The 57,671-nt window shown below is 63.8% G+C and carries 46 protein-coding genes and 7 pseudogenes (2 of these 53 running past the window's edge); 29 read left to right on the forward strand and 24 right to left on the reverse strand.

Features of this window, described 5'->3' with window-relative positions:
* A protein-coding gene (gene fadD1, locus AADZ78_RS13100; RefSeq protein WP_085250915.1) for a fatty-acid--CoA ligase FadD1 crosses the window boundary here: on the reverse strand, window positions 1-221 show its 5' end (the start). The gene continues 1,390 nt to the left of window position 1, outside the view; only the first 221 of its 1,611 coding nucleotides appear in the window; it begins with the start codon at window positions 219-221; its stop codon lies off the left edge, out of view.
* A gap of 104 nt (window positions 222-325) precedes the next feature.
* Window positions 326-1,570 (reverse strand): IS701 family transposase, encoded by a 1,245-nt coding sequence (locus AADZ78_RS13105; RefSeq protein ID WP_085251499.1) that lies wholly within the window; start codon window positions 1,568-1,570, stop codon window positions 326-328.
* Window positions 1,571-2,225: 655 nt separating this feature from the next.
* Between AADZ78_RS13105 and AADZ78_RS13110 the strand changes: the two genes are divergently transcribed.
* The 4 genes from AADZ78_RS13110 (at window position 2,226) to AADZ78_RS13125 (ending at window position 6,862) form a co-directional block, all read left to right on the forward strand.
* Window positions 2,226-2,417: a hypothetical protein gene (locus AADZ78_RS13110; RefSeq protein WP_085253292.1), complete on the forward strand. Its 192-nt coding sequence runs from the start codon at window positions 2,226-2,228 to the stop codon at window positions 2,415-2,417.
* A 131-nt stretch (window positions 2,418-2,548) separates the two neighbouring features.
* A complete protein-coding gene (locus tag AADZ78_RS13115; protein WP_085253291.1) occupies window positions 2,549-4,555 on the forward strand; it encodes a PPE family protein in 2,007 nt (668 codons plus the stop codon).
* A 62-nt stretch (window positions 4,556-4,617) separates the two neighbouring features.
* A complete protein-coding gene (locus tag AADZ78_RS13120) occupies window positions 4,618-5,850 on the forward strand; it encodes an FAD-dependent oxidoreductase (protein WP_085253290.1) in 1,233 nt (410 codons plus the stop codon).
* Window positions 5,843-6,862: a Gfo/Idh/MocA family protein gene (locus AADZ78_RS13125; protein ID WP_085253297.1), complete on the forward strand. Its 1,020-nt coding sequence runs from the start codon at window positions 5,843-5,845 to the stop codon at window positions 6,860-6,862. Before AADZ78_RS13120 ends, AADZ78_RS13125 begins: the two co-directional genes overlap by 8 nt.
* 521 nt (window positions 6,863-7,383) lie before the next feature.
* Here the strand turns inward: AADZ78_RS13125 and AADZ78_RS13130 are convergent.
* From AADZ78_RS13130 to AADZ78_RS13140, 3 genes are all read right to left on the reverse strand, one after another.
* Window positions 7,384-8,928 (reverse strand): phospholipase C, encoded by a 1,545-nt coding sequence (locus AADZ78_RS13130; RefSeq protein WP_085253288.1) that lies wholly within the window; start codon window positions 8,926-8,928, stop codon window positions 7,384-7,386.
* Between the two features lie 110 nt (window positions 8,929-9,038).
* Window positions 9,039-10,178, reverse strand: coding sequence for a glycosyltransferase (locus AADZ78_RS13135; protein ID WP_085253287.1), 1,140 nt, complete (start codon window positions 10,176-10,178; stop codon window positions 9,039-9,041).
* A 207-nt stretch (window positions 10,179-10,385) separates the two neighbouring features.
* Window positions 10,386-11,252 (reverse strand): DUF4344 domain-containing metallopeptidase, encoded by an 867-nt coding sequence (locus AADZ78_RS13140; RefSeq protein ID WP_085253286.1) that lies wholly within the window; start codon window positions 11,250-11,252, stop codon window positions 10,386-10,388.
* Between the two features lie 347 nt (window positions 11,253-11,599).
* On the opposite strand from AADZ78_RS13140, the gene AADZ78_RS13145 reads away from it, so the two are divergent.
* Window positions 11,600-14,431 (forward strand): RND family transporter, encoded by a 2,832-nt coding sequence (locus AADZ78_RS13145; RefSeq protein ID WP_085253285.1) that lies wholly within the window; start codon window positions 11,600-11,602, stop codon window positions 14,429-14,431.
* 32 nt (window positions 14,432-14,463) lie between these two features.
* On the opposite strand, the gene AADZ78_RS13150 is transcribed toward AADZ78_RS13145, so the two are convergent.
* Window positions 14,464-15,390, reverse strand: coding sequence for a hypothetical protein (locus AADZ78_RS13150; RefSeq protein ID WP_085253284.1), 927 nt, complete (start codon window positions 15,388-15,390; stop codon window positions 14,464-14,466).
* 53 nt (window positions 15,391-15,443) lie between these two features.
* On the opposite strand from AADZ78_RS13150, the gene AADZ78_RS13155 reads away from it, so the two are divergent.
* The 4 genes and pseudogenes from AADZ78_RS13155 to AADZ78_RS13170 all read left to right on the forward strand — a co-directional run.
* Window positions 15,444-16,688 (forward strand): FAD-dependent oxidoreductase, encoded by a 1,245-nt coding sequence (locus AADZ78_RS13155; RefSeq protein ID WP_085253283.1) that lies wholly within the window; start codon window positions 15,444-15,446, stop codon window positions 16,686-16,688.
* Complete coding sequence (locus AADZ78_RS13160; protein WP_085253282.1) at window positions 16,685-17,281, forward strand: DUF4389 domain-containing protein; 597 nt, start codon at window positions 16,685-16,687, stop codon at window positions 17,279-17,281. Before AADZ78_RS13155 ends, AADZ78_RS13160 begins: the two co-directional genes overlap by 4 nt.
* Window positions 17,278-17,931 carry a class I SAM-dependent methyltransferase gene (locus AADZ78_RS13165; RefSeq protein WP_085253281.1) on the forward strand — a complete coding sequence of 218 codons (654 nt, stop codon included), beginning with the start codon at window positions 17,278-17,280 and terminating at the stop codon, window positions 17,929-17,931. The genes AADZ78_RS13160 and AADZ78_RS13165 overlap by 4 nt, the downstream gene beginning before the upstream one ends.
* A gap of 97 nt (window positions 17,932-18,028) precedes the next feature.
* Window positions 18,029-18,551: pseudogene (locus AADZ78_RS13170) on the forward strand (PPE family protein); the annotation flags it as partial.
* A gap of 384 nt (window positions 18,552-18,935) precedes the next feature.
* Here AADZ78_RS13170 and AADZ78_RS13175 read toward each other — a convergent pair.
* Window positions 18,936-21,455 carry an FtsX-like permease family protein gene (locus AADZ78_RS13175; RefSeq protein ID WP_085253279.1) on the reverse strand — a complete coding sequence of 840 codons (2,520 nt, stop codon included), beginning with the start codon at window positions 21,453-21,455 and terminating at the stop codon, window positions 18,936-18,938.
* The gene (locus AADZ78_RS13180) at window positions 21,452-22,150 is read right to left on the reverse strand and encodes an ABC transporter ATP-binding protein (protein WP_085253296.1); all 699 of its coding nucleotides are present in this window, start codon (window positions 22,148-22,150) and stop codon (window positions 21,452-21,454) included. The genes AADZ78_RS13175 and AADZ78_RS13180 overlap by 4 nt, the downstream gene beginning before the upstream one ends.
* Before the next feature lie 356 nt (window positions 22,151-22,506).
* Here AADZ78_RS13180 and AADZ78_RS13185 point away from each other — a divergent pair.
* The 4 genes and pseudogenes from AADZ78_RS13185 to AADZ78_RS13200 all read left to right on the forward strand — a co-directional run bounded on the left by AADZ78_RS13185 (window position 22,507) and on the right by AADZ78_RS13200 (window position 26,200).
* Window positions 22,507-23,183 (forward strand): annotated as a pseudogene (locus tag AADZ78_RS13185) (cutinase family protein).
* A gap of 330 nt (window positions 23,184-23,513) precedes the next feature.
* The gene (locus AADZ78_RS13190) at window positions 23,514-24,920 is read left to right on the forward strand and encodes a WS/DGAT/MGAT family O-acyltransferase (RefSeq protein ID WP_085253278.1); all 1,407 of its coding nucleotides are present in this window, start codon (window positions 23,514-23,516) and stop codon (window positions 24,918-24,920) included.
* A gap of 111 nt (window positions 24,921-25,031) precedes the next feature.
* Window positions 25,032-25,817, forward strand: coding sequence for a heavy metal-binding domain-containing protein (locus AADZ78_RS13195; RefSeq protein WP_085253277.1), 786 nt, complete (start codon window positions 25,032-25,034; stop codon window positions 25,815-25,817).
* The gene (locus tag AADZ78_RS13200) at window positions 25,817-26,200 is read left to right on the forward strand and encodes a DUF5073 family protein (RefSeq protein WP_085253276.1); all 384 of its coding nucleotides are present in this window, start codon (window positions 25,817-25,819) and stop codon (window positions 26,198-26,200) included. Before AADZ78_RS13195 ends, AADZ78_RS13200 begins: the two co-directional genes overlap by 1 nt.
* A 36-nt stretch (window positions 26,201-26,236) precedes the next feature.
* Here AADZ78_RS13200 and AADZ78_RS13205 read toward each other — a convergent pair whose 3' ends face one another.
* Window positions 26,237-26,692: a hypothetical protein gene (locus AADZ78_RS13205; RefSeq protein WP_085253275.1), complete on the reverse strand. Its 456-nt coding sequence runs from the start codon at window positions 26,690-26,692 to the stop codon at window positions 26,237-26,239.
* Between the two features lie 299 nt (window positions 26,693-26,991).
* Between AADZ78_RS13205 and AADZ78_RS13210 the strand changes: the two genes are divergently transcribed.
* The 4 genes from AADZ78_RS13210 to AADZ78_RS13230 all read left to right on the forward strand — a co-directional run bounded on the left by AADZ78_RS13210 (window position 26,992) and on the right by AADZ78_RS13230 (window position 30,693).
* A complete protein-coding gene (locus AADZ78_RS13210; RefSeq protein WP_085253295.1) occupies window positions 26,992-27,558 on the forward strand; it encodes a TetR/AcrR family transcriptional regulator in 567 nt (188 codons plus the stop codon).
* 155 nt (window positions 27,559-27,713) lie between these two features.
* Entirely contained in the window at window positions 27,714-28,781 is a 1,068-nt protein-coding gene (locus AADZ78_RS13215; protein ID WP_085253274.1) for a Rieske 2Fe-2S domain-containing protein, read from the forward strand.
* Entirely contained in the window at window positions 28,778-29,869 is a 1,092-nt protein-coding gene (locus AADZ78_RS13220; RefSeq protein ID WP_085253273.1) for a dihydrodipicolinate reductase, read from the forward strand. Before AADZ78_RS13215 ends, AADZ78_RS13220 begins: the two co-directional genes overlap by 4 nt.
* A gap of 278 nt (window positions 29,870-30,147) precedes the next feature.
* Window positions 30,148-30,693, forward strand: a complete 546-nt coding sequence (locus AADZ78_RS13230; protein WP_085253272.1) for a class I SAM-dependent methyltransferase — start codon at window positions 30,148-30,150, stop codon at window positions 30,691-30,693.
* A gap of 3 nt (window positions 30,694-30,696) precedes the next feature.
* On the opposite strand, the pseudogene AADZ78_RS13235 reads toward AADZ78_RS13230, so the two are convergent.
* Window positions 30,697-31,063: pseudogene (locus tag AADZ78_RS13235) on the reverse strand (thiocyanate hydrolase).
* A gap of 74 nt (window positions 31,064-31,137) precedes the next feature.
* Window positions 31,138-31,728: a TetR/AcrR family transcriptional regulator gene (locus AADZ78_RS13240; protein WP_085253271.1), complete on the reverse strand. Its 591-nt coding sequence runs from the start codon at window positions 31,726-31,728 to the stop codon at window positions 31,138-31,140.
* 263 nt (window positions 31,729-31,991) lie between these two features.
* On the opposite strand from AADZ78_RS13240, the gene AADZ78_RS13245 reads away from it, so the two are divergent.
* The 3 genes and pseudogenes from AADZ78_RS13245 to AADZ78_RS13255 all read left to right on the forward strand — a co-directional run bounded on the left by AADZ78_RS13245 (window position 31,992) and on the right by AADZ78_RS13255 (window position 33,616).
* Entirely contained in the window at window positions 31,992-32,366 is a 375-nt protein-coding gene (locus tag AADZ78_RS13245) for a hypothetical protein (RefSeq protein ID WP_085253270.1), read from the forward strand.
* Window positions 32,367-32,466: 100 nt separating this feature from the next.
* Window positions 32,467-32,775, forward strand: a pseudogene (locus AADZ78_RS13250) (acyl-CoA dehydrogenase family protein); the annotation flags it as partial.
* A 10-nt stretch (window positions 32,776-32,785) separates the two neighbouring features.
* Window positions 32,786-33,616 (forward strand): enoyl-CoA hydratase-related protein, encoded by an 831-nt coding sequence (locus AADZ78_RS13255; RefSeq protein WP_085253269.1) that lies wholly within the window; start codon window positions 32,786-32,788, stop codon window positions 33,614-33,616.
* 65 nt (window positions 33,617-33,681) lie between these two features.
* Here the strand turns inward: AADZ78_RS13255 and AADZ78_RS13260 are convergent, their stop codons facing one another.
* The 8 genes and pseudogenes from AADZ78_RS13260 to AADZ78_RS13295 form a co-directional block, all read right to left on the reverse strand.
* Window positions 33,682-35,355, reverse strand: a complete 1,674-nt coding sequence (locus tag AADZ78_RS13260; protein ID WP_085253268.1) for an FAD-binding protein — start codon at window positions 35,353-35,355, stop codon at window positions 33,682-33,684.
* Complete coding sequence (locus tag AADZ78_RS13265) at window positions 35,352-36,716, reverse strand: aromatic ring-hydroxylating oxygenase subunit alpha (RefSeq protein ID WP_085253267.1); 1,365 nt, start codon at window positions 36,714-36,716, stop codon at window positions 35,352-35,354. The genes AADZ78_RS13260 and AADZ78_RS13265 overlap by 4 nt, the downstream gene beginning before the upstream one ends.
* A 13-nt stretch (window positions 36,717-36,729) precedes the next feature.
* Window positions 36,730-38,266, reverse strand: a pseudogene (locus AADZ78_RS13270) (acyl-CoA synthetase).
* Window positions 38,267-38,273: 7 nt separating this feature from the next.
* On the reverse strand, window positions 38,274-39,149 hold the full coding sequence (locus tag AADZ78_RS13275) for an enoyl-CoA hydratase/isomerase family protein (RefSeq protein WP_085253266.1): 876 nt from the start codon (window positions 39,147-39,149) through the stop codon (window positions 38,274-38,276).
* Window positions 39,150-39,166: 17 nt separating this feature from the next.
* A complete protein-coding gene (locus tag AADZ78_RS13280) occupies window positions 39,167-39,403 on the reverse strand; it encodes a biotin/lipoyl-containing protein (protein WP_085253265.1) in 237 nt (78 codons plus the stop codon).
* Window positions 39,396-40,393 (reverse strand): annotated as a pseudogene (locus AADZ78_RS13285) (alpha-ketoacid dehydrogenase subunit beta). The gene AADZ78_RS13280 and the pseudogene AADZ78_RS13285 overlap by 8 nt, the downstream one beginning before the upstream one ends.
* A gap of 5 nt (window positions 40,394-40,398) precedes the next feature.
* Window positions 40,399-41,337: a thiamine pyrophosphate-dependent dehydrogenase E1 component subunit alpha gene (locus AADZ78_RS13290; RefSeq protein ID WP_085253294.1), complete on the reverse strand. Its 939-nt coding sequence runs from the start codon at window positions 41,335-41,337 to the stop codon at window positions 40,399-40,401.
* A gap of 87 nt (window positions 41,338-41,424) precedes the next feature.
* Window positions 41,425-41,797, reverse strand: a pseudogene (locus tag AADZ78_RS13295) (SDR family oxidoreductase); the annotation flags it as partial.
* Window positions 41,798-42,001: 204 nt separating this feature from the next.
* On the opposite strand from AADZ78_RS13295, the gene AADZ78_RS13300 reads away from it, so the two are divergent.
* The 6 genes from AADZ78_RS13300 (at window position 42,002) to AADZ78_RS13325 (ending at window position 49,789) form a co-directional block, all read left to right on the forward strand.
* Window positions 42,002-43,222 carry a CaiB/BaiF CoA transferase family protein gene (locus tag AADZ78_RS13300; RefSeq protein WP_085253264.1) on the forward strand — a complete coding sequence of 407 codons (1,221 nt, stop codon included), beginning with the start codon at window positions 42,002-42,004 and terminating at the stop codon, window positions 43,220-43,222.
* Window positions 43,223-43,429: 207 nt separating this feature from the next.
* Entirely contained in the window at window positions 43,430-45,316 is a 1,887-nt protein-coding gene (locus AADZ78_RS13305) for a PE family protein (RefSeq protein ID WP_085253293.1), read from the forward strand.
* 160 nt (window positions 45,317-45,476) lie between these two features.
* Window positions 45,477-46,721, forward strand: coding sequence for an amino acid deaminase/aldolase (locus tag AADZ78_RS13310; RefSeq protein ID WP_204800748.1), 1,245 nt, complete (start codon window positions 45,477-45,479; stop codon window positions 46,719-46,721).
* Window positions 46,722-46,820: 99 nt separating this feature from the next.
* Window positions 46,821-48,026 carry a M28 family metallopeptidase gene (locus tag AADZ78_RS13315; RefSeq protein WP_085249303.1) on the forward strand — a complete coding sequence of 402 codons (1,206 nt, stop codon included), beginning with the start codon at window positions 46,821-46,823 and terminating at the stop codon, window positions 48,024-48,026.
* A complete protein-coding gene (locus tag AADZ78_RS13320) occupies window positions 48,023-49,309 on the forward strand; it encodes a D-arabinono-1,4-lactone oxidase (protein WP_085249304.1) in 1,287 nt (428 codons plus the stop codon). Before AADZ78_RS13315 ends, AADZ78_RS13320 begins: the two co-directional genes overlap by 4 nt.
* A 186-nt stretch (window positions 49,310-49,495) precedes the next feature.
* Window positions 49,496-49,789: an ANTAR domain-containing protein gene (locus tag AADZ78_RS13325; protein ID WP_085249305.1), complete on the forward strand. Its 294-nt coding sequence runs from the start codon at window positions 49,496-49,498 to the stop codon at window positions 49,787-49,789.
* Between the two features lie 19 nt (window positions 49,790-49,808).
* On the opposite strand, the gene AADZ78_RS13330 is transcribed toward AADZ78_RS13325, so the two are convergent.
* A complete protein-coding gene (locus AADZ78_RS13330) occupies window positions 49,809-50,558 on the reverse strand; it encodes an IclR family transcriptional regulator (RefSeq protein WP_139828542.1) in 750 nt (249 codons plus the stop codon).
* A 64-nt stretch (window positions 50,559-50,622) separates the two neighbouring features.
* On the opposite strand from AADZ78_RS13330, the gene AADZ78_RS13335 reads away from it, so the two are divergent.
* Together AADZ78_RS13335 and AADZ78_RS13340 are read left to right on the forward strand one after the other, a co-directional pair.
* Window positions 50,623-51,972 (forward strand): FAD-binding oxidoreductase, encoded by a 1,350-nt coding sequence (locus AADZ78_RS13335; RefSeq protein ID WP_085249306.1) that lies wholly within the window; start codon window positions 50,623-50,625, stop codon window positions 51,970-51,972.
* A complete protein-coding gene (locus tag AADZ78_RS13340; protein WP_085249307.1) occupies window positions 51,972-52,781 on the forward strand; it encodes a DAPG hydrolase family protein in 810 nt (269 codons plus the stop codon). The genes AADZ78_RS13335 and AADZ78_RS13340 overlap by 1 nt, the downstream gene beginning before the upstream one ends.
* Here AADZ78_RS13340 and AADZ78_RS13345 read toward each other — a convergent pair whose 3' ends face one another.
* Window positions 52,782-53,336, reverse strand: coding sequence for a TetR/AcrR family transcriptional regulator (locus AADZ78_RS13345; RefSeq protein ID WP_085249308.1), 555 nt, complete (start codon window positions 53,334-53,336; stop codon window positions 52,782-52,784).
* 192 nt (window positions 53,337-53,528) lie between these two features.
* Here AADZ78_RS13345 and AADZ78_RS13350 point away from each other — a divergent pair, with 192 nt between their 5' ends.
* Window positions 53,529-54,743, forward strand: a complete 1,215-nt coding sequence (locus AADZ78_RS13350; RefSeq protein WP_139828543.1) for a cytochrome P450 — start codon at window positions 53,529-53,531, stop codon at window positions 54,741-54,743.
* A 24-nt stretch (window positions 54,744-54,767) separates the two neighbouring features.
* Here the strand turns inward: AADZ78_RS13350 and AADZ78_RS13355 are convergent, their stop codons facing one another.
* From AADZ78_RS13355 to AADZ78_RS13365, 3 genes are all read right to left on the reverse strand, one after another.
* Window positions 54,768-55,499 carry a cysteine hydrolase family protein gene (locus AADZ78_RS13355; RefSeq protein ID WP_085249309.1) on the reverse strand — a complete coding sequence of 244 codons (732 nt, stop codon included), beginning with the start codon at window positions 55,497-55,499 and terminating at the stop codon, window positions 54,768-54,770.
* Window positions 55,500-55,588: 89 nt separating this feature from the next.
* The gene (locus tag AADZ78_RS13360; RefSeq protein WP_085249310.1) at window positions 55,589-56,038 is read right to left on the reverse strand and encodes a DUF6941 family protein; all 450 of its coding nucleotides are present in this window, start codon (window positions 56,036-56,038) and stop codon (window positions 55,589-55,591) included.
* A gap of 155 nt (window positions 56,039-56,193) precedes the next feature.
* Window positions 56,194-57,671, reverse strand: partial view of a DUF4407 domain-containing protein gene (locus AADZ78_RS13365; RefSeq protein WP_085249311.1) — the 3' portion only. It continues 382 nt past the right edge of the window; 1,478 of the gene's 1,860 nt are visible here — the last part of the coding sequence; its start codon lies beyond the right edge, outside the window; the stop codon is at window positions 56,194-56,196.

The following is a 57,671-nucleotide window of genomic DNA, read 5'->3' on the forward strand; positions in this document are numbered from 1 at the left end:
AATCCAGCCGCCGCCATCTGGGCCAGCATCTCGGGCGTGTTACCCAGCAGACTGCCGATATGCATCGGTCGGCGGGAATCGGCCGCACCGATGAGAGCCGCCGCCCGCGCCGCCGCCTCCGCCAGATACTGACTCCACGTCCATTGCAGGTCGCGGTATTTCACAGCAACTGCCAGATCGGACGTGCGCTGCTGCAGGAGCGCTTGAATCGTGTCGGTCATGTGCTAGGTAGTTGCCGACGATCTCGACGGTGCGGCTTGACCGGTAGACATTGCACTCGCCCATGTTATGCCGAAGCCGCTAGTACTGCAGCCGTAGATCGAGATCATTGGTGTTCGCGGCGTCGGTAGTGGGATTGTCGGGCTCGGTATTGGTGTCGTCTTCGCCATCGTGACCAGGCCAGCAGGCTTGTTAGGGTGCGGTGGGTGACGAGCAGCAGTGCGTCGAAGAGGCGTCGAAACTCGTTGACGGTCAAGGCGATCAGGCCCTCGGGGGTGGGTGCGGTATCGCGTTCGATCGCTGTGGCTACGGCCAGGAAGGCATGGGCGAGCATGGCCAGGGTGGTCCAGCGGTGCCAGGAGCGCCAGCGCCGCACCTGGTGCTGATCCAGTCCGACCAGTCCTTTGGCGGCTTGGAACGATTCCTCGATGCGCCAGCGCTGACCGGCGATGGTGACCAGGGTGCGCAGCGGAACGGGTCGGGGGCTGTAGCAGCGCAGGTAGGCATGCTCGCCGGTGGCATCGTTGCGGCGGATCAGCAAATGATGGTACCCGGTGTCGGTGTCGTCTTCGGCCAGCAACCGAAACCATGCCCAGGAGTACAGCCGTGGCCCGTGCGCGCCGGCGCCGGCGGAGTGTTTCTGCCAGGCATGTGCCGGGATCAGCGCGGGCAGCGCATCGACGCGGATCGGGCCGGCATGGGTGGGCACGCGCCGGTTGGCCGCAACCGCCATCACGTAGCCCAGTCGGTGGCCTCGAATGGCTGCGCGCAGTCGTGGGTCGGCTCCATAGACTTCGTCGCCGGCCACCCACCCCGCGGGTACTCGGGCGGCCACCGCGCGCTCGATCAGTGTTGCCGCCAGCGTTGGTTTGGTCGCGAAACCCCGCTTGTTGGCGGGGATTCCGGCATCGGCGCAGCGTTCATGGTCGTCGGCCCAGCTGCGCGGAAGGTACAGAGCCCGGTCGATCAGCGCGTGCCCACGCGGGGCCGCATACGTCAGATACACCGCCACCTGGGAGTTCTCGACGCGGCCCGCGGTACCGCTGTACTGGCGCTGCACCCCGACGCTGTGCACGCCCTTCTTGACGTCACCGGTCTCGTCGACCACCAAGATCGCACCCGGGTCACCGAACGCATCGACGACGTAATCGCGCAGATCGTCGCGGACATCGTCGGCGTCCCAGCTGGCCCGTGCCAACAGATGCTGCAACCCATCGGGGGTGGTATCACCGCGGTGCTCGGCGATCGTCCAGCAATTCTTGCGGTCCAAGCCCGAGACCATCCCGGCCATGAGTTCACCGGCACGGCGCAACGGTTCGTACCGGGCGAAACGCGGCGCGATCCGATCCAGCACCGCCGAGAACTCCGACTGCCACCGATCAGGGTCTACGCTATGAGCCGCGGCGACCGCGGCATATTGAGAAGTTGTCACAAACTCCGAACAATGCCGCGGTCACCGCGCCTACCAGCGCAGACACGCCAGCATCAGCAATCCCTATCTACGGCTGCAGTACTAGCTCACTGCCCGGTCCGTGGACCAACGCGGAAAGCCAAACCCCGGGGCTGTGTCCAAATTCTTGACAATTAACATGCAGTACCAGTCTTAAGTTCCAAATGCAAAAGTAATGGACATCGATGGAAATATTTCACACGTGGTGCACGTATATGCAGCACAATGTCAAGTCATTGGGCAATCGGGCGGATCGCCCATGCTGGAATGCGCGACTTTTGGTTAGTGAGTGCCTGGCATCTTGACAACATCGTGCGCCTCGGCCACGGTGTTCACCAAAATGCCTAGCTGTCACTGCAATTCAAGTGCAATGACCGCGTCGGGCGAGGCATGGCGGCAACGGTAACCCCATTTTCAGGTGCGTTGGCCGGTCACCAATGACGATTCGAAAAGTTCGTCCGCAATTTCCGAAAAGCGTTCCATAATGGCCCGCCATGAAGCTAGCATTTAATCGGCGTACGCCAGGCCGTTTATCGACATATGAAAGGACTGATCGATGAGTGTCAAGAGCAAGAAAGGTCGACTCACCGCTCGGGTACTGGTGGCGCTGGCCGCCCTGTTCGCGATGGTTGCGCTGACGGGCTCCGCATGTGTAGCAGAGGGTCCCCCGCTTGGCCGCAATCCTCAGGGGGCAGCGGCTCCGGTGGGCGGCACGCTGATCAGCGTGCCGATGCACACCGACATCTGACCGCCCATTCGGGATTGTCCGCACTTTCATCCGAGTGCGCTGTTGTAAGCGCATCGGATGAAAGTGCGGTGTCCGGACGCCCAGTTCATCGTGTCAGCCGCCAGCGGCTCGGCTGAGGAAGGACCGTCACGATGCTGCAGAATTTCATGGTGCTGCCCCCGGAGGTCAACTCGGCGCGGGTGTTTGCCGGTGCGGGGCCAGCGCCCATGCTCGCGGCCGCGGCGGCCTGGGATGATCTGGCGGGCGAGTTGCAGTCCGCGGCAGTATCATTCGGCACAGTCACCGCTGGGGTGACGAGCGGATCGTGGCTGGGGCCGGCGTCGGTGGCGATGGCGGATGCGGCCGCACCCTATGTCGGATGGCTGACCACGTCGGCCGCCCATGCCGACGGAGCGGCCGGTCTGGCTCGGGCGGCAGCAGCCGAGTTCGAGGCAGCCATGGCCGCGACGGTTCATCCGGCGCTCGTTGCGACCAATCGAGCGCAGATGGTGGCCCTGGTGGCGTCGAACCTGTTCGGGCAGAACGCCCCGGCCATCGCGGCCATTGAGTCGCTCTATGAGCAGATGTGGGCCCAGGACGTGGCCGCGATGGCGGGTTATCATGCCGGGGCCTCGGCGGTGGCTGCGCAGTTGTCATCCTGGCCTCAGCAGCTCGAGGCCATACTCAGCAGTGCCAGCACCGCCTGGCCTGTCCAGGCCAATGGTGCGGTCGCGAACGCGGCCCTATCAAACGTCGCCGTAGCTAGTTCGGTCAGCGACGGCAGTGTCGCGAAAGCTGCTGCGGCACAGACGATTGCGCTGATCATGGGCGGCAGCGGCACGCCGATACCTTCGTCCAGATACGTGCAATTGGCTAACGACCTTTATGTTCGCCACAGCGTCCCCGGAGCTATCGCCCAGGCACTCTTTACGCCGCAGGGGCTATATCCCGTGGTCGCGATCAAGAACCTGACGTTTAACGCATCCGTGGCCCAGGGCGTCGTCATTCTGGACAGTGCGATCCGACAGCAACTCGCCGCTGGCAGTAGCGTCACTGTGTTTGGCTACTCCCAGAGCGCGACGATCTCGTCCCTGACCATGGCCCATCTCGCGACATCGGTCAATCCGCCGCCGCCAGACCAGCTTTCCTTCACGCTGATCGGCAACCCCAACAATCCCAACGGAGGGGTAGCGACGCGGTTTCCAGGGATATCGTTTCCCAGCCTGGGCGTGACGGCCACCGGTGCGACTCCGGACAATCTGTATCCGACCAGGATCTACACCATCGAATACGACGGCGTCGCCGATTTCCCGCGGTATCCGATCAACTTCGTCTCAACGCTCAACGCCATTGCGGGCGCTTACTATGCGCACAGCAACTACTTCATCCTCACGCCCGAACAGATTGCGTCGGCCGTTCCGTTGACCAACACGGTGGGGCCAACCATGACCGAGTACTACATAATTCGGACCGAGAACCTGCCGCTATTGGAGCCGCTGCGGGCTGTGCCGGTCATCGGAGAACCACTGGCCGACCTGGTTCAACCGAACTTGAAGGTGATCGTCAACCTGGGCTACGGCGACCCGGCCTATGGCTATTCGACCGCACCGCCGAATGTCCCAACTCCGTTTGGCTTGTTCCCTGAGGTGAGCCCGTTAACCGTCATTGATGCTCTGGCTGCCGGCACCCAGCAGGGAATGAGCGATTTCGCGTACGACATCAACCACCTCGACCTGCCGTCGCCGACGGATTGGGGTAGTCCGCTGACCTTGAATCCGGGCGGTACCACATCAAGTTCTTCGCCAGGCCCAGCGACACCCGCGATCACGATCGACAGCGTCATCGATGGTCTGCGGGCGGTGAACACCAACGGTGCCAACACGATCACGAAGGTAGCCGAAACTACCTATGGGACTTTGCTTCCAACTGCAGACATTGCCAACGCAGTGTTGACCACCGCACCGTCCTACAACATCAACCTCTTCCTGGACGGGATACAACAAGCGTTCCATGGTGACCCGATCGGGCTCGTGAACGCGGTCGGATACCCGATAGCGGCCGACGTGGCACTTATTAGCGCCGCGGGCGCGCTCGAATTACTGATACTCATAAGCGCGGGCCAAACGATCGCCCGTGACATCTCGGCGCTTGTCCCGTAAAGCGTGTCGATAACTGAACACGTGATCCTGCGGTACTCGGTGGCCCTTATGCTTGAGCGTTAATGGTCGACACAACCACCTGCGCGATTGTTGGCGGCGGCCCGGCTGGCATGGTCCTGGGGCTGCTGCTGGCTCGGGCGGGGGTGCAGGTCACGTTGCTGGAGAAGCACGGCGACTTCTTGCGCGATTTCCGCGGCGATACCGTGCATCCGTCAACAATGCGGCTACTCGACGAGCTTGGCCTGTGGGAGCGCTTCGCGGCGTTGCCCTATACCGAGGTCCGCAAGGCGACATTGGAATCAAACGGGCGCTCGGTGACCTACGTCGATTTCGAGCGGCTTAACCAGCCCCATCCCTACGTCGCAATGGTGCCGCAGTGGGACCTGCTGAACCTGCTCGCCGAAGCCGCTGCAGCCGAGCCGACTTTCACGTTGCGGATGAAGACCGAGGCCACCGGGCTGTTGCGGGAGGCGGGCACGGTCACCGGAGTGCGCTACGACGGCCCCGACGGTCCCGGTGAACTGCGGGCCGAGTTGACCGTGGCGTGCGACGGTCGCTGGTCGATCGCTCGTCATGAGGCTGGACTGAAGACGCGCGAATACCCGGTGAACTTCGACGTCTGGTGGTTCAAGCTGCCGCGCGACGGCGGGGTGGAGTTCTCCTTCCTGCCTCGCATCGGCCCTGGCAAAGCCCTCGGCGTCATCCCGCGTGAGGGCTATTTCCAGATCGCCTATATCGGGCCCAAGGGTGGCGACCGGCGGTTGCGTGCAGGGGGCATCGACGAGTTTCGTCGCGAGGTCGCCGCCCTGGTGCCCGAAGCCGCCGGATCGGTGGCAACTCTGAAGTCCATGGATGATGTCAAGCACCTTGATGTCCGCGTGAATCGGTTGCGCCGCTGGCACATTGATGGACTGCTGTGCATCGGTGACGCGGCGCACGCGATGTCACCGTTGGGAGGCGTCGGCATCAACCTGGCGGTCCAAGATGCGGTTGCGGCCGCGACCATATTGGCTGAACCCCTGCGGCAGCATCGGGTCACCGGTCGCGATCTTGCGGCTGTCCGCCGCCGCCGCGCGTTTCCCACCGCGGTTACCCAAGCCGTGCAGCGGGTATTGGGGAGGCGGTTGCTCGGTCCGTTGCTTGAAGGCAGGGATCCCACTCCTCCGGCGACCCTGCTCGGCCTGGTCGCGCGGCTGCCCTGGCTATCGGCGGTGCCCGCATATTTCATCGGTGTCGGGGTCCGGCCCGAGCGTGCCCCCGAATTCGCCCGTCGCCCCGGCCGCCGCAATGGCTGATTCCGCACGCCAGGCCCCGTTGCGGATCGGCATTCTGGGCGCGGCCCGCATCGCACCATTGGCGCTCGTCGGTCCGGCCCAATCGAACGCGGAGGTCGAGGTGGCCGCGGTGGCGGCCCGTGATGTGTCGCGTGCCCAGCACTTTGCCGCCAAGCACGGAATCGCTCGGGTGCATGACAACTACGGCGCGTTGGTCGACGACGCGGACCTCGACGCGATCTACATTCCGCTGCCCAACGGTCTGCACGGCCGTTGGACACGCGCCGCGCTGGCCGCCGGGAAGCACGTGTTGTGTGAGAAGCCGTTTACCGCCAACGCCGCCGAAGCCCGTGAGATCGCAGACCTGGCAGCGAAGTCGGATCGGGTCGTCATGGAGGCGTTTCATTACCGCTATCATCCGCTGGCTTTGCGAGTCGAGCAGATCGTCGCCTCGGGCGAGCTCGGCAAGCTCCGGCGGGTGGAGGCCTCGATGTGCTTTCCGTTGCCGAAGTTTTCTGACATCCGCTACAACTTTTCGCTTGCCGGCGGCGCGCTGATGGATGCAGGGTGCTATGCCGTCCATATGGCCCGTACGTTCGGCGGTGCGACTCCGGAAGTTGTTTCAGCGCAAGCAAAACCGCGTGATTCACAGGTCGATCGAGCGATGGTGGCAGAGTTGCGGTTTGCGGCCGGGCACACGGGCCGGGTCCGCTGCTCGATGTGGTCATCGGACCTGCTTAACATCAGCGCCCACCTTATCGGCGACAACGGCGAGCTGCGTGTGCTTAATCCTGTTGTGCCGCAGTATTTTCACCGGATGACGGTCCGATCAGCCAATGGCAAACGGGTAGAGCGATTTTCGCGCCGCGCCTCGTATGCGTACCAGCTTGACACATTCGCCGCCGCCGTGCTGCGCGGGGAACCGGTAAAGACAACACCAGAGGATGCGGTCGAGAACATGATCGTCATCGACGCGATATACCGGGCCGCTGGACTACCACTGCGCCAGCCGAGCAGAACATCGCCCAGTTGACCGCCCGACGGGGCTCTGCAGACGCTGCGGAACCCGACACCAAGCTGGTCTATCACTACCTGTCGCGCGCGGACGGGTTTGACGTTCAGGTCCGGAGGGTATCTTGGATGTATTGCAGGTCATTAGCCTGCCTAACCCGCACGTCAGCGGAGTGCCGCTGATTTGGTGCGGCTTCGGAAAGGCCAAAAGGGGGCCGTGACAATGGATATGAAGAAAATCGTGGGGAGGATCACACTCGCCGGGGCGGTGTGTGCTACTGCGCTGGGCATCGGAGCAGGGGTTGCGCAGGCCGATCCGGGACCCCGTATCCCAGGACCACCGGGGCCCCATATCGACGATCCGATTAGATGGCAGCCGGTACCACCCGGACAGATTCAGCAGTGGTGCCCCTGGCAGGCACCGCCCGGTCATTGGATTGGAGGTCCGCACGGCATACCGTGTACCTAAACCCGAGCACGTTGTTTCGCACACTTGGGATGCCAGGACCACTGGGCTCTGACGGCCAGTGTTTATTTGGGGAATTAGCAAGCGCCGCTGGGCATCTGACGTACTGGCGTAGTTTCCTGGGCGGGCATAGTTTGCGGGTAGGGCACTCGATAGGGCAGCCCATATTGCGGTGTCACGCTTCCTAGGACCACGTTAGGAATACACTGCGGTAGCTTCGAAAGCTCGCCAACCACAGGATGATTCAGATTTGGCGGCGACGGGTTTGGCGGGACGGCGAAGTTAAATGCGGTAGTCATGTCTCCCACCGCGCTTCTGCGCCAGAGCGTGAGGTTAGGCACCGGCACCCCGAACCGAGTCTCCAGCAATCGTAGCTGTGACGTGTGGTCGAAGGTGTCATGGACCATCAGCGGCCCGCGGCTGTACGGAGAAATGACTAAGCAGGGCACTCGAAAACCCAGACCTATCGGCCCGCGGATACCCCCGGAATTAGGCACCGCGTTGATGTCAGGCACCGTGATGTATTCCCCGGGAGTTCCCGGTGGCGCGGTGGGAGGTGCGACGTGGTCGAAGAATCCACCGTTTTCGTCATAGCTGACGATTAGCGCGGTCTTTTCCCAGACCGCCGGGTTGGACAGCAGAATCTTGAGCACAGTCACCAGCGCGATGGCGCCGGCCGCCACTGGGAATGCGGGATGTTCGGACTGAAGGATGTTGGGGATAACCCAGGAAACCTGCGGCAGTTTGTTCGCTTTGACGTCGACGAGGAAGTCTCGGGGGTAGCTCGGCGCTAGGCCGCGGCGCGCGAGTTCCGACCTCGGATCCGCTGCCTGCGTGAAGTACTCCACGAAATTGCCGAAGGTGAGATCGGAGATGAACGGCCCGATGGTCTTGTTGCGGTACACCTTCCAGGTGATACCGGCGTCGCTGAGGTTCTGTGGCATGATGCGCCAGCTGTACCTCTGAGTCGGGCTGATGTAGGGGCTCCCCAACTGCGGCCCACCATTGGTTCCGTCTGGGTCGAGGGTGGCGCTCAGCCAGTACAGCCGGTTGGGCAGGGTCGGACCCAACACCGAGCAAAAGTACCGATCGCAGACCGTGAACGCGTCCGCGAGCAGGAAGTGGACTGGGATGTCTTGGCGCTGGTAATAACCCATCACCGTGGGGATGTGCCCGTTGTTGGCCTGTGCCGGCAGCCAGTTGTCGTTGGCCCCGCCATTCCAGGAGTCGTGCATCGCCTTCCAGTCGTGGTCTGGGTCGTTGACACATTCGCCATTAACCAGGGGGCCGCGGGTGGTGTCGAGGCGATACGGGATCGTGACCCCGGTGGGGTCAGGCGCCTGCGTCATGGGATTCCAGCCCTTTTGGGCGAAGAGTGGCGATGGGGTGTTGAATCCATCGGTGCCGGAGAGCGTTCCGAAGTAGTGATCGAACGACCGGTTCTCCTGCATGAACAACACAAAGTGCTCAATGTCAGTCAAATGACCGGCGCAAGGTCCTGCGCCATAAGCCTTTTCAATCACGGGGCCGGCGAGCGACAACAACGCCCCCGTGATGCCCGTGGCAGCAGCCTTAGTGATGAAGTCTCGACGCGACATACCGAGGATCTGGCTTTCGCTCATCGCCGCGGTCTCCTGTTGCGCATTTCAGCTCAAGGTAGAGGACTACGGCCAATTTGCCAGGACGCGCCAACCGGCGTGTCGCAAACGAATATCAGATTTGCCAGGAAGAGCTATGCGGTGTCGAGTGACTCGCCGTACCGCTTAGCCCCCGCGTCCAACGTAATAAGCATGCCCGTTGCCGCGCGCTGCCAGGTGAACATCTCAGCGCGGCGCCTAGCGCAGCTGCGGCGGTGGAGTTCGGGCCGGCTCACGATCGCACGCACCGCGCGGGCGATGGCCTCCGGGTGGTTGTCGGCCAGGGCGCCGCTGTCCGCGGTGATGATCTCGCTCAGCGCCGATGTGCGCGACACCACGGCCGGTGTGCCGCAGGCCAGCGATTCCAGTGCGGCCAGCCCAAACGTTTCGTGCGGCCCGGGCGCCAGCGTGACATCGGCGCAAGCCAGCAGTCCCGCAACGGTGAGGCGATTGGAGATGAAGCCGGTGAAGTCGATTGGTAACCCAGTTGCCTGCCGCTGCAGCCTGGCCCGCAACGGACCGTCGCCAACGACCACCAATTTGGTGTCGACCCCGGCGTCACACAGTGCGGCCACGGCGTCGATGCTGCGATCAGCATGCTTTTCCACCGACAGCCGTCCGCAGTGGACCAGTAGGACCTGAGCCGGTGCGGCCCAGCGCTGTCGCAGCACTGCAGAGCGTCGACGCGGGTGGAAGGTCTGCAGGTCTACGCCCAGCGGGACGGTGACGGTATTCGTTGCGCCGATGCGATCGAATTCCTCCCGCGCGAAACTGGTCGTGCACACCACGGTGTCGTAGCTAGCGGCGGTGCGCCTGTTGGCGATGTCTGCGAATTTCTGTGCGGTTCGACGCGGAAGCAGTTGGCCGGCAAAGCGATCAAGGCGTTCATGCGAGATCATCACGGTTGTGACGCCGTGGTCGCGGCCCCACCGGCCCAGCGACCTCAGCGTGAGCCGATCGGAGACCTCCAGGGCATCTGGTTGCAGCGTTTCCAGCACGGCCCGCACGGGTCCCGGCATTATCGCGCGATAGCCCCCGGTGAAGGGAAGTAGCTTGGCGGGCAGGGTGATTCGCACGACACCCGTGGGCAGCCGGCTTCGCCCCGCATGCGGACCCGGGACGATCAGAAATACCTTGTGTCCGCTGGCGCAGTATTCAGCGCCCAAACGGTCGATCGCGGTCCGCAGGCCACCGGAGCGAGGCCCGTAGAAATTGGCAACCTGAACGACACGCATACGGTGAGAAAAACCGGTGCTCGTGTGCGGTCAACGATCTCAGATCTACGGGTGCCTGAACAGTGTATGAACTCCGCACAGCCGAGATGTTCCATCGGCGCCGGACGGCTTCGACTAGGTGACGTCCACACGCCGAACGTGCCACCACCGCGGCGCCGCACGGCGTGTCCTCGCCGCCGGTACACATTCGGCGCAGCCGGTGCACGCTCAGCTGGGTTTCTTGAGGTGTGGTCCCAGCATCTCGTGCCATGCCCGGGACATGTTCTGAAACTCGTCTTCGCAATTGCCCGCGCGGTCGTCCGGCAAGTCACCGGAGGTGACGATGTTTGCGTTGGCTATCGGATCTGAGCCATAGATCCAGCACTCCCAGTTGTACATACGCGTGATGTCCATGGAGTGCCCGTCCCAGAACGGAAGATCGTTGGCATCGCCGGCCTCTTTCGCGCTCAGCTTCCAGTCCTGGGCGGTGTCGGTGGCGATACGAACGCCGTTGGGGTAAGGCTTTCCGTCTGCGCCGGGGGCCAGGAGCATGAACGCGGAAAGCTGATCGGCCACGTCCTCCTCGCGCCCGGTGAATGCCAGCTCATAGATGCCGAGGGTGGCGTGTCCGAGTTCGTGATAGAACCCGGAGATCGTTGCGTCGACCGCGGCGATCACCGGATCCGGATTACCGTTGTTCGCAAACCGTCGCTCGCTTTGCTGGATGTCCTCGTAGCAGAGTTGTATTTCGTTGACATTGGGATCCCAGTAGTCGTTGGCCTCACCGCATTGCTTTCCGACGGCGCCCACGTCGTACGGCAAATTCAGAGTGTCGTTGACCTGCTGGGCGACTTGTTCTAACAGCTTGGCGTCCTGCATGAGCTGCCGCCCGCGCTGCGCCTCCGGTGTGTCGGCGTCCTCATAGCGGATGGTCATCTTCCCGGGCGATGCCGGCTCGGCCGAGGATTTCGCCGCTTGGCTGGATGGCTGCCCCGCCGGCGACTTGTCGTCGGCTTGGTGACTGTCGGACGCGCTACATCCCGCAGCAAACAAGAGCGCAGCCAAAGCCGCGGCTGAAATTGCTGCTCTGGTCATGGTGTTAACTCCCCTCATAAGCCACAACCCAGTCTCATGGCAACGGCTTCGCATCCGGGTTTGTCGCCGACCCGTATGAGATCTGTGGAGAACGGTACAACGGGCGTCCGCGCCCGGGATCGCATTGCTGTCTCACGGGTTGGACGGCAACAGCATGCTCCGTCCACGGGGGGATGGCTCGGGAACCGGGTCATGGGAAATTTACTGTTGATCGCCGGCTGAGGTGATTGAATGATCTAGATCGGTTGGTGGCTCGCGTCAGGATGTCACCCGAAGCGAAGGCGATGCACTAGTTGAACAGAATCAGCCGGCAACGTGATGCCTGACCGGCGGCTAAGGCTTATGCGGTGATTGCTCGATTTATCGATCGCTTCGCGCTGTGGATCGTCGGTCTATGGTTCGTCGCTGCCGTTGTCGCCAATGGCATGTGTCCGCACCTCGAGGCTCTCACCGCCGCTCGAGATCAACCATTCATGCCGACCGGCACCGCCAGCTGGCAGGCATTGCAGCACTCGGCAGCGGCGTTCTCCAAGCCGCCCACCGACAACCTCGGATACGTGGTCTTGCAACGAGACGGGCCCCTGACTGACCGCGACCGGGCATTCTGCGATCAGCTGGTCGCCGCTCTGGACGCCGATGACCAGCATGTCACCGATGTCGTGGACTGGTGGGCAGTCCCGGTCATGGCGGCGCGGAGTCTTAGCGCCGACCATCAGGTTGCAACGGTATTCGTCCGGCTATCGGGCTTGGTGGGAACCACGCACGCCAACGAGTCCGTACAAGCCGTGCGCAAAACTGTGGCAGACCTGCACCCCCCCGACGGCCTGCAGGTATTCGTCACCGGTCCTGGTGCCACGGTCATGGACGAGTTCGCGGCGATTTACCGACAGATAGAGTTCATCGCGCCGGCGACACTCGCGGCGCTCCTAGTCCTGTTGCTGATTTTCGACCGATCCCCGGTCGCCGTGATGGTGCCCTTGGTCACAGTCGCCTTGGCCTTAAGCGTGGCCAAGCCGATCGTCGCCGTCCTCGTCGAACGCGGCGACATCGGGATTTCGGTGTTCGCGATCGGGCTGAGTATTGCGGTGGTTGCCGGTGTCGGTACCGGCTTCGCGATCTTTCTGCTGGGGCGTTACCAGGAACGGCGCAGACAAGGCTTCGCCCCGGCGGATGCGTTCGCGGACGCATACCGGGGTGTGGCACCGACAATCATTGGTTCGACACTTATCGTGATCCTGCCCCTGGCCTGTGTGACATTTCTGGACTTCGCCCGGCTCAATGTGTTCGGGTCAACCGGGGCCCTGTTGACGATCGGCGTTCTTGTGGTCGCGGCGGCCACACTTACCTTCACCTCGGCTGTCATCGCGCTCGCGGGCCGCGCCGACTTGCTCAAACCGCCAGCACGTCAGCGCGCACGGCGGCGGCTGCGGCGGATCGGCATCTATGTGGCACGCTGGCCTGCACCGATCTTGGTGGCCAGCGGTGTGCTGCTATTCATCCTTATGGTCGGCCTGCCCGCGGTCCCGATCGGTTGGGACGAATCTGCGGCGACCCCGGCCAACGCCGAATCCAACCGCGGCTACCAGGCAGTCGACCGCCACTTCGCCGCCAACCAACTACTGCCCGACGTCGTTACCATCCAGACCGACCACGACATCCGCAATCCCGCCGATCTGGTGGCGCTGAAGCAAATCACCGCCGCAATCATGGCGATTCCCGGTGTCCGCATGGTGCTGTCAGCCAGTCACCCCACCGGGATGGTGTCCAAACAAGCCGCCTATTCGACTTCGGCTGGGAATTTGGGTGATCGGCTCGACGAGTTTTCCGACGCGGTCGCCGCTCGGGGGGCAACGTTCGCGGCTCTCGAAAGCGCGATTGGTGACATGACGAAGTCGATCGACCTCATCGAGAATGCCATGCAACTCGGCCCCTACGGAATCGGTGGGGCCGGTCTGGCGGTCCACCTCATGCAGGAATCGATAGCCAAAGTTAGGAGCCGCGCGGCTGACATCTCCGACATTTTCGCCCCGTTGCGCAATTTCGTCTCGTCGCTACCGGACTGCCGGACAACCCCGGTGTGTGTCGCTGCCGACGAAGCGGTGCAGTGGTCGAATGCCGTAGTCGACGGCTCGATGAAGCTGGCGAACGGGGCAGAACAGCTCGGGCAGCAAGTTGCGGATGTGGCGGCAAAGGCCGGTCCCTCCGATTTGCCTATTGCCCTGAGCACCGTCATTGGTCAGCTGGAACAGCTACGAACGTCGGCAACGGGCGTGAACGACATCGTCAACAATCCCCGCCCACTACCAGTACCAGAGCTCCCCGGCTATTTTCAGAAGCTCGCGGCCGCTTCGCAGGACTCACCGGGAGGGGACCTCTACGCCTCCCGAAGGATTCTGACCGACCCCACTATGCGCGTTCTGCTGAACGATTTCATCTCCGCAAACGGACGCGCGACCCGTCTTATCGTCTACGGCGATGGGCAGGAATGGGGCTCTGATGGCGCCCAGCGTGCTCGTGCCATCGTGGCCGCCGTGGCGGATGCGACCGACGGGGGCGCGCTCCAACCGACCGCGGTTGAACTCACCGGCGTTGGACCCGCGACCCGAGACCTTCAGGATCTGCTGGGCGGCGACCTGCTGCGCGTGGTGGCCACCACACTTGTCGTCATTTTCGTTATAGCCGCGTTGCTGCTGCGAAGTCCGGTCGCCGGGTTTGTCGTTGTTGTCACCATCGCGATCTCGTACCTGTGTGCACTTGGCGCCAGTGTGCTGATTTGGCAACGAATATTCGGCCAAGCGTTGCATTGGTCGGTGTTGCCGATCGCGTTTGTGTTGGTGGTCGCGGTGGGTTCGGCGTGCAACCTGCTTTTCGCACTGCGTATCCGCGAAGAACGCTGGGCCGGGCAACGCACCAGCGTCATCCGCGCGTACCGTGCAACCGGCGGCATCGCTACCGTCGCCGGAATCGTTGTGGGTGCAACGATGCTCGCGCTTGTTGCCAGCCAAGTGCTGAGTATCGCCCAAATCGGTGTCACCGTCGGTCTCGGGCTGTTGATTGACGCGCTTGTGGTGCGCGCCTTCGTCTTGCCGGCCGTTATGGTTGTGCTGGGCCGCTGGCTGTGGTTCCCACGGCGACAGGTTAGCTACGACGAGGACGTGTCCGAAGCTTTGACCGTGTGAATTGCCGAGCCGCCCGAAGTGATCAGCGCCCGTTAGCCGGCGAGCGTGAAGAGCAGCAAAAGTGCGGCGTAGGCGCCAACCAGCACCGCGGCCCCCGCCAGACCGACGCGGGCCGGCGCCCCGTCGATGGGGTCCAACCACCGCCGGAATGGGCGCGACGCAATCGGCACGAGAACCCATTGCAGCAACACGACGCTGACGACGTTGCCCAAGAACACTGACGCCGCCGGCCCGACTCCGAGATGTTTCAGCGCGGGTGCCAGCGACTTGGACAACAGGAACACGGTCGGGTACAAGCAGAGCAACACCAACATTGCCGACTTCCAGCCCGGCGTGATTTTCGTTTGCCCGTCGGCAACTCGAACGGTCGACCCGAATGGTGCACTGCGAGGCAGTTCGGCAAAGTCGCGCGTCAACTCCCCCCGCAGCCGCGGCAGCGCTTCTTGCCGTTCGCGTGACCGAATCCATCGCGTCAGCTGGCTCGGGGAGCGAAAGCGAAGCACCGTCATCCACTGGCCGGAGGAATCCGCGGGCAGCAGTATCGTGCCTTCGTATCCGAGAAATCCAGAGCTGATACGCGTCAGATTCCCTTGGGCTGCAATGAATTCGGTTTCCTTGCCGGGCGACACGCTGTGCAGGAAAACGCCGAGGTTGGCGGGTGGCAATTCGCCCTCGGCGAGGATGAGTTCGGAGGCGGACCGCCAGAATCCCTGTTGTTGGCCTTCGGCAAGTATGGCTTCGCGATCCGCGCCGTCGAGCCATGCGTCGAGCCGTTCTGCGCTGTCGAAGGAGACTTCGAGCGCCCAATCGAGTTGCCCGCTGCTTTGAACCGATTGGCGCGCGCTGACGTATCCAGAAGTATGACGAGCCGCAGCGAGGTATCCGGCTGCCCACCGGTCGAATCGCTCGGGATCGGAGGGCGGATGGAAGAGCGTTATCGCGGTGGCGCCAGCAGTCATGTCAGTTGTCTACCACCTTGCTTAGCAGCCCCACTGGCGTCATCCGTTGAACCGTGAGCACGAGGCGGCCGGGACGCCGGCTTCGAGGAGGGCCGCTTCGGGTCCTAGTCGTCGGCGCCGGTGTGAGTGGGATTTCGGTGGCTCGCGGATTGTTGCGCGACGGACACGACGTCACTGTTTTTGACCAGCGGTCGAATGCGCAGGCGGGTGGCGGCGCGGTCACCATCTGGCCCAACGGCTCGACCGTTCTGGCTCAGCTGGGTGTCGATATGGACGGTGCCGGTCAGCTGCTGTCCAGCGTGCGCGTGTCGACGTCGCGGGGTCGCCGGCTGGCCACCCTGGATGTATCCGCGATGGCGAACCAGTTGGGCGCACCAGTTCGGATGGTTCCGCGTCGTGACCTCCTCAACCGGCTGTTGGACGGTTTCCCGAGCGATCGCATCCGATGCAATTGTCGCGCGGTCGGGGCGCTCAGTACTCCTACCGGAGTGCTGGTCAACTTTGAGGACGGCAGCTCGGTCGAAGGCGATCTGTTGATTGGTGCGGATGGCCTGCATTCGATAGTTCGACAAGTTGTGGGCGCGCCGGGCGCGGAACCGACCGGCTGGTGCAGCTGGCAGGGACTGATCGCCCTGCCCGACGTGGTGGACGACGAGCACGTCGCTCAGGTCATTGTCGGCAAGCAAGGAAACTTGGGCCTCTGGCCCGCTGGTGGCTCGGATCTTCAATGGTGGTTCGACCTGCCGTGGTCCGACGACTTCATCAGGCCGCAATGTCCGATCACCGCTATCCGATCTCACTTCGGTGGATGGTCAGACTCGGTCGATCGAATCCTGGCCGCACTGACCGACGAGCATCTCGCGCCTTCGCCGTACCCGCACTTTCGGCATCCGATTCCCCGGCAGGGGCATGAGGCGATGACATTGCTTGGCGACGCGGCTCATACGATGCCGCCGACACTGGCGCAAGGGACCAATCAGGCGCTACTGGACACGATGGTGTTGTGCAAGGCGCTTACCGATCTTTCCGGCGCAACCAATGGTCTGCCGAGGGCGCTGCGTTGGTATGAGAAAACCAGGCGGCGCAGGGTCGCCGCGGTGTCCCGGGTGGCTTCGCTGCAGGTGGCCCATGGCGAGTCGGTGCTGAGACCGGCCGCGTGGATCTCGGATCGGCTCCACACCTGGGGGCTGCTGTTGTTCCTCCGGTTGACGAGTCACCGCAGGATGTCCGCAGCGATCAGTCGAGACCTCGCGGCGGCGACGAACACCCCAATTTGCACGTCAGGGTCGGGGCTATGAATCAGCCGGACGATCCTGTGCGAGTTCGAGGCGATCCCGGCACGCCGTCGCGTTGGCTCTGGCTCGTCAAGTGGTGCGTGCTGGCCGTCCCGCACTATCCCATACTGATCTTTCTGTATCTGGTGTATCCGGTGCTGACAATTGTTGCCGGCGTTGCGATCCTGTTCACCGGCCGCTATCCACGCCCCATCTTTGACTTCAACGTCGGGGTGCTGCGCTGGTCGTGGCGGGTCATGAACTACCGATTCCCGATGAACAGCACCGACAGGTATCCGCCATTTACCCTGGCGTCTCGCCCGGACTATCCGGGCGACCTGGAAGTCGACTATCCGGAACGGCTCAACAACTGGGCGGTGCTGGTGAAGTGGTGGCTGCTGGGACTTCCTCAGATATTGCTGTGCTGGGCGATGGAGCCGCTGCTGCAAGTGCTTTGCGTCATCTCCGCAGTGTGGTTGCTGTGCGTCGGCAGACTCCATCCGGGCATGTTCGATCTCCTGATGGGAATTGTCCGGTGGCGTTATCGAGTGGCCGTATATGTATCGTTGATGCGTGATGACTATCCGCCGTTCCGACTGGATCTAGGTGGCACATAACGCGCCGTAATCCGTTATTTCCGTACGTGTATCGGTTCGGACAGCCGATCTTCGACCGGCTGTTCTATAACCGGTATCGTCGGGCGGCGATCATGCATGCCACCGGCCGGCTGCTGATAATTGGTGCTGGCCCAGGGGCCGACTTAAAGCTGGTGCCGCCCGCAGTGACCGCGGTCGCCGCAGTGGAACCGGTGGCGGCGTTTCGGCGGATGGCGTCTCGTCTTGCCCGTCGCCACGGCATTGCAGTCGACATCGTCGATGGTATGGGGGAGTCGATTCCGTTCCCGGACAACAGTTTCGACTCAGTACACGTCGGATTGGTGTTGTGCTCGGTAGCTGATGTGGGCGCGACTCTTGGCGAGATTAGGCGTGTGCTGGTACCGGAAGGCAGGTTGGTCGTCCTCGAACATGTCCGGGGGGAGGGTGCGATGGGTCGATTCCAAGATCTGATCGCAAAGCCATGGTCGTGGCTTACGTCCGGTTGTAATCCGAACCGCCGAACCATCGAGGCAATTGCGGCGGCCGGATTCGATACTTCGAGACTGCGCGGCATCCCACGAACGATGGTGCCGCCCCCGTGCACACCTCATCTGCAAGGATTTGCCACAGTAATCGAGGAGTGTGCTTCGAATCGACACTCGATATCTTGAACCTTCGTATTGAACAGGTATAAACTCAAATTCTGCCGTTTAGCGCCGGGGGATAGGTGCGGCGGGTCGGAAAATAAGTTAACAGGGGGTTGTGGTGATGAATTTCTCGGTATTGCCGCCGGAGGTCAATTCGGCGCGGCTGTTCTCTGGTGTGGGTTCGGCTCCGATGTTAGAAGCCGCCGCGGCCTGGAATGGGTTGGCGGATGAGTTGGCCACTGCGGCGTCGTCGTTTTCGTCGGTGACGTCGGGACTGGCGAACCAGGCCTGGCAGGGTCCCGCAGCGGAAGCCATGGCGGCCGCGGCGGCTCCGTATACGGCGTGGCTGAGTGCGGCGGCTGCGCGGGCGACGGGGGCGGCTGGACAGGCGCAGGCAGTGGCCGACGCATTTGAGGCCGCGCGGGCGACGACGATTCATCCGCTGGCCGTGGAGGCCAACCGTAAAGGGTTAGTGCAGTTGGTGTTGTCGAATTTCTTCGGCCAGAACGCGCCGGCGATCGCGGCCACTGAGGCCCAATATGAGGAGATGTGGGCCCAGGATGTGGCCGCGATGTTGGGCTACCACGCCGGGGCCTCGGCGGCCGCCACGCAGCTGGCGCCTTGGCAGCAATCACTGCGAAACCTGGCGACCCAGCTCGCCGGGGTGCTGGGCCTCAACCCAGTCACCAACCCCGTACCCGGCGACCCAAGCCTAGAGAGTCAAACCCAAAGTTTCGGCCCGTTCACAATCACGGCTCTTGGCGACTCCGCCGAAAACAATTTTGTTGGGCTTATTGTCGATAGCCCGTTCTTTAACAATACGTTGACTTCTGGGCAAGAAACCTCGCTCGGTCTAGGGGCGCCCGGACAAACCGTAAATCGGTTCGAAAGTCCGGTATTGCCGTTCTTGAATAGTTCGTTCGCCCTTCCTGTGACGGACCCCTTGGCGCCTCTCTTTATCGCGCTTCTCCCACTCGGCCTCTGACGTCCCCGGTGTGTTGACCTGGCGGCGATCTGCGGGAGAATGCCTACTCGACGCCGACGGCCTCGATGATGTTCAGTCGTGCCGCACGCCGCGCGGGTGGGACGGAGCCGAGGAGGCTGACAGCCAGCGCTCCGACGGTGAAAGCCAACGCCATTGAGCTTGGGCGGAAGCCGACCGCGAAGTTCATCATGTCGCCGCTGACCAGGCTGAACAACCACTGGTCAAGCAGGCCGAACAATAGTCCCAGGACGCCGCCGACAACACCGATGGCCGCCGCCTCGGCCAGCACCGTCTGCAACGTGAACCGGCGGCTGGATCCCATCGCCCGTAGCACCCCAATTTCGCGGCGCCGTTCCAGTACCGAGAGCGTAAGGGTGTTCAGGAGTGCCACGGCGGCTACGAGAACGACGATGAGCCACACCGCGTCGGCGATGAACATGCTTTGATGCAGCGGCGCCTCCAGGCCCGCCACCGCCGCACGACCGTCGTACACGTAGTTAGGGGCGGGCACCACCCGCCGGACATCGGCCAACAGGCGGTTGGTATCCACGCCACGGTCGGCGGTGATCTGCAATGTGGTTGGTTGCGGACGGTCGAACCACGTTCGCAATTGGTCGAGGCTCATCCCGATGCTGCCGATCACCGTCGAGAAGTATGGCACCAGGGCCAGTACGACGGTCTGCCGTAATCCATGCGGCGTTTGTAGCCGCAATTGGTCACCAACCCGAACATTGAGCGTCCAGCCCAGATTCCGGGAAAGCACCACGCCCCGACCGGCGAGCACCTCGTCGCGCAGCCGCTGATCGAGTGCGCGGTAGAGCGCGTCGGCTGTTCCGGCGGAGAAACCGTCGAGCATGACCCGCGTCCCGCCCACGACGGCGAACGCGAACGCGCCCTCGGTCACGCGTGCCACCCCTGGCACCGCGGCCACCTTATCGGAAAGGCCTTGCGGGAGAACGTCGGTGGGGTAGGTGTCCGGAGGATCTGCGCTCACCCACACGTCGACCTCGGATACCGGCGAGAAGATCGCGCGCGCCGACCGGATCATGTCGTTGTTTGCACCGGTTATCGCAACGGTGGTGACGACCGCGATGAGCACCGTCATCACGGTCGACCACACTCTGCGCGGCGCCCGCTCGATCGTTGCTGCCGCGAGAGCTCCGACGGATCCGAACATTCGGGCCGTTGCGGCTGTGGTTTTGACAATGGGCCCCGCAACTGCGAAGCCAAGCGCGATCTGGGCACAGAACACCGCAGACATCGCGGCGAAGGCCAAAGCGCCTTTCTGGTCGACGACCACGAGGATCGAAACCGCAAACACGGCGACGGCTCCAACTCCAGTTGCGATCCGCAGCCAGCGCGGCACTCGGTCGGCCGCTGAAACTCCTACCGGTGCCAACGCCTCGATGGGTGAAACCTGGTAAACCTGCCGGGCGGCCATCGCAGCTGCAACCACACTGGTCAGTGCCGCGGCCGCGACCACGGCAGGTATCGCATAGCCGGGCAGCCAGTACTCGACCCGAGCCTCTAGACCCTGGGTAAGCGCCGGAGGCAATCGGCCAATCGCCATGCGGCCCAACAGTATTCCGGCGCACGATCCAATTGCTCCACCGATCAGTCCGAGTATCGCCGCCTCCGCGAGCATGTCGCGAACGATCGTGACACGTCGTCCGCCGATCGCGCGCAGCATCGACATCACCGGTCGGCGCTGCGTGATCGCCATGGTCATGGTGGTGTAGATCAGAAACGCACCCACCGCCAACGCGACCATCGCGCCCATCAGAGCCATGTAGTTCATCATCTTGACGCCGTCGCCGGCGCGCGTCGCACGCATGCTCGGCTCTGCGACGATTGCCCGGTTGTTCACCGCGGCCGTGATCGAGGCGCGAACGGCGGCAAGGTCCGCATCTGGTTTTATGGTGATCAGAATCGAGTCGAGCTGACCTCGTCGTCCGGATACATTCTGAGCAGTAGCAAGTGGAGCAAGCACATAGTGCCCGCCGTTGAGATCGGCGAGGCGTTTGCCCGCCAGCACCTCGATGACGGTGACCGAACCCGAGCCCAGCTGAAACGTTTCACCTTTCGCGCGACCCACAGCTGGCCCGACGCGCACACCATTGGGTACCTGCGAAGGAACTGCGAATTGCTGTTCTGCCCCACCAGCTTTCAAAGCATCTTTGAGCACACCACCTAGCGCGGCAACGTTCGCGTCTGCTCCCAGCAGCAGAACCGGCCCAGTCGGCGTGGCGGCGGACGACCGGATCATCGGCACCGCGGCGGCAACGCCGGGAACCGCGGCTACATCTGCGGTGATCGTGTCGGCAAAGCCGGCATCGATGATACCCGACACCTCCAGCGCGGCTATTCCGGCGATCCCGTCGGCGAGCCTGTTGACGGAACCGCGGATCGAGCCGAAGATCCCGAGTATCGCGACCAGATACATCGCGGACACTGCCATTACCGCAATCGAGGCGGTGGTGCGCCGCCGATGCACCACGAGTTCGCGCAGGCTGAATACGCGCCACCGGCTCACGGCAGCCGTTATCGCGCGCCCCGGTCTCACCCGGACACCACCGACAATTCGTCGGAGCTGACCCGACCATCTTGGAGCATGATCACCCGATCGCTGGCGGCCGCGGCGTCGGAGTTGTGCGTCACCATCACCACGAGTCGACCGTGGCCGTCCTCGTGGGCCAATTCGGCTAGCAGCGCCAAGATCGAAGCACCCGTCGTGGAATCGAGGTTCCCAGTTGGCTCGTCGGCAAGGATCAGGGGCGGGTCCATCATCAATGCCCGCGCCACCGCAACACGCTGCATTTGCCCACCGGACAGTTCCGCTGGTCTGTGCTCGGTCCGGTCGGCCAAGCCCACCCGGTCCAGCAGCCGAATCGCATCCGGTTTGGCTAATCCCAATCGGACACCGTCGAGCAGCTTGGGAACCGCTACATTCTCCCACGCCGACAGCGTTGGGAGCAGGTTGAAGAACTGAAAGATGAACCCCACGCGCCGATGGCGGAACTGCGACTGCTGCTCATCGCTGAGTCGGCCAATCTCACCGCCGGCGAACGTAATCGACCCATAGTCGGGGGAGTCCAGCGCGCCCAGAAGATGTAGCAACGTGCTCTTGCCGGCGCCCGAGGGTCCGACGATCGCCACGAAATGCCCGCCATCAAGCCGCAAGCTGATCTCGTCCAGTGCACGAACGCGTTGGCCACCGACTTGGTATTCGCGAACCACATCGTGCAGTTCGATGGTCAGGTCGCGGGTTAGCGAATCGGCAGCGTCGAGTCGTTTGTTCATGGCCCTCCCGCCAGGCCGCGCCGGTCGCGCACCCGTGGACACCTTTCCCAAAGTGCCGATACGAGATATCACGAGGCCAACCCCGGATCGGTTCGATAGCGCGAAATTGCTCAGGTCAGTTCTCGGTCAACGTCGATGGCGTCGAGTGCACTCCGCCGACCGAAGAGGGCTGGGGCCGGCTCACCATGATCACGCTTCCGGGGGTGGTCGACTGTGCCTATATGAACCGCAGCATCCGCAGCCGGCCCAACCGTCTGCCCCCTTGGGTGATGTAAAAGGTATCCATCGGGCATTATTGACGCGTGAGAGCATCCATCATCGGTAGATTCGTTGGTACGGCAGTTGCCGCGACGTGCGCACTGTTGATCGAACCCGTCCCTTTCGCATCCGCGATTCCATCGCCGCCGCCACCTAACCCGTCGTGCCCGGATGTCGAGGTGGTATTCGCCCGGGGCACCGGCGAGCCACCTGGCGTTGGCGAAACCGGCCAGGGATTCGTCAACTCGTTGCGTTCGAAAATTGGCCCGAAGTCCATGGTGGTCTACGCGGTCGACTACCCAGCCACGACCGATTTCCCCACCGCGGTCGACGGGGTCAACGACGCGGGCATGCACGTCGAGCACACGGCGGTCGACTGTCCCAAAACCAAGATGGTCCTGGGCGGATTTTCCCAAGGTGCGGCAGTGATGGGTTATGTCACCTCCGCGGCAATACCCGACGGTGCACCTGAGGACGCTCCCAGGCCAATGCCCGCCGAGGTCGCGGACCACGTCGCAGCGATCACCCTTTCGGAACGCCGTCGGCCCAATTCATTAATTCGATTGGGGCGCCGCCGCTGATCATCGGTCCCCTATACGTGGCCAAGACCATCCAGTTGTGTTCTGCTGGCGACCCCGTCTGTTCCAACGGAGGAGACTGGGCCGCGCATAACGCGTACACCGACGACGGAATGGTCGAGGAGGCAGCGACTTTCGCCGCGGGTCGGCTCTGAACTTGGGCCGTGTGCAGGCGATCGGTCGCCGGCCAGATGTCTGAGGTGCTCGCCCGCTGGTGTGGCCGATGGACCGCGGTTGCGCACGACGACGGCTGGAAACGAGGTTTAGGTTTCGAGTTGAGTGGGAAACCGTGAACCGATCCGGAGTGTGCGTCGCATTCGGGCATTTTTTGTTGTCTGCAGTTCATTGACGGCGACGATTTGACCAACGCGGTCATAAACATTTAACGCGGAAAACGCTTGTGGAGGGCTAGCTCTGACGATTTCAGCTGTCTAAACTTTGTGCGGGGTGGGGAGTTCCAACATTTTTCAGTCGAGCGGGCGGCTATGGAACGACTAACCGGATTTGACGCATTTTTCCTCTATCTGGAGACACCGACGCAACCGCTGAACGTGTGCTGTGTTCTGGAATTGGACACATCGACGATGCCCGGCGGCTACACGTACGGCCGGATGCGCGCCGCATTGGCGAAGCATGTGAAAGCGCTGCCGGAATTTCGGATGAAGCTCGCCGACACCCAGTTGAACCTGGATCACCCAGTGTGGGTGGACGACGAGAGCTTCCAGTTGCGCCGCCACTTGCACCGAGTCGGTGTGCCAACGCCCGGGGGACGCCGCGAGCTGGCTGAGTTCTGTGGATACCTTGCGGGATTGCCGCTCGACCGTGACCGACCGCTGTGGGAGATGTGGGTGCTTGAAGGTGGCGCCCGCCATGACGCGGTGGCGGTGATGCTCAAGGTCCACCACTCCATGGTCGACGGGATCGCCGCGGCGAACCTGCTGGCCCAGCTCTGCAGCCTGCAGGCCGATGCGCCGGCGCCGCAGCCGGTCGGTGGCACGGGTCGCGCCGATCCGTTGCAGATCGCGGTAAGTGGATTGATGGGCTTCGCCACGCGGCCGTTGCGCTTGGCGACGTTGGTACCGGCGACGATGCTGACTTTGGCTCAGACGGCGCTGCGGGCACGTGAGGGCCGCACCATGGCCGCACCGTTTTCGGCACCACCCGCGCCATTCAACGGCGCCGTCGGCAAGGAGCGCAACATCGCCTACGCCCAGCTCGATATGCGCGACGTCAAGAGAGTCAAGGACCGGTTCGGGGTGACGGTCAACGACGTGATCGTGGCATTGTGCGCCGGGGTATTGCGACGGTTCCTGCTCGATCGTGGCGAGCTTCCCGACACCCCGCTAGTGGCCACCGTGCCGGTGTCGGTTCACGACAAGTCCGATCGACCGGGGCGCAACCACACCACATGGATGTTTTGTCGGGTGGAAAGTCAAATCAGCGACCCAGCTGAACGAATTCGCGCCATCGCGGCCGGAAACACCGCAGCAAAAGATCACACCGCCGCCATTGGCCCCACTCTGCTGCACGACTGGACCCAATTCGGCAGTCCGGCGATGTTCGGTGCCGCGATGCGGATCCTGCCGCGTATTGCGATATCTACCAGCCCCGCCTTCAACCTGATCCTGTCGAACGTGCCTGGCCCGCCGACCCAGATGTACTTCCTGGGGTGCCAGGTCGACTCGATCTATCCTTTTGGTCCGATCCTGGGCAGTGCGGCGCTCAACATCACCGTGATGTCGCTCAATGGGCAACTGGGCATCGGGATCATCTCGTGCCCCGACGTACTGCCGGACCTGTGGGACATGGCCGATGGGTTCTCCGAGGCTCTCAAAGAGCTTCTGGAGTGTAGCGACGACCGCCCGAGAGATGGCGACGAGCTGGATTCCTGAATTCGACACTGTTCGCTGATGTCGCACGTTATGTGTGTGCAAGACTGCCCTGCGGCCTACGCTGTCCGAGATCGCACGAGGGCCGCAGTAGGCCGCAGGAGGACAGAGACGATGCAACCGAACCCACTCGACCCAGTTGCCAGCGAGCGGCTGTCGCATGCTGGGAAAGTGTTCACCTCGGATCTGTCAATCAATGAGTTCGCGCTCTTGCATGGGGCAGGTTTTGAACCCGTGGAACTCGTGATGGGCGTCTCCGTGTATCACGTGGGCTACCAATTCACCGGTCTGCGGCAACAATCGGAGCTGCCGGTGCTCACCGACGCGACGTATCGCGCCCGCTGGAATGCGATGTCGCGGATGCAGGCCGAAGCCGATTCACTTGGCGCGGATGGCGTTGTCGGCGTCCGGCTCGAGTGGCGCCATCAGGGCGAGGGCGAGCATCTCGAGTTCATCGCCGTCGGGACGGCGGTGCGCTACACCGCCAAACCGGGGGCGTTTCGTCGCCCGAACGGGCAGGCGTTTACCAGTCACCTGTCCGGGCAGGACCTGACGACGCTGCTGCGATCCGGATTTGCACCCGTTGCGTTCGTGATGGGCAACTGCGTTTTCCACATCGCGGTGCAAGGTTTCTTGAGGACGCTGAGCCAGGTTGGGCGCAACGCGGAGATGCCGCAGTGGACCCAAGGCAGTTACCAGGCGCGGGAGCTGGCGATGTCGCGCATGCAAAGCGAAGCCGAGCGCGACGGCGGAACCGGGGTAGTCGGTGTGCATTTCGCTATCTCGAACTACGCATGGGGACACCACACGGTGGAGTTCTATGTGGCGGGAACGGCGGTGCGTCGAAGCGGCGAGCCGCAAAGCATCACGCCGTCGTTCGTCCTGCCGATGAGCGGCTGATGACCGGCTTCGACCAGGAGCGCGTCAGCCGCGCCGTCGGGTCGGCCCTGGCCGGCCCTGGGGGAGTCGGGCTGGTGGTCAAGGTGTTTACGGCAGTTCCCGGCGTCGTGCACCTTCCGGCCCGACGAGGGTTCTTCCGATCGGAGCCGGAAAGAATTCAGATCGGTGATTGGCGGTATGAGGTCACCCGGGACGGTCGACTGAGCGCCGCCCACGTGGTGAATGGCATCGTGCTAGCCGATACCGTCCTGGCGGCCGGCGCCGTCGGGCCGCACGTCGCCCACGCACTCGCGAAGGTAGTCAGCAGCTTCGGGCCAACCATTCTTCCCAGCATCGACGCCGCCCTGGAGATGCTCGAGACGTTCGGCGGCCGCGGGTACTGAAAGGCTTGTTGCACAGTCCTTTTCATGGTTGTCGCGTTAACGATTGCGGCGTCGGCTGTGCAGCATCGATGTGCTGGCCCGTATCGCGCCACGCAATGCGTAGGCCGCAGTCACCGCCGATAGCAGGATCAATAGGATGAATGTCGGCAGCCAGTTGCTGCGGTGGTGGTTGACATTCCACCAAACGATCGTGAACAGCACCGCGCAGATCAGCAGCACAATGTCGCGCCAATTGCCCTGGTAGGACGCTGCGGCCTTGCGCATTGCACGACTGCGGTCGGAGGCCTCGATCAGGTCGTCGATGCGGGCATCGATGGTGCGCTGGAGCTCGGCGCGTCTTTCGGTGGCTTCCGGTGGGAGTCGATCGAGCAGTTCCATGTCCTGCTTGATCATCCCGCGAAAGTCCGGTCCTCTGAACTGTCCGGCCGCAATCGCCAGCATTGCGCCACCAAAAATCGGCGCACTGTTCAGCGCGAGCTGTCCCACACCCATCACGCCACTCCTCGTTCGCTACATCACCAGCATCGGCCCGTTGAGGATCGCTGAACTTGGGCAAAGGATCAACCACCGCGTGGGTTTAGTCGACGGCACCCGCCGCGAGCCATCGAGCGGACTATTGCCAATCGCCATGACCGGCACGGTGTTTGATGATCTAGGGCACTGTCGCATCGTTCCTTGATCAGAACATGATTCGGCGGACGGCTGGCACAGGCACTACCATCCCCGGAATGGCGGAAGCTGGCGTGAAGGGGCGGCGCACCAATCGGCGTGGACTTGCGACTCGCGAGACCATGCTGGAGGCCGCGCTGCGATCACTGGCCTCCGGCGATCCCGGGGCGGCGTCGGCCAATCGCATCGCCAAAGAAAGCGGCGCCACCTGGGGAGCTGTCAAATACCAGTTCGGCGATATCGACGGATTTTGGGCTGCGGTATTGCACCGTACCGCGGAGCGCCGCGGCGAACTGCCGTCGAACGCAGTCTGCGGCGGGCCGCTGCGCGAGCGGGTCGCGATCATCATCGATACCATGTATGAGGGGCTGACCTCCAGCGATTCCCGGGCGATCGAGACGCTGCGCAGGGCACTGCCCAATGACCGCGCCGAGCTGGAGCGGCTCTATCCGCGCACTGCTGCCGAATTGTCGTCCTGGCAGCACAGCTGGGCACTGGCCTGCCAGAAGGCGTTTGCCGGCCTGGATGTCGACCCAGATCGGATTCGCGAGGTGGCTGCGTTTATCCCCGGGGCGATGCGAGGGATCACGTCAGAAAGGCAGCTAGGCACCTACTCAGACCTCGACGAGGCGCGCCGCGGGCTGACCAACGCGATCGTTGCGTATCTGGAAAACTCTGGCTCCGAATGACTTTCGCGTATTCGGCAGTACCGGCAGAGTCAGCGTGCGCACAGTTTCACAGAAGTCACTATCAAAATCGCGTGGTGCGCGCTATTGTTTGGCCTGGGGGCGTGTCGAGGACGCCGTGAGCCCCGAGGGACGGGCGCGCGAAAGGGACAGCTGCGATGGCAAAGCCGCCTCTGTCGATGAAGCCGACGGGATGGTTCCAAGTCGCATGGTCCGCCGAGATTGGCGCCGGTGACGTCCACCGGATGAAGTATTTCGGTCGCGAGATGGTGGCCTGGCGAGCCGCCTCGGGCACGCTGACCGTGATGGATGCCTATTGCGAACACCTCGGCGCCCATCTGGGTTATGGCGGTCATGTGCAAGGCGACCGAATCGTGTGTCCGTTCCACGGCTGGGAGTGGAACCAGGACGGCCGCAACGTGTGTATCCCATACCAGGATCGACCCAATCGGGGGCGGCGTATTCGCACGTTTCCTGTGGCGGAACGCAACGAATCGGTCTACATCTGGCACGATGTCGATGGCCGCGACCCCTATTTCGACGTTCCGGACGTATTCGCAAGTTTCGCCGACGGCAGCGCCCAGGATTACTATCCGGCCTACCCGCACGCCAGCCTCTATCGCGAACGCCTGGAATTGCATCCGCAGTACGTGCTCGAAAACGGCGTCGATTTCGCGCATTTCAAGTTCGTGCACAAGACTCCGTTCGTCCCTAAGTTCACCCGGCAGGAGTTCGACGGCCCGGTGTCCTACGTCGACTTCACGATCGCGTTCGACGCCGTCGAAGGGATGTCGGCGGACACGATGAACAGTGGTGTCGAGGCCATCAACGGCGGACTCGGGGTGGCCGTGACGAAAAGCTGGGGCATGATCGACAACCGGACGATTTCGGCCATTACCCCGGTGGACGAGGAGACCTCCGACGTTCGGTTCATGGTCTATATCGGTCGCTTGCCCGGCGATGACTCACCGCAGCCGCCGCCCAAGGCGCAGGGCTTCGCGCAAGCGGTGATCGATCAGTTTCTCGCCGATGTCCATATCTGGTCGCACCAGCGTTACTCCGATACTCCCGCGCTGGCCGGCGCAGAGAACGCCGGCTTCAAGGCCCTACGCGCCTGGGCCAAGCGGTTTTATCCAGAAGGCCGACAGGACGACACGCGCTCGCCTCGTCTGGTCCGGGCCGACGCCAAGCGTTCCGATAGTCGCAGAAAGGCCGAAATCCCATGACCGCCACGAAGACACAGCGTCGGATTCGAGTTTTCCAGGTGGCGACGGGCAACGTCGGCACCGAGATGATCAAACGGCTCTGCCATTACCCCGACCTGGAGTTGGTCGGATTATATTGCTACACAACGGAAAAGATCGGTCGTGATGCCGGCGAGTTGGCCGGGCTGGCGCCGAATGGCGTGATCGCCACCGGGTCGGTCGACGACATCATCGCAGCCAAACCCGATGTACTGACGTTTCACGGTGTGTTTCCCGATGAAGACCTCTATGTGAAAGTCCTGGAAGCCGGCATCAACATAGTCACCACGGCGGACTGGATCACCGGGCATCACCGAGATACCAACCACCCGCACCCGTCGGGCAAGCCCACCACGGTGGTGCTGCGCGAGGCATGTGAACGCGGCGGATCGACCTTCTACGGAACCGGAATGAATCCCGGGCTATGCCAGATTCTCGGTGTGGTGCATACCTGTGACGTGGCCGATCTGGAAAACGTGACGGTCATCGAGTCCGTGGATGTGTCGTGCCACCACTCGGCCCCGACGTGGGAGATGTGCGGCTATGGCCGGCCGATCGACGATCCCGAGATACCGGGCATGTTGGAGAAGGGCACCCGGGTGTTCGCCGACAGCGTGTATCTGATGGCCGACTGCTTCGATCTCGAACTCGACGAAGTTGCCTATTCCTGCGAGTTGGGAGCATGCACCAAGGACGTCGACTTGGGCTGGTACAAGTTGCCCAGGGGTTCGCTTGGCGCCAGTTACATCAAGTATCGGGGCCTGGTCGGAGGTGTGCCCAAAGTTGAGGCACACATCGAATGGCAGATGACGCCACACACCGACCCGCACTGGGACGTGAAAGGCTGCTACATCACCCGTATTCAGGGCGACCCCACGGTGTACAGCAAGCACATGATCATCCCGCACCGCAGCGCCGACTTGTCCACTCCGGCGGCGTTCGCCTCGTTGGGAATGACCGTCACCGGAATGCCCGCGCTCAACGCGATCCGGTCTGTTGTCGCCGCCCCACCCGGGATCTTGACCAGTGCGGACGTGCCCTTGCGTGGCTTTGCCGGGCGGTTCAAGTAGCGACGCGACGCGTTCGCGTGCACTTTGGATAGCTTGCGGCATCCTCAAGCCAATTAGGCTGGTGCCGAGGATCTTTCAGGCAACAGGCGCTCCCAAGATGAGGTTGGCCGCGTCATCGAGTTGCCCGGCGATCTCGTCGTTCGTGAGGAATCGCGCGGTCATCAGGGCGCCGTGGATGACATGCTGCTGTTCATCGCGAGCGTTCGCCCAGGTCCGGGCACGCAGTACGATCGCTGGGCCGCCTAGGTCGCAATGACAATCGTCGTAGTGTTGCCCGTGTGACCGATAAGGAGCGGCAACGCTGGGACGAACGGTATGCGAGCCAGGGACCGGCGGTGATCGATGAGGTGCAGCTGCCGGGAGTCTTTGCGCCATATGCCCATGTGTTCCCCAACGGGGGAATAGCTCTTGATCTCGCCTGCGGCCAAGGACTCGGCTCGATCTGGCTGGCCCGCCGCGGCTTGGCTGTTTGGGGAGTCGACATCTCGCCGGTCGCCATTAGATATGCACGAGATCTAGCCCAGCGCAATGGAGTTGGTAATCGATGCCAATTCGATGTCTTTGATCTCGACCACGGGCTACCCTCCGGACCGCCGGTCGACGTCATCCTTTGCCACAGGTTCCGCGACCGCCGTCTAGACCACGCGATCATCGAACGCCTGGTGCCGGGAGGACTACTCGCGATCGCCGCGCATAGTGAAGTCGATGCGGTCCCGGGCCGCTTTCGCGCAACGCCCGGCGAGCTGACCACCGCATTCGCCGAACTGCACCTGGTTGCGGCGGGCGAAGGTCAGGGCCAAGCGTGGCTGCTGGCACGAGCCTGATGGTCAGGCTTCCAGCCTGGCCCTAGCCGCCGCCATGCGCTTCGAGCACGGCTTCGTCGATGACGCCACGCGCCACCAGCGAGTGCGCCGGCGACACCAGCCGGTTCTCCGGGTAGGGCAGGTCGGCATAGACAGTAGCCGAGAACGCGTCTTGCTCGGCGCCTCGGTCGACAAGACTGAGTACCTCTGGGCCGCAACCGCTTCGATCAAGCGCATCGCAATGCACTCGAGCCTTGTCCGCCACGGTGGGGACGCGATTGGCGACCCCATGCTCTGCCGCCATGCGACTCCAGATCTGGTTATGTTTAACAATTTTCGCCAACGGCGTGACCGTGGAACTCGTGCTGAGCCCGTTCGTCAGAAAGCCCATGAACCGGGCCGACGGGTGAGATCGCTGTCGTGCCCTACGAGGGGCGCTCGCAATATTCTGGGAGCGCGGCGGGGTCAGTCTTCCCGGATCGCGACCGACAGACGGGGTTTCGGACCGTCGCCGGCGGGCGCGACGCGCTCCCAAGTCGCATCGACAAACGGCTGGAGCAGCAGTTCGCCCATTTGCCGCAGCAGCACCGTGACTACCTGGATTGATTCGCGACGCCGGGTAGAGGCGACCCCGGCCTGGCGCAATGCTGCGACCTCGCTGCGAGTCAGCTCAACTAACACATCGAGCAGATGCATCCGATCGTCAGACGCCTCCAAAACCGAACGCCGGATGTAGTTCACCACGGCCGGGTTGTCGACCAGCATGCGCCTAACTGCGTTATCGCGGGCAACTGCTAGCTCCGCTGGAGGGCCCTCGGTGGGAACGTCGGCGATGGCTTGGGCGAAGTGGTCCACGACAAGCCGGTCGACCGCGTTGCGAAGACCAGCCTTGGTTTTGAAGTGATGCTGAACGAGACCAAGGGTGACTCCGGCTTCGGCCGCGATGGCGCGTAATGAGATCCGATCCTCGCCAAACTGCGCATACAGGTCCAGCGCGGCGTTGCGGATGCGGGCCTTCGCGGTCAGGTCCTCGTTCGTCGCCCGCGGGTTGGTCATAGCCACCGTCCTAGTACACCGCACCGCGCCGCAATCGTGCGAAGTGACAGAGCCGAAGATTCAATTGACTGGCAAGCAATACAACAGTACTGTACGCGGCGGAGGAGGTATCGGGTGGAATCGCCTGCTGGGGTTCAAAGTAAACGTTCTCGCAACCGCTTGATGCGCCATGCGCCATGCGCCATGCGCCATCCTGCTGGCCCGCTAATCGGCCGGATCCACTGTCCTGCTGGACATCTGGCGAAGTCGGGTCAATCGCGCCGATGGGCCCCGGTGCACAAGGCGGTGCCGGCGGCAACGGCGGTAGTGGCGGTAGTGGCGGCGCGCTGGTCGGCCAATCGGGTTTCGGAGGCGTCGGGGGCTTCGGTGGTGCCGGCGGGGCCGGCGGCGCAGGCGGACTAGCCGGCGGAGGCGGTGCGGGTTCCACTACCGGCTCTCCCGGCTTGGCACGCGGCGTTGGGGCGGCTGGCGGCGATGGCAGTTTGGGTGGCACCGCCACGCTTCCCACGCAGTGGCAGCAAGCGCTTGACGCGCCCACCAACTCACTACGGTTCTTGGGACCTATCACGTCACCGCCGGGGGCAGCCAAATCAGCGAGCTGCTTCCCGCACTGCTCGGCTACGCGCCCCAACAGCTAGCGTCCGCCATCGACGGCTCCGCCGCGTAGTCAGGTGTTCAACCGGGCAATTCATCCACACTCACCCATATTCAGCGTCGAGCATGCATTTGCTGCGATCGATCATGTTCCAGCACAACAGGTTTGAGCTAGCCGAACTCAAGGCCGAGACATTGTCGATCAAGGCGACGGTCGACTACTGCATCCAGCACTACATCGACGGCAACAATGATCCGGCGACGGCGTCGATGGCCAAGCTGATCGCCGCGGACAAAGCCGTCGAAGTCGTCGACAGATGCGTCCAGTTCTTCGGCGGCTACGGCTAGATGATGAAACACCCCATGGCACGCGCGTACGCGGCCGCGCGGGTCAACAAGATCTATGGCGGCACAAGCGAAAACATGAAACAAATCATCAGCCGTTCGCTGTAATGTCACGGACATGGAGCGGCGCGTCCTTGAAGCGGTCATCTATGAGCGCGAACCGCCGATTGCGCGGATTGTCCTGAATCGAGCCGACAAGGCCAACACCAAAGATTCTCAACTAGTCACCGAAGTCGACGACTGCCTGCACGAGGCGGATCGCGACAAAGAGATCAAAGTTGTCATCCTGAAGGCCAATGGGATGGGCTTCTGCGGCGGGCACGTGGCGCGTTGGGGTCCGGACGAGAACCCATACCCGGACTTCGGAGATACCTTTGAGGACCTCTACAAGGGCACCGCGGACTTGTTCCTGTGGCCCACGCTGTACCTGTGGGAGTTTCCCAAGCCGACGATCTCGCAAATCCACGGCTACTGCATGGGCGGCGGCATCTATCTCGGTCTGCTGACCGATTTCTGTGTGGCATCCGACGACGCGTATTTCCAGATGCCGCTTGCCCAGAGCCTTGGCGAGCCGGGCGGGCACACGATGATCGAGCCGTGGTTGATGATGAATTGGCACCGCACCATGGACTGGCTGCTGCTGGCGCCGACCCTGTCCGCACAGCAAGCCCTCGACTGGGGTTTGCTCAACAGGGTGGTGCCGCGCGAAGAACTCGAGAATGTCGTCGAGGAGATGGCGCGCAAGATCGCCCAAATCCCATTGACCACGTTGATGGCGGTGAAGAACAACGTGAAGCGGGCCTGGGAATTGATGGGCATGCGGGTGCACCTCCAGGTCAGCCACATCCTGACCAACATGGTCGGCGCGGCGTCCGATGTTCAGCAGCGTCGAGCCGAACTCACGCAGTCGGGTCTGAAGCCCCGCGATTTCGTCGACCGTGACGAGTAGGGCGAGCAGACGCGAAAGCCCCCATTTCGGCACGAAATTGGGGGCTTTCGCGTCTGCTCGCCGGGTTAGCGGCCCGCGACATGCCGCGCGGCGACGTAGCCGAACACCATCGTGTAGGCAATACTTCCGCCCGCGCCCAGATAGTTTCGGCCCATCACCGTCGCCGTGACGTTGCCCGTCGCGTACAGCCCGTCGATCACGCGGTCGTTCCGGTCGAGGACCTGTGCGTGCTCGTTGGTGATCACTCCTCCACATGTTCCGACATCGGCCGGAACAACCCTCGTGGCGTAATACGGCGCCTGCGTAAGCGGCCCCAGCGCGGCGTTCGGGCGATACCCGGGATCGCCCAGGCAGTTGTTGTACGCGGACTGGCCGCGCCCGAAGTCGGGGTCGAGGCCCTTGGCCGCAAAACCGTTGAAGCGCTGCACCGTCCGCTCCAGCGCGTTGGGCGGGACGTCGATCTGGCGTGCGAGATCGGCGATGCTGTCGCCCCGCAGGACCGCGCCCCGCTCGATCAGTTCTTCGGGCATGCGGCGGTGTCTGAACGGGTTTGCCCCCGAGATGTATCTGCCGATATAACCCTCGTCGAAGACCATCCAGCACGGCACCGCCTTATTGGCGTACATCGCCTTGCCGACCTCGACGTAGGAGTTCGACTCGTTGCAGAACCGACGGCCCGTTGAGTCGACATAAATGGCTCCGGGGCGTTGTCGTCCCGAGCCGAGCGACGCCGCGGCGGCGCCGCCGTTGGCGATGAAAACCGAAGGCAGCCACCAGGCTTCGTCGAGAAGGTCGGTTTTCGCGCCTAGTCGCATTGCCGTGTGCAGCACCTCGCCGGTATCACCCGCGTTGGCGATCGACCATTGTCCCTCGTTGGGCTGGTCACCGCTGTAGCGCCGGCGCATCTCTGCGTTATGGCCAAAGCCCCCGGCGGCCAGCAGAACTCCCTTGCGCGCCGCAATGTTCACCGCGGCGCCGTCGTGAATCACCCGGGCCCCCACCACGCGGCCATCCTCGACAATGAGATCGTCCATGGCGGCATTGGTCCACAGCGGTGGGTGTCCGTCGCTGAGGGCGATCAGAACTTTGAGCATCTGACCGATCAGCGATGCGCCGTTGGTCAGCATCTGACGCCGGGCGATGCGCGCAGCGTTGGTGCGGGCAAAGACCTTCGCTGCCACGGCGAATGCGCGTGGTGATCGGTTGAAATACTGAACCGACCGCAACTCGTTGGTCAGCACCACGTATCCATAGTTCTTGGCCAGCGGGGGCTGCAGCTTGTCGCTCCAGGCCCCTAGCTCGGCGGCGTCGAACGGGATGCCTTCGATCGCGCGACCTGCTTCGTTGCCGCCGTTGTGATTCGGGTAGTAGTCGCTCCAGCCCGGGCACCGCACGAATCGAACGCCCTTGCGCGTCAGGAAGTCGATCATCTCGTAGCCCGCGGTGAGGAACATCTCGCGGCGCGCCGGCGATGAGGCCGGGCCGATGTCGCCGACGACGGCGTCGAAGTAGGCCAGACCATCCTCGTGCGAGTCCGGGATGCCGTCGGCGCGCATCAGCGGGTTGTTGGGCAGCCACACCATGCCGCCGGAAAGTCCGGTGGAACCACCCACCAGGGCTTGCTTCTCGACAATCAGCGGCTCGATTCCGGAGTCGAGCGCGGCCAGTGCTGCGGCCATGCCGCCCCCGCCGCTGCCTGCGATGAGCAGGTCGACGGAGCGGTCCCACTCGGTGGTCATCGGGCGTCCGACGTGGCGCTCTGCGCAAATCCGAGGTCGACGATCGGAACATCGATGGTGGTGTTGGTCTTCTGTATCGCGGGAACCAGCGTTTCGTACGGTAGGCCGGCGAGGAAACCGTCGACGACGCGTTCGAAGTTGGAGATCAATCCTTCGATCTGATTCGACAGCCGCATGTACTCAAAGCCCTTGGAGTGCAGCCCTTTTTGCTGCCTCGGAAGATTGGAGAAGTCCTGGGCGGGGATGGGCGGCCAGCGGGGATCATCGGGACCCATGGGTTGCGGTGGGGTGGGGCGGCCCGCAGAAAGGTCTGACGGGAAACGGGTGAGAGACCAGATCTCGAACAGGGTCTCCTCGGGCCCCAGCGGACGAATCCGGTAAGACGAGGCACTGCTGTAGGTCGGCAGGATGAAATGGTGCGGGAAGCCGAACCCGATCGCGTCGGTGATCCCACGCCGCACCAGTTCATTGAGGTCGGGCATGTCGCTGCCGCGGGCGCGATGCCAGCTGACCACCGCGTCGTTCAGCGTGCTCTTCCAGACCGCCATCGCCGCAACGGGATCGGCCGGCAGTTCCATGTTCTGCAAGCCTTCGGCGATGCGGATGTCATTCTCGTGGGTCATTCCGCCCATGCCCGTGCCGAGTGTTCGCATAAAGTACAGGCTGGCCTGGATGATCTCGTGGGTTGCCGACGCTCCATTGTGTTGCGCCGACGGCAGCAGCTGCGGATGGGTCTGCGGGACGTGGTAGCCCTCCATGAACGCGGCCGTCGCCAGCTTCCAGTTGACCGGAAGCCGACACGATTGCCACCACTCGGTGCGCAGCGCCTCGACTTTCCAGGCGTCATAGATCGACGCGAAGGGCTCCAGGCATTGCCGTAGCGGGGGAGCGGCTTCGTCGAGATTGATCCACGCACACCCACCCCACATTTCGCACCTGACCGATACCAGCTGAAGATCCTCCGGGCACAGGTTGTGTTCGTCGAACACCTCGGGCCGCGCCACGTAGGTGTTGTGTCCGTCGATGCTCCAGCACCACCCGTGGAACGGACAGACGAAGGTGCGCCGGGAGCCGTTGCCTTCCACCAGCTTTACACCGCGATGACGGCACGCGTTGTGGTAGGCGCGTACGTTGGCGTCGTCGAGTCGCACCACGATGATCGACTCGTCGAGGATTTCGTACTCCACGAAGTCGCCCGCTTTGGGAATCTCCTCGAGGCGGCACGCCATCTGCCATACGCGGGGCCAGAGCATCTCGGTCTCCAGCGCGTAGAACTCCGGGTCGTAGTAGCGCTGCTTGGGGATTCGATCGGCGGTCTGTACCGCCCATGGCACCGGTAGCGGCGTCCAGTTCACGTCCATGGCTTTCCCTCGTTCACACGATCCGCGTCATTCGTCCCTGCCAATATCGTTCGCGGATGCGCCTCTTATACAGCTTGCCATTGGGGTCGCGAGGTAGGTCAGGGTCGAATTCGACTGTGCGCGGGCACTTGTAGCCGGCGAGATGAGTGCGGCAGTAGTCGATAAGCTCGGCCTCGAGGTCAGGCCCCGGGCTGACTCCCGTTACCGGCTGGACGACCGCCTTGACCTCCTCGCCGAACTCGTCGTTCGGTACCCCGAACACCGCCGCGTCAACGAGTTTCGGGTGCATCACCAGGAGGTTCTCGACCTCTTGAGGATAGATGTTGAACCCCGCCGGAGACGATCATGAACGTCGACCGATCAGTGAGGTAGAGGTACCCATCCTCATCGAGATAGCCCATGTCGCCTAGTGATCGCCAGCCGCGGTCGTTGGACACCGAAGCGGTCTTGACCGGATCCTTGAAGTACTCGAAAGCGGGACCGCCTTCAAAGAACAGCTCGCCGGTCTGGCCGGCCGGAAGCTCGACCCCGTCGTCGCCAAGTACGTGGACCGGGCTGAATGGCTTGCCGACGGAGCCTGGGTGCGCCAGCCACTCCTGGGGGCCTATCGTTGTGCCTGCGAATCCCTCGGTGCCACCGTAATATTCGTGAATTATGGGCCCAAACCACTCCATCATCCGGTGCTTGACATCCACCGGGCACGGTGCGGCAGCGTGGATTACGCACCGCAGACTCGAGATGTCGTAACGGTCGCGCACCGGCTCGGGCAGCTTGAGCATTCGCACGAACATCGTCGGCACGAACTGTGCGTGCGTGACGCCGTGGGTCTCGATCAACCTCAGCGCGGTCTCGGCGTCGAATTTGGGCATCAGGATCGCGGCCGCGCCGACGCGGTGCACCGCCATCGTGTAGTTGATCCCCGCGGCGTGATACAACGGCGCCGGGGATAGGTACACAGTCGACTGATCCATCCCGTAGCGGTGACTCAGCGCCATCTCGAGCACCGCTTGAGCCCACGACCCGTTGCCGTCGACGGGTAGTGGGCGACGGACCGCCTTGGGGCGTCCGGTGGTGCCCGACGAGTAGAGCATCTCCGACCCATCGGACAACGGCGGCGGATCGTCCGCCGCCGCAAGGGCATCCGCGTACGAGCGCCAGCCGGGCAGGCTGTCGCCCACCGCGATGTGAACACTGACCGCCGCATTGACGTTGCGGAGATGCGCGGCGAGATCGGCCATTGACGCGTCGACAAACACGGCTTTTGCGTCGGAGTCGTCGATCACATAGGCGACTTCGTCGGGAGTGAAATGTGTGTTGACCGGGGTGTAGTAGAGGCCGGAAAGCTGGCAACCCCAGGTGATTTCGAAGAACTCGGCGCGATTGGGCAGGACCATGGCAATGCCGTCGCCGCGGCACAGCCCAACCTCATGCAGCATGGCGGCGACCCGAAGGCTGCGCGTATACAGCTCGCCGTAGCTGACCTCGCCGCCGTCGGCCAGTATCAACGCCGGTGACTGCGCGGCGGTGATCGCGTAATCGGCGATATTCACGAAAGACCTAACTCGTGGGTGTCGCGCCATCGGTCGATGCGGCAGCCGCGGCCTGGCGCCGGGCTTGCTCGGACGGCAGCACCTTGTCCTTGAACACCTGCTGTATCAGCTGCTGCACGTCCTTGCTGATCGATGCGAGCGCGACGAGGTCGTTGGAGCTTTGCCAGTGCACCCGCATGCCCATCAGTTCCCAAGCTCGTTTCAGGTTGGCCTTGGTCGCCAGCAGCGTGGTCAGCGGTGCTTGGGCGATGTGGCGTGCGATGGCGTCGGCACGCGCCTCCAGTTGGTCGCGCGCAACGACCTCGTTGACCAGACCGACCTCCAGCGCCTTCTTGGCGTCGATGACCTCAGCCAGGTACAGGTAGTAGGCCGCGCGGCGCCAGTTCATGAAAACCCAAGGTTCGATCGAACATTCGCCCGACGGCATGCCGAAGCCCTGCAGCGGCGGGTAGGAAAAGTAGGCGTCCTCGGCGGCGATGACGATGTCGGTGGTCAGCCCGTAGTGGGTGCCCCCGCCGACACAATAGCCGTGCACGGCCGCGATGGTCGGCTTGGAGAACTCCCAGAGGTTCAGGATCGGTTTGACGAAGAGGTCGGTCTGCGGCTTCCACGGGGTGCCCATGACCTTGGCGCCCTCGACGAACTCCGGGTAGTCGACCGCATTGTTGCCAATCGCGTGACCCGAACAGAAGCCTTTGCCGTTTGCTTTGAGGATCAGCACCTTGATGTCGTAATCGCGGTCCGCGTCAAGCAATGCGGCGTCCACTTCCTCGGCCAGCTTCTGGTCTTGGGCGTTCGCCTTCTCCGGCCAGTTGAGCGTAACGCGGGCGATAGGACCTTCCTTTTCGAAGATGATTCTTTCGCGGGTCTCGTTGAGATCCATACGTCTCTTACCTTTCGCTATGAAGTGATGACGCCGATTTCGGCGCCGATGTCGTAGGTGGTTCCAACCTGGCCGGTCCATTGCACTGTGCCCGACATACCTGCTTCGATTTCCTGCTCCACTTTCTCGGTGGCGATGACATAGATTGGGGTGCCCTCCTCGACATGCTGGCCGGTGTCGACGAGAAGCTCGGTGAGCTCGGCTTCCGAGATGGCCACTGATACCCGCGGAATGCGAATAATGAAGTCAGCCATGGACTTGGGCCTTATCGAGCGTTCGAAGCGCGGCCGTGACGATGCGTGCCGGCGAGGGGTACACCTGGTGTTCTAGCTCGGCAGCGGCCGGGCTGGGAACGAACCTGGCGCCGACGCGCTCGACGGGTGCGGCCAGTTCGCCGAACAGTTCGGATTGCACGATCGCGGCGATCTCGGCTCCCGGCCCGGCAAATTGCACCGCGTCGTGGGCGATCACGACTCGTCCAGTGTGGCGGGCGGATTCGATAATGGCATCGACGTCAAGAGGCACCAGGGTGCGCAGATCGACGACCTCGGCGCTGACGCCCGCTCCTGCAACGTAGCCGCGGCCGCGAGCGCATCGTGCACACTTCGTCCGTAGCTGATCAGGCTCACGTCGGTGCCGGGCCGCTTGATATCGGCCTGGCCCAGGGGAATTGCGAAACCGGGGTCGACGGGGACGGGTCCCTTCTTGCTGTGCAGGCGGATCGTCTCGACAAACAGGCAAGGGTCTTCGTCGAAGATCGCTGTGGTCAGTAGGCCTTTGCCGTCGCGGGGGGTGGACGGCACGATCACCTTCATCCCGGGGATGTGCATGAACCACGCCTCGAGGGTCTGCGAATGTGTCGCTCCAGTGGCCAAGCCGGCGTACACCTGAGTGCGGATGGTGATTGGGGCACTGGTCCGCCCGCCGGTCATGAATCGCAGCTTGGCGGCGTTATTGATCAATTGGTCGGCCGCGATGCCGATGAAATCCATGATCATTATCTCGGCCACCGGTAGTAGCCCGTCGATCGCGGCGCCGATCGCTGCGCCGACGATTGCGGCCTCCGAGATCGGTGTATCGACGACCCGATCGTGGCCATACTTGGTCGACAATCCCGCAGTAGGCCCGGAGGCGCCAGGATCGGCGATGTCCTCGCCAAGCAAGAAGACCCTATCGTCGGATCCCAACGCCTGATCCAGCGCGAGATTCAGCGCCTCGCGCATCGTCATCTCGTGTTCAGCCATGTGCCTTACACCGGATATCTGATTGGGATCGCATAGACGTCGCGGTCGAGTTCATCGATCGAAGGCGAACCAGCGGCCATAACCGTGCGCAACGCCGTTTCCACCGTTGTCGCGGCGTCGTTGTCGATGCGGTCGAGTTCGTCCTCGGTGCAGATATCGTTTTCCGTGAGGTGGTTGCGGAACCGTGGCACCGGATCCGCGGCCGTGGCCGCGGCCAGCTGATCCTTGGGGATATAGGCCATCCGGTCACCGAAGTAGTGGCCGCGGAATCGGAACGTCACGCACTCGATGAACGTCGGACCGCCACCAGCACGCGCTCTATCCAGCGCCTCCTCGAGCGCCGCCGTCACCGCCAATGGATCATTGCCGTCGACGCGAACACCCGGGATTCCGTACCCGGCGGCGCGGTCGGCAACATGTTCGAGCTTCATCGTGTCCGCGGTCGGCGTCATCTCCGCGTACTGGTTGTTCTGGCAGACGAAGACCAGGGGCAGATCCCAGAGAGCGGCCATGTTGGCCGCCTCGTGGAACGAGCCGGTATTGGTGGCGCCGTCGCCGAAGCTGACTACGGTGACGCGGTCGATGCCCTTGCGCTTGGCCGCCATGGCCAGTCCGACCGCGACGGGCGGTCCGGCGCCGACGATCCCGGTGGACAGCATCACCCCCGTGTCGGGGTTGGCGATGTGCATGGTGCCGCCCTTGCCGCGGCTGGCGCCGACGGTGCGGCCCATCATCTCGCCGTAGATCTCCTCGAGCGGGACGCCCTTGCCGATGAGATCGTGCAACCCGCGGTAGGTCGTGACCAGCTGGTCGTCGGGCCGCAGCGTTGCACCCATCGCGGCGGCGATGGCTTCCTGGCCGCGGGACGGCCAGTACACGCACATGAATTCCCCGGTCCCAATGCCCTTGGACAACCGGTCGTCGGCCGCTTTCATCAGCACCATCAACGCGTAAAGCCGGCGCTGAACCTCGGGTGCGGACTGATCGTCGCTCACGGTGCTCCTTCGCGTGTCACGTTGTGTGCCAATCGCTTACGTGCCTGAGCATGGCTTCACTTTGAGGAAGCCGCCCCCATCCACCCGCGGCTGCGGGCCGGTGATGCAGCGCGCCGCGTCGGAGGTGAGAAACAGCACCGCCTCGCTGATGTCCTCGGGTTCGACATAGCGGATCGGCCCCCCTTATCCGGGCCTGGACCAACGGGAAGACCGGTTCGGCATCCTCGCGAGTGGGGTTTGCCAGGTCCGGCCGAAAGGCGCGGTACATCGGCGCACTGTGCAGCATGTCGGTGTTGGCGTTGGTCGGGTGCACCGCGTCCATTCGGATGGAGAACGGTGCCAGTGCCCGGGCGAAGTCGTTAATATAATGTGCGGCAGCGGTTTTCGCGAAAGCGTAGCCGGCTCCACCGGTGTCGACACCGACGAGCCACCCTGGCGGACAAAGCCGTTCGCAGGAGTGCGCCGCATCCGGGATCGGGATTGGACCCATGGTCGGCTCCATCGCATCTCATCGAAAGCACTGCGCGTGGCTGCAGCCGGGGTATCGATATCTCCAACAGTAGCTAGAATATCTAAAATAGCAAGAAATGCGCCGACGACCGAGGGGATAGCGATGTCAGCGGTGCTCAGCGGCGTTCGGGTGGTCGAGTTGGCGTCATGGACGTATGTACCGTCGGCCGGTGCCGCACTGTCGGATTGGGGCGCCGACGTTATCAAGGTCGAAGGCGTTGCCTCCGGCGATCCTGGTCGGGCGTTGGTCGTTGGCGGCTTCACCCGCGAGGCGGCCCGTGTTGACGCCGACTTCATCCTCGAGTTGGGTAACCGCGGTAAGCGCAGTATTGGGATCGACATCAAATCCGACATGGGTCGGGAATTGTTTGGCCGGCTGCTGGCTTCTGCGGATGTATTTCTGACAAACTGGCTGCCCGGCGCGCTGGAGCGAGCCAGACTGACCGTCGAAGACATCCGCGCTTTCAACCCCAAGATCATCATCGCGAGGGGCACGGGGCTGGGAGTGCGCGGACCCGATCGCAATCGCGGCGGTTTCGATGCCGCCACCTACCTGGCGCGTGGCGGCGTGGCGTACACGCTCACACCGTTTGGCACCGAAACCCCCGCAGTCCAGGGCCCCGGATTCGGCGACCTGCAGGGCGGAGCAACGCTGGCCGGCGGGGTGTGCGCCGCGTTGTTCCATCGCGAGCGGACCGGGGAACCGAGCATCGTCGATTCCTCGCTGCTGGCCCAGGCTATGTGGGCCATCGCTCCGTCAATATCTGCGGCCGATTTCTTCGATATCGACGGCATCCCGGGGGCGCCGCCGGGGTTGACCATAAATCCACTCGTCAACCGCTATCAGACAAGGGACGGCAGGTGGATTCAATTGGTTTTTCTGCAGCCAGACAAGTTCTGGGCGGGCTTTTGCGAGCGCATGGGTCTTGCGGAGTTGGCCACCGATGAGCGATTCGTGCCGTCGAGCAACCTCATCGCCAACGCGGGCGCAGCAACCGCGATCTTCGCGAAAGCGTTTGCCAGCCATGATCTGGCGCACTGGCAGAAAGTACTCGAAGACGAACCGGGCGTGTGGGCCGCGCTGGCCACCCCGCGGGAAACCCTCAACGACCGGCAAGTCGAACCCAACGGCTATGTGGTGACCAATGTCGACGCCCATGGCCAGCACTACCGGATCGTGGCTGCGCCCGTCCAATTCAACGAAACACCGCCGGATCCCGCGCGTGCTCCCGAACATGGACAGCACACCGAGGAAATACTGCTCGAGCTCGACATGGATTGGGACGATATCGCGCGAGCGAAGGAGCTCAAAGCCATACTGTGACAGTCCTCGGCCGAATGTTGGCTATCGCCAATCGTTTAGCCACCGATGCTGATCACGCGGCAATGTCCCGGCAATTGGCGCGCAACCGAAATCAGGCACGACGACAACGGAAATGCGCGGCATAACCGGTTGATCGCGATACTCTTTGCGCCAGGGTTCGATGGTGGCCGGGCATTGCCCGGAGCAGCGGGTGGCGGGAGGTCCCTCATGTCGTATCTCATCGCGACGCCGGAGTTTCTGGCGGCCGCGGCAACGGATTTGGCCAACGTGGGTTCATCGATCAGCGCGGCCAACGCCGCCGCGGCCGCCCCGACGTTGTCTCTGGTCGCGGCGGGCGCCGACGAGGTATCGGCCGCGATCGCGGCGCTGTTCGGCGCGCATGCTCAGGCATATCAGTCGCTGAGCGTCCAGGCGGCACTGTTTCATCAACAGTTTGTGCAATCCCTCACCGCGGGCGCGAACTCATATGCAGTCGCTGAGGCGGTCAATGCTTCGGCGCAGTCGCTGCCACAAGACCTGCTCAACCTGATCAACGCGCCCACCCAAGCGCTGTTCAACCGTCCGCTGATCGGCAACGGCGCCGACGGCGCGCCCGGGACCGGTGCCAACGGGGGTGACGGCGGGATCCTGTACGGCAATGGCGGTAACGGTGGCTCCGGAGGACCCAACCAGGGCGGCGGCAACGGCGGCAATGCCGGATTGTGGGGCAACGGCGGTGCCGGCGGAGCCGCCGGAAATACCACGACCGTCGGCGTCAACGGATTCAGCGGGGGCACCGGAGGCAACGGCGGATGGCTGTGGGGCAATGGCGGAGCGGGCGGGAACGGCGGTAACGGTGGCCCCGCCCCGCTCGCCGGAGGTGTTGGAACCACTGGTGGCGCCGGCGGGAATGGGGGCGGCGCGGGCCTGTTCTACGGCTTCGGTGGCCCCGGCGGAAACGGCGGCACCGGCGGAGCCGCGCCGGCCGCCGGTCCCTCGCCAACCATCCTTCCTGCCGGGGGCGTCGGCGGGTTCGGCGGTAACGGCGGCGCAGGCGCGGCGCTGCTCGGTTTCGGCGGCGCCGGCGGAATCGGTGGCGCAGGCGGGACCACCGATGGCACGGTCACGGGCGTGGGCGGCTTTGGCGGCCAGGGCGGCAACGGCGGACAAGGCGGCCTGCTGTACGGGGTCCCGGGCTCTGGCGGCATGGGCGGTGTCGGCGGCAACGGCATCGGGATCGACACCGAAAGCTTCGGCGGCCATGGCGGCTCTGGCGGTAACGGCGGTGCCCTCGGGCTATTCGGCAACGGTGCGTCCGGTGGCAATGGGGGCGTGGGTGGCGACGGAGCGGGCGGGACGCTCAAGGCGGGCGGCAATGGTGGTGTCGGTGGTCTGGGCGGCGAGGGCAGCGCAGGTGGCCTGCTGTACGGCAATGGTGGCGCCGGCGGGAGCGGCGGTGCCGGTGGCAACGGCGCCACGGGTGCTACCACTGGTTTTGCCGGCTCGGGCGGTTTTGCCGGCTCCGGCGGCGACGCCGTGCTGATCGGTACCGGCGGAGTTGGTGGCAACGGCGGTGGCATAGGGACCGGTAGCACGACCTTCGTTCCGGCCGACCGGCAACCGGTGGGCGGTATCGGCGGTAATGGCGGGCGCGCCGGGCTGCTGTTCGGCACCGGCGGCACCGGCGGCAATGGCGGTGCCACCAGCCCCGGCGGCACTCTCTACGCCGCCGGCGGAAACGGCGGCAATGGCGGTTGGGTGTACGGCAACGGCGGCACCGGCGGAAACGGCGGCGCGGGCGGGGCTAACAGTGCCGGCAACGGCGGTGTTGGTGGCAATGCGGCGCTGCTGTTCGGCAACGGCGGGGCCGGCGGAACCGGTGGCACCGGCGGAATCGGCGCGGGCGGTGCCGGCGGCAGGGGCGCCATTCTCATCGGCAACGGGGGTGTCGGGGGCAATGGGGCCCCCGGCGGCAATGGTGCGGGCGGTAACGGCGGAAGCGCCGTGCTCGTCGGCAATGGCGGCAACGGCGGGAACGGGACCGGTACGGGTGTCGGCGGGGCGGGGGGAGCCGGCGGATTGCTGTTCGGTCAAAACGGGGCGCCGGGGACGTAGCCGGTTAACCCAACGCTTAGGCCAACCGCAACGGCAATCTGCACAACGTCGGGCGATTTCACAGGCAGACCGCACACAATGCGGTTTCGCTCCGGCTTCAGCTCGCGCCAACACGTCAAAGCGCCTATGAGAGGCGACCCATGTTCAGTAGGGTTACGGCGTGCAAAACGTGGCCGGTCGCGAGCAACGGTCCAACGGGCCGGTCAGGCTGGACGCGGCGGGCCGGTTGCAGCGCTACGAAGAAGCGTTCGCCGACCACGATGCGCCCTTTGCGTTCGTAGACCTTGACGCAATGTGGGGAAATGCCGAGCAGATGCTCGCGCGCGCCGGTGACAAGCCGATCCGGGTGGCGTCGAAATCCTTGCGCTGCAGGCCGATACAACGCGAAATCCTCGATGCCAATGCAAGATTCGACGGCTTGATGACATTCACCCTGCCGGAGACCTTGTGGCTGGCGGGCCATGGCTTCGACAACCTGTTGCTCGCCTATCCGACCAGCGACCGCGCGGCACTGCGCGAACTTGGCGAGCTAACAGCCAAAGATCCCGGTGGCGCGCCGATCGTGATGGTCGACAGCATCGAGCACCTGGACGTGATCGAAAGCGCCACCGCCAGGCCCATCCGACTGTGTATTGACCTCGACGCGGGCTATTGGCGTGCCGGAGGGCGCGTGAAAATCGGCCCCAAGCGCTCACCCCTGCACACACCCGAACAAGCCCGCGCGCTGGCTGTGGAGATCGCGAGGCGACCGGCGCTGAAGCTGGTTGCGCTGATGTCCTACGAGGGCCACATCGCAGGGTTCGGCGACAAGGTCGCCGGCAAACGCGCGCAAAACGCCATCGTGGGGTGGATGCAGCGCCAGTCGATCGCGGAGTTGCGCGAGCGACGCGCTCGCGCGGTTGAGCTGGTCCGGGAAGTCGCGGACATCAAAATCGTCAACGCAGGCGGCACTGGCGACCTGCAGCTGGTGGCACAGGAGCCCGCGATGACGGAGGCGACCGCCGGCTCAGGGTTCTACGCGCCGACGCTTTTCGACTCGTACTCGACGTTCACGTTGCAGCCCGCGGCGATGTTCGCGCTTCCGGTATGTCGCCGGCCCGACGCGAAGACGGTGACCGCGCTCGGCGGCGGCTATCTGGCCAGCGGCGTCGGCGCCAAGGATCGCATGCCCACGCCCTACCTGCCGAGCGGACTGAAGCTCGACCCGATGGAGGGCACGGGCGAGGTGCAGACGCCGTTGCACGGTGATGCTGCTCGGCGGTTGAAGGTGGGCGATAAGGTCTACTTCCGCCACACGAAAGCCGGCGAGCTGTGTGAGCGGTTCGACCGCCTGCACTTGGTGCGTGGCGCACAGATCGTCGACACCGTCCCCACCTACCGGGGTGAGGGGCGGACCTTTCTGTGATCCAGACATTCGAAAAGAACTTTTCGCTGGCAAGATGCTCACCGGGCAAATGCGGCGCGGCCCGGTGACACCGTCCAAGGCGCCCGAAAAGGAGCTGCCATGACCGCGATCACCGCACTGCCGACCGAGCTGGCCGCGATGCGCGAGGTCGTTGAGACCTTGGCGCCGATCGAACGTCCCGCCGGCGAGCCAGGCGAGCTGGAAGCGGCCAGGTGGATCGTCGAGCGCCTGGCTGCGGCCGGCGCTCAGAATGCGCGCATCGAGGAGGAGCTGTACTTCGATGGTTATCCCCGGCTGCATCTCAAGTTATCGGCCATCGGAGTGGCGGCCGGCCTCGCAGGTCTGGTCAGCCGGCGCTTGCGCGTTCCCGCCGCGCTGGCGGGGTTGGGCGCGGGATTGGCGATCGCCGACGACTGCTCCAACGGGCCGCGTGTTGTGCGCAAGAGAACGGAAAAGCCCCGAACAACCTGGAATGTGGTAGCCGAGGCTGGCGATCTGACGGCAGAGCGCACGGTCGTCGCCTGCGCCCATCACGATGCCGCGCACAGCGGCAAGTTTTTCGAGGCCCATATCGAGGAAGTTCTCGTCGAGCACTTCCCGGGGATCGTTGAGCGCGTCGACACCCAGCTGCCCAACTGGTGGGGGCCCGTCCTTGCGCCGGCCCTCGCCGGCGTCGGCGCGCTGCGCGGCAGCCGCAAAATGATGATCGCCGGAACACTGGGTAGCGCTCTGGCGGCCGCCTTGTTCGCCGACATCGCCCGCAGTCCGGTTGTCCCCGGCGCCAATGACAATCTCTCCGCGGTGGCACTGCTCGTCGCGCTCGCGGAGCGGCTGCGCGAGCGCCCGGTGAAGGGCGTGCGGGTGCTGCTGGTGTCACTTGGCGCGGAGGAAACGTTGCAGGGCGGGATCTACGGGTTCTTGGCGCGTCACAAACCCGAGCTTGATCGGGAGAACACCTACTTCCTGAACTTCGACACCATTGGCTCACCCGAGCTCATCATGCTCGAGGGCGAGGGCTGCACGATCATGGAGGACTACTTCTATCGGCCGTTTCGCGATCTGGTCATACGGGCCGCGGAGCGTGCCGATGCGCCCGTGCGCCGAGGTATCCGGTCGCGCAACAGCACCGACGCGGTGCTGATGAGCCGTGCTGGCTACCCAACCGCGTGCTTTGTGTCGATCAACCGGCATAAGTCGGTGGCCAACTACCACCAGATGTCCGACACGCCCGAAAACCTTTGCTACGAGACCGTCTCGCATGCAGTTACCGTCGCTGAGTCGGTGGTGCGGGAGCTCGCGCGATGAGCACGGTGTGGCGCAACTGGCCGGGGGAGCAGGTCTGCACACCGTCGGCGATCAGGCGCCCCACGTCGGAGGACGAACTCGTCGACGTGGTTGCGCGCGCCGCCGAACGCGGCGAGCGGGTGCGCGCCGTCGGCACAGGTCACTCGTTTACCGACTGTGCGTGCACAGACGGGGTGATGATCGATATGTCGGGCCTGCAGCGGGTCACAGACGCAGACCGGGCCACCGGGTTGGTGACGATCGAGGGCGGCGCGAAGCTACATTCGCTCGGTCCGCAGTTGGCCGCGCACGGGCTCGGGCTGGAGAACCAGGGCGACATCGATGCGCAGTCGATCACCGGCGCCACCGCGACCGCCACCCACGGGACGGGCGCACGCTTTACGAATCTGTCGGCGCGGATCGTCTCGCTGCGGCTGGTCACCGCCACCGGTGACATCATGACGTTGTCCGAGGGTGACGAGTACCTCGCCGCGCGGGTATCGCTTGGTGCATTAGGGGTGATCTCGCAGGTCACCGTGCAGACGGTCCCGCTATACACATTGCATCGCCATGACGAGCGCCGGGCGTTGAGCCAGACGCTGGAACGGCTCGACGAATACGTCGACGGTAACGACCATTTCGAGTTCTTCGTATTTCCTTACGCAGAAACGGCTTTGACGCGTACCACGCGTCGCAGCAACGAGGAGCCTACCCCGATACCGAGGTGGAAGCGCCGGCTCACCGAAGACTTCGAAAACGGGGGACTGAGCCTGATCTGCCAGACCGGGCGGCGTTTCCCGGCCATGGCACCAAGACTCAACCGCCTGGTGACGAGCCTGATGTCGGACGCTACGGTCTCAGACCGTGCCTACAAGGTGTACGCGACCGAGCGCAAAGTCAGGTTCACCGAGATGGAGTACGCGATCCCGCGCGAGCACGCACGCGAAGCAGTCCAGCGCGTGATCGACCTCGTTCGCCGTCGCAAGCTGCCGATCATGTTCCCGCTCGAGGTGCGGTTTTCGGCCGCTGACGACGCCTTCCTGTCGACCGCGCACGGGCGCGACACCTGCTATATCGCCGTTCACCAATACACCGGCATGGAGTTCGAAACCTATTTCCGAGCCGTCGAGGAGATCATGGACGAGTATGCGGGACGGCCGCATTGGGGCAAGCGGCATTACCAGACCGCTGCTACGCTGCGCGAGCGCTATCCGAACTGGGACCGCTTCGTCGCGGTGCGCGACCGCCTCGATCCCAACCGGGTCTTTCTCAACGACTACACCAGACGCGTGCTGGGCAGCTGATTCGCCGCCGACCCTCAATTCGCTTCCCCGGTATACCAACACGATTACAGCCCCATATCGATAGCGGCGGTGGTATGGCGCTGGCAGTGCCGTTCCACAAATCATGGCAACGGGCGCCATAGGGGACCAGGGTCGTGAGCCGGGCGCACCGGAAGGCGCTTAGGGCTCAACAGGAGGTACCACGGCATGACGGCGAACTGGGTTTCCACCCAGATCTCGTGCGGCCCGCATTCTGGCCGCGTTCTCGATACCGCACGGGGCATTCTGATTGGCCTTCGACGCTGCACCTCCGAGACAGCCTTTGAAGAACTGTTCGGCGCGGCACAACGCCACAAGGTGCCATTGTTCGCGATGGCGTGGGCACTGGTCCATCTGGCCGACGATTCTGGAAAACCAACTCCCAGCTTCATGGAGGCACAGTCCGCGGCGCGCCGCGAGTGGGGTGAGCTCTTCGCTGAGTCCGCCATGGCCCCCTGCTGAGCGTCGCGGTTGACCGTCGTCAGCGCGTCCAGGCCGGCGACTCGGCGGCACTCCGCAATGCGGCGATGATCCGCTCCTCTTTCTCCGGAAATCGCTCGCTGGGGGTAGGCACCGAAATCGCAATCACGTTGTCGCCCATGGCTCGTCCCGCAATTGCAGCCGCGGAGATCCCGGTGGTGTGTTCCTCGCGATCGAAAGCGATTCCGGTGCACCGGATCTCGGCGATCTCGCGACGCAATCTGCCGGCAACGTCAGCGTCGAATCGCGAAAGTACCGCCTCGGCATCGGATTCGTCCAGGACTGCGAGTGCGGCTTTTCCGTTGGCCGTCCGGTCCAACGGAAACCGGACACCGACGGCCGAAACCGCGCGCAGTCGGTGTGAGGATTCGATCTGGTCAATGAACAGCATGCGTTGGCCCCGCAACATCGACAGGTCAACCGTCTCGCCATCGGTTGCGCGGGCTACGCGCTCGATGGTCGGCCGGAATAACGCCGAGATATGGGCGCCGGTGGCGGTACCGAATCCCAATAACCGCTCACCAAGCGAGAACCGGCCGTGCGAATCGACAGTGACCAACCCGACCTCGGACAGGCCGACCAGCAGTCGCCGAGTGGTCGACTTGGCCAACCCCAGGCGCTCACCGAGGTCGACTAGGCGCAAGCGTCCCGGCTCGGCGGCGATTTCGTCTAGTGCGGCCGCGGCGCGTCGCAGCACCTGGATTCCCTGGTCGCGATTGGTCGGCGGATTTCGTTCCGTTCGAGGCACCATTCCACTATAGTGAGCCGCATCGCGGACTTAAAAGAACCGAAATATGGATCAAAGGAGTTCCAGAATGAGCGCTCTTCCGGCCGGGCGGCACTTCTTCCGTGGCGATGACGGGTACGAGGCGGCCCGTGCCGGAACCGTGTGGCACCAGCGCGTGCCCGAACGCTATCCCGAGGTGATCGTCCAGGCCGTTGATTCCGACGACATCGTCGCGGGCCTCCGCTACGCCAAGGCCCACGGTCTTAAGGTCAGCGTCGTATCGGGAGGGCACAGCTTCGCGGCCAGCCACCTTCGCGACGGGGCCGTGCTACTCGACGTCAGCCGCCTCGATCACGCCAGTATCGACGCCGAGAAGGGCCTCGCCGTCGCCGGTCCGGGCAAAGGCGGCAGCTTACTCATGTCCGACCTGGAGGCGCAGAACCTGTTTTTCCCAGGCGGCCACTGCAAGGGAGTCTGTCTCGGCGGATATCTGCTGCAGGGCGGATACGGCTGGAACAGCCGGATCTACGGCCCGGCTTGCGAGAGTGTCGTCGGCCTGGATGTGATCACCGCCGACGGCGAGCAGATCCATTGCGACGCAGACAATCACGCCGACCTCTACTGGGCTGCCCGCGGTGCGGGTCCGGGCTTTTTCGGCGTCGTCACGTCGTTCTACCTCAAGCTGTACCCGCGGCCTGCGGCGTGTGGCACCAGCGTCTATGTCTACCCGTTCGACCTCGCCGACGACGTCTTTACCTGGGCCCGTGCGGTCAGCGCCGAAGTCGATCCTCGAGTCGAGTTGCAGGCCGTCGCCTCCCGTGGAGAACCGAATATGGGCATCGACGTCCCCGTCATCACCTTTGCCTCACCCGCGTTCGCCGACTCCGACGCGGACGCCGAGAAGGCCCTCGCCCTGTTCGGCACCTGTCCCGTCGCGGAAAAGGCGATCGTGAAAGTCCCTTATATGCCAACCGATTTGGCTACCTGGTATGACGTCGCGATGAGCCACTATCTGTCCGACCACCACTACGCGGTGGACAATATGTGGACGTCGGCGTCGGCCGAGGACCTGCTGCCGGGTATCCGGACGATCCTGGACACGATGCCCCCGCATCCGGCGCACTTCCTTTGGTTGAACTGGGGTCCGTGCCCTCCCCGCCAAGATATGGCGTACAGCATCGAAGCCGACATATACCTGGCGCTCTACGGCTCCTGGAATGATGCGACGGACCCGGCCGACAGCGACCGTTACGCGGACTGGGCGCGATCCAACATGGCCGCCATGTCCGACCTGGCCGTCGGGATTCAGCTCGCCGACGAGAACCTCGGCCAGCGTCCGGCGCGGTTCGCCAGCGACGCGGCCATGGCCAGGCTGGACCGGGTGCGCGCCGAGTATGACCCCGACCGTCTCTTCAACAGTTGGATGGGAAGAATCTGATGGCCAGCGAACTGTATCTAGGCTACCGCGGCGACGACGCGAACACGCCATGGGGCAAGTTCTTCAAGCCTGAAATGGCGCCGCTGCCACAGCATGTCGTCGAGGCGCTGCAGCACGGTCCGCAGGGCGGGATGGCCCTATCGGCGTACGACGACGCCGCGAGCGTCGCCGGCGAAGGGTACCAGCAGACCGAGAACGGTTACGGGGTTCTCGACGACGGCAGCTACCAAGTATCGGTACGCACCGACATGCCTGGTGTTACCCCGGCGATGTGGTCATGGTGGTTCGGCTGGCACGGTTGCGACACCCGCCGCTACAAGCTGTGGCATCCGCGTGCGCACCTGTCCGCGGCGTGGAAAGACGGGGACGACAGCGACCGTAAAGGTGCCGAGCGCTACGTCGGCCGCTGGTCGTTGATCAGCGAGTACATCGGCTCATCGCTGCTGAACGGCGCGATCCAATTCGTCGCGCCCCAGGAGATGGGCTGTCCCCCCGACAGTGACGATGCGGTGGCGGTCTGTGCCCGGCTCGGAGCCGGTGATGCCCCGGTGGATGTTGGATGGTTCATCCACCACATCCGGTCGACGCCGGGCGGGTCCGAAATGCGTTCCCGGTTCTGGATGGGCGGATCGCACATCGCCGTGCGCAAGGCCCCCGGCGTCGCGTCAAAAGCGGTGCGTCCCATCGCGTCCCGGATGCTTGGCGATCCGGTGGCCAGCGGTCGCAATCTGTTGGTGCACTGCGCGCAGGAAATGAATCACCTCGCGAGCTTCCTGCCCGAGTTGTACGAAGCCTTCGGCGACGAGTAATCACCGCTGGTCGGTGAAGGCTGGCGCGACGAATCGTTGTACCAGCTCGCGTTCGGCCCGTTCATCGGCGGCGGGCCAGTACATCAGCGACAGCACAACGCGTACCACCCAACGTGCGGCCTCGGGATCACGCCCGGAAAGCCCGGCGAGATCGGTGGCGAAGTCCGCCAGCAGGGGCGATCCGGTGAGCCAGAGCATCTCGTTGGCGCGGACCGAGCTGAACATGAGTGGTGCGAGTGGATCGGCTCGGATCAGCTTGAGCGCCACGGTAATTGCGGTGACAACGCGCTGCGGCCCGCGCATACTCTCGACAGCCTTACGCACGGACTCGACGATGCGTGATGCGGCACGGGCAACGACTGCGTCGCGGATTTCGGCTTTTCCTCCGACGTAGCGGTAGATGGTGGCCCGTGAACAGTGGACGCGCTTGGCCAACGTGTCGATATCGAAGGCATTCGGCCCGTCGCGCGCGATCAGGTCCGTGGCGGCGGCATAGATGCGCTCGGCGGCGATCGCGCGGCGATCACCGCCGACCAACCAATCGTCACGCGGCACTGATCACACGTCCTCGGCTAAGAACCAGGGTGGCTGCAATCTCATATTGAGATAAATCTACCTGTCTATCTCAGAGATAGATGCAGGCCGCCGATCCGGATTGAGACGGCCAGACCCGATGCCGTCAAGTGGCCATTTTCAACTTCGCGCGGCGCCGTTGACGTGCGGGTATTCGCCGATCACGCTGACCATGTGACAGCCCTTGCCGATGCCGGCACCTTTTTCGGTCCCGAATCTCTGCAGGATCCGTATCCGCTCTACGTGCGGATGCACGCCGCCGGACCGGTTCACCGAATTGGTGACTCCGACTTCTATGTCGTATGCGGTTGGGACGCGGTCAACGACGCAATCGGCCGCACCGAGGACTTCTCGTCGAACCTCACCGCCACCATGACCTACACCGCCGAGGGCACTGTCAAGCCCTTCGAGATGGACCAGCTCGGCGGACCGACCCAGGTTCTGGCCACCGCCGACGATCCTGCGCATGCCCTGCATCGCAGGCTGTTGGTACGTCATTTGGCGGCCAAGCGGATTCGCACCATCGAACAGTTCGCCACCGATACCGCGGACCGGCTGTGGGCCGAGGGCCTACGCGGCGGACGCATCGAATGGATGTGCGCCATGGCGAATCGGCTGCCCATGATGGTGGTGGCGGAGCTGATCGGTGTCCCCGCCACGGACATCGACCAACTGGTGAAATGGGGATACGCTGCCACCCAACTACTCGAAGGGCTGGTCAGTGAAGAACAGCTGGTAGCGGCGGGTGTCGCTGTCATGGAGCTCGCCGGCTATATCAACCAGCAATTCGACCGGGCCGCCGCCCATCCGCGGGACAATCTGCTGGGCGAACTTGCCAATGCTTGCGCCTCGGGGGAGGTGGACAGCGTCACCGCTGTGGCGATGATGGTGATCTTGTTCGCCGCGGGCGGGGAGTCCACGGCATCGTTGCTGGGCAGCGCGGCATGGATATTGGCAAGCCGTCGTGATATTCAGCAAGAGGTCCGCGACGATCCCAGCCTGCTTGCGGGATTCATCGAAGAGACGTTGCGCTACGAGCCGCCGTTCCGGGGTCACTATCGGCACGTCCTGGTGGACACCACGCTGGGCGACGTGGAGTTGCGCGCCGGCGCGCGGTTATTGCTGTTGTGGGGCGCGGCAAACCGGGATCCGGCCCACTTCGAGGCGCCCGACGAGTTCCGCCTTGACCGCACCGAAGCCAAGGGTCACATCAGTTTTGGCAAAGGAGCTCACTTCTGCGTCGGCGCCGCGCTGGCACGATTGGAGGCCCGGATCGTGCTGCGGCTGCTGCTTGATCGCACTTCGACGATCGAAGCCGCCGAAGTCGGCAATTGGTTGCCAAGCATTTTGGTGCGCCGCCTGGATCGTCTCGAACTGGCGGTCAAGTAGCGGTGCTACTGCAGCGCAATGGATTCAGGCGCCGCCGGAATCCGTGGCGGCTTTGGCTCGTAACTTCCCAAGCGACTCGAGAACCGCGGCGCTAGTTGCGTGGGCGCCGAAAACTCCACCCTGCATGGTGATCATCTTCAGTGCGGCCAGGTAGTTCGTGTAGTCAGTGGCGCCGGTGCAATCGGACACCAGGAGGCACTCGTACCCGCGGTCGTTGGCCTCACGCAACGTGGTGTGGACGCACACATCAGTGGTGATCCCGGTGAGGATCAGGTGAGTGACGCCGTGGTTCTTGAGAATTAGGTCGAGATCGGTGGCGTAAAAGCTGCCCTTGCCCGGCTTGTCCACGACGGCTTCGCCTGGCAGTGGCGCCATCTCCGGAACGATCTGCCAACCCGGCTCGCCGCGGATCAGGATGCGTCCGCACGGTCCCAGCGATCCGATCTCCGCCCCGATCTGCGCAGATCGCCACTTCTTGTTCGGCGGAAGATCGCTGAGGTCAGGCCGATGACCCTCCCTGGTGTGCACGATGAAAAGCCCCACCTCGCGCGCGGCCCGCAGCACGGTCTGTGCTGGCCCCAGGGGAGTGCGGGTCAGCGGCAGGTCGTAACCCATGGTGTCGATGTAGCCGCCCTTGCCAGCGAAGTCGACCTGCCAGTCGATGTTGATCAGCGCCGTTCGTTCCGCTTGGAAGTCGCCGTCGAACGGCCAGACATAGGGTGTTGCGTCGACGGTAACGCGCTCGGGGGTGCTCATGCCGGCATTATTGCGAGCCTGGCAACGGCGCCGCACAAGTCGATCGACTCAGTGAAAATGGTTGCTGCGATGCACATCCGACGATGGCCTTACCCGGATGGTGTCGGTGGCAGACCCATGCTGGAAACCACGAATGCTTCGACCGCCGTGGCCTGTTCGTAGCCTTCCACTTCCACCCGCCACTCGTATATTCCTGGCTCCAAGGGGATTCCGCCTGGGATGTTGAGGGTGAGCGGCATCCGAACCGACGTACCGTGGATTGCGCCGGGAGGCCTGCCTGCCTCTGCGGCGGCTTCGAAGTGGATCGGCTGCGGCCCTTGCGGTCCAGGCACTACCACCGATTCTCCATCGGTGGTTAGCAATTGGCACGTCAACTTATGCTGCTTGTTGGTCTCATCCCAGTCGATGTCGAGGAAGAGCACCAAAGCAAAAGGGGGAGTGGGCGTTTGGCATTGCCGCCAGCCGAGCCCAAGTGTGTGGACCTTTCCTGACTGGACGTCGGCTTGCGCCGCATCGGCGAGGAACAGGCTGACCTTCATCGGGCAGCCGGCGTTCGGATCGATGTTCGGTGCAATGCCGCGAGATCCACGTTCTGCTCCCAATCCGTATGCAATTGCTCGAAAAGCGCATCCCTCCGGCAGGATAATACGCCGCGACCGATCGGCCTATCTGCGAGGATTTGCTGGATTCTCCGCTATTTCGGGGGCGGCAGCTCGCGTGGACCTTCGGGCGAACTCAGTTCATGCGGCCCATCCCGTCCGACCAGCGCATGCCGGCCCTCGCGCTCCGTCGAGCCGCGCGCTAGACCCGCAAGGTCGGTCGGCGCCACCCGTTCCAATGGGTGGTGCGCCTGGTGCGTACCTAGTTGGGCCTCGTCGCCAGCAACTCGACGGTAGTTCCCGGAACGACCGGCGCCACGCGATGATTCGATTCGGTTGGTTTCGGCAGGGGCGCCGGTCGCGGGGGACTCGAGCTGTCGGTCGCCGCCGTCGGAACTCTCGGAATTGACCGTCACCTTTCGGGTGCGCTTGAGCGAGAACGCGATCTCCTCGACCTCTTCGAAAACTTGACGCGCCGTGCGCAGCGGCTGGGTCGTGTTGTCGATGACCCGGGCAACAAACGGCGGCACCAGCGGGCGAATCCACCGAGCAGCGGCCTTGGTGGCATCCGGGATCGACGGGATCAGTGGCGCCCCGCGCTCAAGCGTTTCGGGCTGTTCCTCGTGATATTCAACGGCTTCGGCCGGTTCGATCTGCGCCGGCAAGTTCTCCGGCACGTCGACGCCAGCGTGATGTTCCGCTGCAGGCAACTCGGCGACTGCACGGCTGGCAGCCTCGGCTTCGGCGGCGATCGGCAGATACATGGCTTCCTCCACTGGCTCGAAACTACGCTGCGATGACGCGTGCACCGGACCCTCAAGTGCTTCCATGACTCGGCGGCGTTGCTGTTCGCGATCGATTTCGGCTTGCGCCTCGATGGCAAGGCGGGTCTGGGTAAGTTGATGCTCAGCCCACATGATTTCGGCAGCACGGCGAACTTCGGCTCGCTTGATCGCAATCGCGGTGTCAGCGTCCAGCTCGGCGCGTTCTCGCGCTGCGCGCGCGGCCGCATGGCGGTCGTGGGTGGTCTCGCCGCGCCACAACCGCAGAATCAGGGGAAGCAGATACAGCAGCGCAAAAAACGCGATCGTCAGCATTCGCAGCACTAGTGCCCCGCCACTGGCCCCACCACCAGGCATTGTCAGATCGTTCATCGCGACCCAGCGCGCGCCCAACCCGCGGCCCGCATCGGCGACCACGCTGTGGCGCGCGGCGATGAGGGCCCGGTCGTCACGGGCGACCTTGGCATCCAGCTCTGGCGCCTGCCGGTCGCGGGCCGCTAGGGCGTTATCCAGCTCACGCTGTGCATCGACGAGAAGTCCGTTCGCCGTGCGTGTTTCGGGCCCTTGACCGGGAACACCGGTGATTCGGGTCTGCGGGCAGCCGGGTGTCGGGTGGTACTCGCAGCGCGCGACGACCAAGGCTTTGTCCATGTGTTCACGAGCCTGATCGACTGTGATGTCCAGCGAAGCACGCGCGGCTCGCGACTGTTGCAGAGCTGCCGACGCTTGCGCGACCGCGGGCGCCGCGTCGGCATTGCGCAGCGCCCGTTCATCGAGTCGGTGGTCGATCG

Origin of the sequence: Mycobacterium riyadhense (assembly GCF_963853645.1) — a bacterium.
Lineage (GTDB): Bacteria > Actinomycetota > Actinomycetes > Mycobacteriales > Mycobacteriaceae > Mycobacterium > Mycobacterium riyadhense.

What these genes read in the sequence shown, in the direction of transcription:
- AADZ78_RS13110 (WP_085253292.1), top strand. Translation starts at nt 2,226, where the DNA reads ATGAGTGTCAAGAGCAAGAAAGGTCGACTCACCGCTCGGGTACTGGTG.
- AADZ78_RS13115 (WP_085253291.1), top strand. Translation starts at nt 2,549, where the DNA reads ATGCTGCAGAATTTCATGGTGCTGCCCCCGGAGGTCAACTCGGCGCGG.
- AADZ78_RS13120 (WP_085253290.1), top strand. Translation starts at nt 4,618, where the DNA reads ATGGTCGACACAACCACCTGCGCGATTGTTGGCGGCGGCCCGGCTGGC.
- AADZ78_RS13125 (WP_085253297.1), top strand. Translation starts at nt 5,843, where the DNA reads ATGGCTGATTCCGCACGCCAGGCCCCGTTGCGGATCGGCATTCTGGGC.
- AADZ78_RS13130 (WP_085253288.1), bottom strand. Translation starts at nt 8,928, where the DNA reads ATGAGCGAAAGCCAGATCCTCGGTATGTCGCGTCGAGACTTCATCACT.
- AADZ78_RS13135 (WP_085253287.1), bottom strand. Translation starts at nt 10,178, where the DNA reads ATGCGTGTCGTTCAGGTTGCCAATTTCTACGGGCCTCGCTCCGGTGGC.
- AADZ78_RS13140 (WP_085253286.1), bottom strand. Translation starts at nt 11,252, where the DNA reads ATGACCAGAGCAGCAATTTCAGCCGCGGCTTTGGCTGCGCTCTTGTTT.
- AADZ78_RS13150 (WP_085253284.1), bottom strand. Translation starts at nt 15,390, where the DNA reads ATGACTGCTGGCGCCACCGCGATAACGCTCTTCCATCCGCCCTCCGAT.
- AADZ78_RS13160 (WP_085253282.1), top strand. Translation starts at nt 16,685, where the DNA reads ATGAATCAGCCGGACGATCCTGTGCGAGTTCGAGGCGATCCCGGCACG.
- AADZ78_RS13190 (WP_085253278.1), top strand. Translation starts at nt 23,514, where the DNA reads ATGGAACGACTAACCGGATTTGACGCATTTTTCCTCTATCTGGAGACA.
- AADZ78_RS13195 (WP_085253277.1), top strand. Translation starts at nt 25,032, where the DNA reads ATGCAACCGAACCCACTCGACCCAGTTGCCAGCGAGCGGCTGTCGCAT.
- AADZ78_RS13200 (WP_085253276.1), top strand. Translation starts at nt 25,817, where the DNA reads ATGACCGGCTTCGACCAGGAGCGCGTCAGCCGCGCCGTCGGGTCGGCC.
- AADZ78_RS13205 (WP_085253275.1), bottom strand. Translation starts at nt 26,692, where the DNA reads ATGGGTGTGGGACAGCTCGCGCTGAACAGTGCGCCGATTTTTGGTGGC.
- AADZ78_RS13210 (WP_085253295.1), top strand. Translation starts at nt 26,992, where the DNA reads ATGCTGGAGGCCGCGCTGCGATCACTGGCCTCCGGCGATCCCGGGGCG.
- AADZ78_RS13215 (WP_085253274.1), top strand. Translation starts at nt 27,714, where the DNA reads ATGGCAAAGCCGCCTCTGTCGATGAAGCCGACGGGATGGTTCCAAGTC.
- AADZ78_RS13220 (WP_085253273.1), top strand. Translation starts at nt 28,778, where the DNA reads ATGACCGCCACGAAGACACAGCGTCGGATTCGAGTTTTCCAGGTGGCG.
- AADZ78_RS13240 (WP_085253271.1), bottom strand. Translation starts at nt 31,728, where the DNA reads ATGACCAACCCGCGGGCGACGAACGAGGACCTGACCGCGAAGGCCCGC.
- AADZ78_RS13245 (WP_085253270.1), top strand. Translation starts at nt 31,992, where the DNA reads ATGGGCCCCGGTGCACAAGGCGGTGCCGGCGGCAACGGCGGTAGTGGC.
- AADZ78_RS13255 (WP_085253269.1), top strand. Translation starts at nt 32,786, where the DNA reads ATGGAGCGGCGCGTCCTTGAAGCGGTCATCTATGAGCGCGAACCGCCG.
- AADZ78_RS13260 (WP_085253268.1), bottom strand. Translation starts at nt 35,355, where the DNA reads ATGACCACCGAGTGGGACCGCTCCGTCGACCTGCTCATCGCAGGCAGC.
- AADZ78_RS13265 (WP_085253267.1), bottom strand. Translation starts at nt 36,716, where the DNA reads ATGGACGTGAACTGGACGCCGCTACCGGTGCCATGGGCGGTACAGACC.
- AADZ78_RS13275 (WP_085253266.1), bottom strand. Translation starts at nt 39,149, where the DNA reads ATGGATCTCAACGAGACCCGCGAAAGAATCATCTTCGAAAAGGAAGGT.
- AADZ78_RS13280 (WP_085253265.1), bottom strand. Translation starts at nt 39,403, where the DNA reads ATGGCTGACTTCATTATTCGCATTCCGCGGGTATCAGTGGCCATCTCG.
- AADZ78_RS13290 (WP_085253294.1), bottom strand. Translation starts at nt 41,337, where the DNA reads ATGGTGCTGATGAAAGCGGCCGACGACCGGTTGTCCAAGGGCATTGGG.
- AADZ78_RS13300 (WP_085253264.1), top strand. Translation starts at nt 42,002, where the DNA reads ATGTCAGCGGTGCTCAGCGGCGTTCGGGTGGTCGAGTTGGCGTCATGG.
- AADZ78_RS13305 (WP_085253293.1), top strand. Translation starts at nt 43,430, where the DNA reads ATGTCGTATCTCATCGCGACGCCGGAGTTTCTGGCGGCCGCGGCAACG.
- AADZ78_RS13315 (WP_085249303.1), top strand. Translation starts at nt 46,821, where the DNA reads ATGACCGCGATCACCGCACTGCCGACCGAGCTGGCCGCGATGCGCGAG.
- AADZ78_RS13320 (WP_085249304.1), top strand. Translation starts at nt 48,023, where the DNA reads ATGAGCACGGTGTGGCGCAACTGGCCGGGGGAGCAGGTCTGCACACCG.
- AADZ78_RS13325 (WP_085249305.1), top strand. Translation starts at nt 49,496, where the DNA reads ATGACGGCGAACTGGGTTTCCACCCAGATCTCGTGCGGCCCGCATTCT.
- AADZ78_RS13330 (WP_139828542.1), bottom strand. Translation starts at nt 50,558, where the DNA reads ATGGTGCCTCGAACGGAACGAAATCCGCCGACCAATCGCGACCAGGGA.
- AADZ78_RS13335 (WP_085249306.1), top strand. Translation starts at nt 50,623, where the DNA reads ATGAGCGCTCTTCCGGCCGGGCGGCACTTCTTCCGTGGCGATGACGGG.
- AADZ78_RS13340 (WP_085249307.1), top strand. Translation starts at nt 51,972, where the DNA reads ATGGCCAGCGAACTGTATCTAGGCTACCGCGGCGACGACGCGAACACG.
- AADZ78_RS13355 (WP_085249309.1), bottom strand. Translation starts at nt 55,499, where the DNA reads ATGAGCACCCCCGAGCGCGTTACCGTCGACGCAACACCCTATGTCTGG.
- AADZ78_RS13360 (WP_085249310.1), bottom strand. Translation starts at nt 56,038, where the DNA reads ATGAAGGTCAGCCTGTTCCTCGCCGATGCGGCGCAAGCCGACGTCCAG.